This window comes from Verrucomicrobiota bacterium (assembly GCA_016200005.1).
Classification (GTDB): Bacteria; Verrucomicrobiota; Verrucomicrobiia; order Limisphaerales; family PALSA-1396; genus PALSA-1396.
The window spans coordinates 288,358-336,903 of the sequence record JACQFP010000022.1; the positions used below are offsets into that span (position 1 = coordinate 288,358).

Annotated in this window: 40 protein-coding genes and 1 tRNA gene (1 of these 41 only partly in view); 23 read left to right on the forward strand and 18 right to left on the reverse strand. The window is 57.2% G+C overall.

The window, feature by feature from the left end; all coding sequences use genetic code 11:
- Positions 1 to 608 carry the 5' end (the start) of a hypothetical protein gene (locus HY298_08345; protein ID MBI3850283.1) on the reverse strand. Its footprint begins 796 nt before the window's first position, so only the first 608 of its 1,404 coding nucleotides appear in the window; its start codon is at positions 606 to 608; the stop codon falls past the left edge of the window.
- 329 nt (positions 609 to 937) lie between these two features.
- Here HY298_08345 and HY298_08350 point away from each other — a divergent pair, with 329 nt between their 5' ends.
- The gene (locus tag HY298_08350) at positions 938 to 1,957 is read left to right on the forward strand and encodes a sugar phosphate isomerase/epimerase (GenBank protein ID MBI3850284.1); all 1,020 of its coding nucleotides are present in this window, start codon (positions 938 to 940) and stop codon (positions 1,955 to 1,957) included.
- Positions 1,958 to 2,017: 60 nt separating this feature from the next.
- Here the strand turns inward: HY298_08350 and HY298_08355 are convergent, their stop codons facing one another.
- Positions 2,018 to 3,058 (reverse strand): TIM barrel protein, encoded by a 1,041-nt coding sequence (locus tag HY298_08355; GenBank protein MBI3850285.1) that lies wholly within the window; start codon positions 3,056 to 3,058, stop codon positions 2,018 to 2,020.
- Positions 3,059 to 3,160: 102 nt separating this feature from the next.
- Here HY298_08355 and HY298_08360 point away from each other — a divergent pair, with 102 nt between their 5' ends.
- The 5 genes from HY298_08360 (at position 3,161) to HY298_08380 (ending at position 9,208) form a co-directional block, all read left to right on the forward strand.
- On the forward strand, positions 3,161 to 4,063 hold the full coding sequence (locus HY298_08360; GenBank protein ID MBI3850286.1) for a D-hexose-6-phosphate mutarotase: 903 nt from the start codon (positions 3,161 to 3,163) through the stop codon (positions 4,061 to 4,063).
- A 176-nt stretch (positions 4,064 to 4,239) separates the two neighbouring features.
- The gene (locus HY298_08365) at positions 4,240 to 6,204 is read left to right on the forward strand and encodes a TonB-dependent receptor (GenBank protein ID MBI3850287.1); all 1,965 of its coding nucleotides are present in this window, start codon (positions 4,240 to 4,242) and stop codon (positions 6,202 to 6,204) included.
- Entirely contained in the window at positions 6,192 to 6,872 is a 681-nt protein-coding gene (locus tag HY298_08370) for a YfiR family protein (GenBank protein ID MBI3850288.1), read from the forward strand. Before HY298_08365 ends, HY298_08370 begins: the two co-directional genes overlap by 13 nt.
- Entirely contained in the window at positions 6,873 to 8,738 is a 1,866-nt protein-coding gene (locus HY298_08375; GenBank protein ID MBI3850289.1) for a PAS domain-containing protein, read from the forward strand.
- Positions 8,738 to 9,208, forward strand: coding sequence for a response regulator (locus HY298_08380; GenBank protein ID MBI3850290.1), 471 nt, complete (start codon positions 8,738 to 8,740; stop codon positions 9,206 to 9,208). The genes HY298_08375 and HY298_08380 overlap by 1 nt, the downstream gene beginning before the upstream one ends.
- A 28-nt stretch (positions 9,209 to 9,236) precedes the next feature.
- Here the strand turns inward: HY298_08380 and iolG are convergent, their stop codons facing one another.
- From iolG to HY298_08395, 3 genes are all read right to left on the reverse strand, one after another.
- The gene (gene iolG / locus HY298_08385; GenBank protein MBI3850291.1) at positions 9,237 to 10,250 is read right to left on the reverse strand and encodes an inositol 2-dehydrogenase; all 1,014 of its coding nucleotides are present in this window, start codon (positions 10,248 to 10,250) and stop codon (positions 9,237 to 9,239) included.
- Between the two features lie 15 nt (positions 10,251 to 10,265).
- Positions 10,266 to 11,189, reverse strand: coding sequence for a TIM barrel protein (locus tag HY298_08390; GenBank protein ID MBI3850292.1), 924 nt, complete (start codon positions 11,187 to 11,189; stop codon positions 10,266 to 10,268).
- 427 nt (positions 11,190 to 11,616) lie between these two features.
- A tRNA-Ser gene (locus HY298_08395) sits at positions 11,617 to 11,707 on the reverse strand.
- Between the two features lie 212 nt (positions 11,708 to 11,919).
- Here HY298_08395 and HY298_08400 point away from each other — a divergent pair.
- Together HY298_08400 and HY298_08405 are read left to right on the forward strand one after the other, a co-directional pair.
- On the forward strand, positions 11,920 to 12,744 hold the full coding sequence (locus HY298_08400) for a hypothetical protein (protein ID MBI3850293.1): 825 nt from the start codon (positions 11,920 to 11,922) through the stop codon (positions 12,742 to 12,744).
- A 130-nt stretch (positions 12,745 to 12,874) separates the two neighbouring features.
- The gene (locus HY298_08405) at positions 12,875 to 13,669 is read left to right on the forward strand and encodes a hypothetical protein (protein ID MBI3850294.1); all 795 of its coding nucleotides are present in this window, start codon (positions 12,875 to 12,877) and stop codon (positions 13,667 to 13,669) included.
- Between the two features lie 15 nt (positions 13,670 to 13,684).
- Here the strand turns inward: HY298_08405 and HY298_08410 are convergent, their stop codons facing one another.
- Positions 13,685 to 14,293, reverse strand: coding sequence for a GNAT family N-acetyltransferase (locus HY298_08410; protein ID MBI3850295.1), 609 nt, complete (start codon positions 14,291 to 14,293; stop codon positions 13,685 to 13,687).
- Positions 14,294 to 14,429: 136 nt separating this feature from the next.
- Here HY298_08410 and HY298_08415 point away from each other — a divergent pair, with 136 nt between their 5' ends.
- Positions 14,430 to 14,951 carry an O-acetyl-ADP-ribose deacetylase gene (locus HY298_08415; GenBank protein MBI3850296.1) on the forward strand — a complete coding sequence of 174 codons (522 nt, stop codon included), beginning with the start codon at positions 14,430 to 14,432 and terminating at the stop codon, positions 14,949 to 14,951.
- A 4-nt stretch (positions 14,952 to 14,955) separates the two neighbouring features.
- Here the strand turns inward: HY298_08415 and HY298_08420 are convergent, their stop codons facing one another.
- The 4 genes from HY298_08420 to HY298_08435 form a co-directional block, all read right to left on the reverse strand.
- Positions 14,956 to 16,629, reverse strand: coding sequence for a DUF4962 domain-containing protein (locus HY298_08420; protein ID MBI3850297.1), 1,674 nt, complete (start codon positions 16,627 to 16,629; stop codon positions 14,956 to 14,958).
- A gap of 141 nt (positions 16,630 to 16,770) precedes the next feature.
- Positions 16,771 to 18,795 carry a hypothetical protein gene (locus HY298_08425; GenBank protein MBI3850298.1) on the reverse strand — a complete coding sequence of 675 codons (2,025 nt, stop codon included), beginning with the start codon at positions 18,793 to 18,795 and terminating at the stop codon, positions 16,771 to 16,773.
- Positions 18,796 to 19,015: 220 nt separating this feature from the next.
- Positions 19,016 to 19,768: a type II secretion system protein gene (locus HY298_08430; protein MBI3850299.1), complete on the reverse strand. Its 753-nt coding sequence runs from the start codon at positions 19,766 to 19,768 to the stop codon at positions 19,016 to 19,018.
- 121 nt (positions 19,769 to 19,889) lie between these two features.
- Positions 19,890 to 20,144, reverse strand: a complete 255-nt coding sequence (locus HY298_08435; GenBank protein MBI3850300.1) for a helix-turn-helix transcriptional regulator — start codon at positions 20,142 to 20,144, stop codon at positions 19,890 to 19,892.
- A gap of 105 nt (positions 20,145 to 20,249) precedes the next feature.
- Between HY298_08435 and HY298_08440 the strand changes: the two genes are divergently transcribed.
- On the forward strand, positions 20,250 to 21,221 hold the full coding sequence (locus HY298_08440; GenBank protein ID MBI3850301.1) for a hypothetical protein: 972 nt from the start codon (positions 20,250 to 20,252) through the stop codon (positions 21,219 to 21,221).
- Positions 21,222 to 21,241: 20 nt separating this feature from the next.
- On the opposite strand, the gene HY298_08445 is transcribed toward HY298_08440, so the two are convergent.
- The 4 genes from HY298_08445 to HY298_08460 all read right to left on the reverse strand — a co-directional run bounded on the left by HY298_08445 (position 21,242) and on the right by HY298_08460 (position 25,536).
- Complete coding sequence (locus tag HY298_08445) at positions 21,242 to 21,757, reverse strand: hypothetical protein (protein MBI3850302.1); 516 nt, start codon at positions 21,755 to 21,757, stop codon at positions 21,242 to 21,244.
- Between the two features lie 111 nt (positions 21,758 to 21,868).
- Entirely contained in the window at positions 21,869 to 23,275 is a 1,407-nt protein-coding gene (gene dgt / locus HY298_08450) for a dNTP triphosphohydrolase (protein MBI3850303.1), read from the reverse strand.
- 58 nt (positions 23,276 to 23,333) lie between these two features.
- A complete protein-coding gene (locus tag HY298_08455) occupies positions 23,334 to 24,494 on the reverse strand; it encodes a polysaccharide deacetylase family protein (GenBank protein ID MBI3850304.1) in 1,161 nt (386 codons plus the stop codon).
- Complete coding sequence (locus HY298_08460) at positions 24,475 to 25,536, reverse strand: isochorismatase family protein (GenBank protein ID MBI3850305.1); 1,062 nt, start codon at positions 25,534 to 25,536, stop codon at positions 24,475 to 24,477. Before HY298_08460 ends, HY298_08455 begins: the two co-directional genes overlap by 20 nt.
- 184 nt (positions 25,537 to 25,720) lie before the next feature.
- Here HY298_08460 and HY298_08465 point away from each other — a divergent pair, with 184 nt between their 5' ends.
- The 13 genes from HY298_08465 (at position 25,721) to HY298_08525 (ending at position 44,339) form a co-directional block, all read left to right on the forward strand.
- Positions 25,721 to 27,718 carry a hypothetical protein gene (locus tag HY298_08465; protein MBI3850306.1) on the forward strand — a complete coding sequence of 666 codons (1,998 nt, stop codon included), beginning with the start codon at positions 25,721 to 25,723 and terminating at the stop codon, positions 27,716 to 27,718.
- A 17-nt stretch (positions 27,719 to 27,735) separates the two neighbouring features.
- A complete protein-coding gene (locus HY298_08470; protein MBI3850307.1) occupies positions 27,736 to 28,221 on the forward strand; it encodes a hypothetical protein in 486 nt (161 codons plus the stop codon).
- Between the two features lie 217 nt (positions 28,222 to 28,438).
- The gene (locus HY298_08475; protein MBI3850308.1) at positions 28,439 to 30,649 is read left to right on the forward strand and encodes a tail fiber domain-containing protein; all 2,211 of its coding nucleotides are present in this window, start codon (positions 28,439 to 28,441) and stop codon (positions 30,647 to 30,649) included.
- 122 nt (positions 30,650 to 30,771) lie between these two features.
- Complete coding sequence (locus tag HY298_08480) at positions 30,772 to 31,197, forward strand: hypothetical protein (GenBank protein ID MBI3850309.1); 426 nt, start codon at positions 30,772 to 30,774, stop codon at positions 31,195 to 31,197.
- Between the two features lie 145 nt (positions 31,198 to 31,342).
- Positions 31,343 to 33,304: a hypothetical protein gene (locus HY298_08485; GenBank protein ID MBI3850310.1), complete on the forward strand. Its 1,962-nt coding sequence runs from the start codon at positions 31,343 to 31,345 to the stop codon at positions 33,302 to 33,304.
- Between the two features lie 20 nt (positions 33,305 to 33,324).
- Positions 33,325 to 34,911, forward strand: a complete 1,587-nt coding sequence (locus tag HY298_08490; protein ID MBI3850311.1) for a hypothetical protein — start codon at positions 33,325 to 33,327, stop codon at positions 34,909 to 34,911.
- A gap of 50 nt (positions 34,912 to 34,961) precedes the next feature.
- Positions 34,962 to 35,474 carry a hypothetical protein gene (locus tag HY298_08495; protein ID MBI3850312.1) on the forward strand — a complete coding sequence of 171 codons (513 nt, stop codon included), beginning with the start codon at positions 34,962 to 34,964 and terminating at the stop codon, positions 35,472 to 35,474.
- A gap of 2 nt (positions 35,475 to 35,476) precedes the next feature.
- Positions 35,477 to 35,932, forward strand: a complete 456-nt coding sequence (locus tag HY298_08500; GenBank protein ID MBI3850313.1) for a hypothetical protein — start codon at positions 35,477 to 35,479, stop codon at positions 35,930 to 35,932.
- A 252-nt stretch (positions 35,933 to 36,184) separates the two neighbouring features.
- Positions 36,185 to 38,242, forward strand: a complete 2,058-nt coding sequence (locus HY298_08505; protein MBI3850314.1) for a tail fiber domain-containing protein — start codon at positions 36,185 to 36,187, stop codon at positions 38,240 to 38,242.
- Between the two features lie 3 nt (positions 38,243 to 38,245).
- The gene (locus tag HY298_08510; GenBank protein MBI3850315.1) at positions 38,246 to 40,753 is read left to right on the forward strand and encodes a VCBS repeat-containing protein; all 2,508 of its coding nucleotides are present in this window, start codon (positions 38,246 to 38,248) and stop codon (positions 40,751 to 40,753) included.
- A complete protein-coding gene (locus HY298_08515) occupies positions 40,750 to 41,343 on the forward strand; it encodes a hypothetical protein (protein MBI3850316.1) in 594 nt (197 codons plus the stop codon). Before HY298_08510 ends, HY298_08515 begins: the two co-directional genes overlap by 4 nt.
- A 302-nt stretch (positions 41,344 to 41,645) precedes the next feature.
- Positions 41,646 to 43,331: a hypothetical protein gene (locus HY298_08520; GenBank protein MBI3850317.1), complete on the forward strand. Its 1,686-nt coding sequence runs from the start codon at positions 41,646 to 41,648 to the stop codon at positions 43,329 to 43,331.
- A gap of 189 nt (positions 43,332 to 43,520) precedes the next feature.
- Positions 43,521 to 44,339 (forward strand): NERD domain-containing protein, encoded by an 819-nt coding sequence (locus tag HY298_08525; protein ID MBI3850318.1) that lies wholly within the window; start codon positions 43,521 to 43,523, stop codon positions 44,337 to 44,339.
- 41 nt (positions 44,340 to 44,380) lie between these two features.
- On the opposite strand, the gene HY298_08530 is transcribed toward HY298_08525, so the two are convergent.
- From HY298_08530 to HY298_08545, 4 genes are all read right to left on the reverse strand, one after another.
- Positions 44,381 to 44,737: a hypothetical protein gene (locus tag HY298_08530; GenBank protein ID MBI3850319.1), complete on the reverse strand. Its 357-nt coding sequence runs from the start codon at positions 44,735 to 44,737 to the stop codon at positions 44,381 to 44,383.
- A gap of 74 nt (positions 44,738 to 44,811) precedes the next feature.
- Positions 44,812 to 45,738, reverse strand: coding sequence for a HEAT repeat domain-containing protein (locus tag HY298_08535; protein ID MBI3850320.1), 927 nt, complete (start codon positions 45,736 to 45,738; stop codon positions 44,812 to 44,814).
- Between the two features lie 80 nt (positions 45,739 to 45,818).
- Complete coding sequence (locus HY298_08540; GenBank protein ID MBI3850321.1) at positions 45,819 to 47,159, reverse strand: hypothetical protein; 1,341 nt, start codon at positions 47,157 to 47,159, stop codon at positions 45,819 to 45,821.
- Between the two features lie 3 nt (positions 47,160 to 47,162).
- The gene (locus HY298_08545) at positions 47,163 to 48,419 is read right to left on the reverse strand and encodes a hypothetical protein (protein ID MBI3850322.1); all 1,257 of its coding nucleotides are present in this window, start codon (positions 48,417 to 48,419) and stop codon (positions 47,163 to 47,165) included.
- Between the last annotated feature and the right edge of the window lie 127 nt (positions 48,420 to 48,546).

A 48,546-nucleotide genomic window follows, 5' to 3' on the forward strand; every position in this document is an offset into this window, starting at 1 on the left:
TGGTTCTGATCAATCGGCAAGATGTGGAGATCTTTCCAGTGAATCATGCTGTCCTTGATTCCGGCGTTGCCGAACGTCGAAACAAAACTAAAAGTGGACGGGAAACCGCTTTTGCGAACGGCATTGTCCAGCGCCACAAATGCCGGATGAGGCGGGAGTGTTGACGGGCCGATCTCGTGCGCTTGCGGATACCATTCGGTGAGCAACCCTTTGGGAAAGCGAACGGAAAGATCAACGGTTTGTTCCTTGTCCGCGTAAAAGTAAATCACAGGCGTTTCCATTCGTTGCAGCGTGACCAGCGAGCCTTTGCCAAGCCCCAGCGGCCTTGCTGCCCTTCGATTCAACCCCGGCTTCGTCCAGTCATAAACGAACCTCGGCAGGCGACTCGTTTGCAATGGCCGCCAATCCAGCAAGACGCCGTCGCCGCCCTGCACTGAGGTGAATGTTCCCCATTCGTGAGCGACAATGCCATTGTCGTTGCTGGCTGCGATGCCAAGCGTTGAAAAGGCCGCAATGACGAGACAGAAACTTACAGTTGTTTTGGCGAGACGTCGCTGTGAAGTGGTCATCAACCGATCGGACTTCGAGGAATAAAAGCGTGATTTCATGCGGCGAATGTCACCAATCCTCCGGAGAGAGTTGTCAGATTCACGCAAAAGAATTGTAAAAGAAATGTGATAGTGTCCCGTGGCGCCAGACTGAACCAGGGATCGGAATCCCGTATCAGTAAAAGTTCCATGTAAACTCTAGCGGTTAGTGCGTCCACATTGGCGTGCGCGCATTTGTTCAAACAACCAAAGTAATGAAGTAGCGAAAATACTTGCAGGCGTTGGCGGGCGGCAGACAATGAGGCTGCACCACCTATCGGGTTGGTCGCGTCGACCAACCGGGGCGATGAACCAAGTCTTGTTGAAACAACTCAAATGAGAGGACTCCTATGTCAGAACCAACGAATCCGAGCAATGATCGTTCGACAACTTCCCCGATGGACCGCCGCGATTTTCTCAAGGGCGCAATGCTGGCCGCCGGCGCGGCTGGCACCGTGCTGGCCACATCGGTGAGCGAGACGGCCCAGGCGGCTCCGGCAAGCAAGCCCGGCGCGCCGTGGGACCCCAACGGCCGCATCGGCATCGGCGTCAACCTCGAATACGTCCGGCACGCCGACAAGAATCTCGCCTACGGGATCAAGTGCGCGGGCCAGATCGGTTATCAGTACGTCGAACCTTGCATGCTCGATGGCCGCTGCCTGCTCTCCAACGCCGGCTATTGCCACGTGACCAGCATGGATACTGATCCGAAGATCATCAAAGACCTGTGCGCGGAAGCCGGCGTGAAGATCAGCGGGTTGTCATCGCACTCGGACCTCCTCAATCCCGAATACGGCGTGCTCTATGCCCGGCGCGGCATCCGCTACGCCCGGGCGCTCGGCGTGAACGTCGTCCAGATCACTGAAGACATGTATCCGCCCAAGTGGATTGACGAGACCGAGGCGTACAACATCATGCGCATCACGCTTCGCTCAATCGCCGAGACGTGCGAGGAGAACGGCGTTTATATCGCCGTCGAGCAGCACGGGCCGTACACCGCGAAGATCGAGCGCATGAAGCGCATTCTGTCGCTCGTGGACTCGCCGTGGATCAAATGCAATTTCGATTGCGGCAATACCTTTCTGGCCGGCTCCGATCCGTACGAAATGCTCGAAGCCGTCATTGACAAGGTCGTGCACGTGCATGCGAAGGACATCTCGGTCAAGCAGGCGGAGGCGGAGCGGGGCAAGGTCACCGGCACGGCGGTCGGCTGCGCGTGCGGCGACGGCGTCATTGACTGGAAAAAACTCGTGGTCCGATTGAAGAAGGCCGGTTACAAAGGCGTGCTCTCGGTCGAGTGCGGCACCGAGGAACAGGCGGTTCGATCACATGCGCATCTGACGAAAGTGCTGCAGGAACTGGGAGCCTGAACTTGCTGAACAAATAGAAAGGGCCGGCGTGGTGTGCCGGCCCGCGAGCGCAAACCGGGCTTACTTACCCATCAGATGTTCGAGGACCATCTGGTCGAGCGCTTGGTAGTTGCGGTCGGCGATAAGTTCCTTCGCCTTCGCTTCGTTGAAGGTGCGCGCTTTTTGGACCAGACGGAGAAACGTGCGGCGGCTGTTGTCGAGGTGCGCCAGCCAATGCTCGACCTTGGTGGTGCGGAAGGGATGCACGTCGAGGCCTACGTATTCGCCGTGGTGACCGTAACCGTTCCGTTCCAATGCGCGGACCTGGTCGAAGGCGCTGCGAAGGTTGGCGCTGCCGAAAGGTTTGTCCTGGTCGAATTTCAATCCGTTTTGATCGTTAAGATGCAGCGACCAAAGTTTGCCGAAAGTCATCGCGAAATCAATTTCATCGGCGGGATCAAGTCCGGCGAGAATGCAGTGGGCGGTTTCGATCAACGCCCCGACGCGTTTTGGATCACGGGTCAATTGTCCGACGGCCAGCGCGTGACCGATGGTTGGAAGGTAGGCGTGATCCATCGGCTCGTTGGGTTTTGGTTCGATGGCCAGACGCACTTTGCGGTCGTGCGCCAGCATGGCGTCGAAAGCCTCGACCAAAAGCTCAACGCTGCGTTTCCCGCTTTTAGCTTCGCGCAGATACGTGCCTTCACGAGCGAGCCAGAGAACGAGGAGATCCGTGCCCAGGATCTTACCGATGTCAATGGCGCGACGGGTGCGGTCAATGGCGTACTGGCGACATTTCTTGTCATTGCTCGTGTACGCACCGTCGATGGTCTGCGGGGCGAACCATAACCGCGGTGCGACAAACTCCGCGACGATGCCTTCACCATCCAGTCGCCTCTTGAGTTCGCGGGCTTCCTTGCGAACTTGCGCATCCGATTTGAGATCGAGGTCTGGCACCGCGTCGTCGTCGTGGAACATCATCGCCTCAAAGCCGAGCTGCTTGAGTTGGGCGAGTTTCCAGTCAAAGTTTTGGGGCGGGCGGGTCGTGGGGCCGTAAGGGTCCTGACCTTCACTGATGTTCCACGGGCCGAAACAGAATTTGTATTGAAATGATTTGGACATAATGTTTGCCGGCGACGTTACCAGGATTCCTTTCGAATGAAAGCGGAAAAAAATTGTGGGCGAGGCGCCGTGGGCTGATATACTCCCGACCGTCAAGACTCTATGACGGAAGCCAGGCAATCCGAATCGGCAGCAAGCTCCAACCTCTCCGGGCGGGTGACGTTCCTGGATGGCAATGGCGGGCTGCCCATGATCGAAGTCGAAACGCCATGGAGCACGGCGGAGATTTATCTGCACGGCGCGCAGGTCACTCACTTCCAAAGAAGGAACGAGCCGCCGGTATTATTTTTAAGTCATGTGAGCCGGTTTGCCGAAGGGCAGCCCATTCGCGGCGGCATTCCGATCGTGCTGCCTTGGTTTGGACCGCGAGAAGGTGAGCCCACGCACGGATTTGCCCGGCTGAAAGCCTGGGAGCTGAAGGACATTTTTCAATCGCCGGATGGCAGCACCAGTCTGCGGCTGCGGTTGGCGGAATGCGCGGAAGCCGCCAGCTTCCCGCCGTTCACGGCGGATTACGTTGTCACGGTCAGCGAAGTGTTGAAATTGCGTCTCACCATCACCAATGCGTCGCCGGAGGCCGAATTGACTTTCGAGAATTGTCTTCATACTTACTTCAGCGTGGGCGATGTGGAGGCGATCTCCCTCACCGGACTGGCGGGCGTGCGCTATCTCGACAAGTGCGACAACCTTGTGGAGAAAACGGAAATCGCCGCGCCGTTGAAAATCACTCAGGAAGTGGACCGCGTTTATCTCGACGCCCCAGGCGCGGTGGAAATCCTGGATGCGAAGTTGCGCCGAAGAATTCGCGTTGAAAAGACGGGTTCGGCTTCGACGGTGTTGTGGAATCCCTGGATCGCCAAGGCGCAACAAATGCCGGATTTCGGCAACGAGGAGTATCAGCAGATGGTTTGCGTCGAGTCCGGCAACGTCGGCCGGAACAAAATCACCCTGCCGCCGGGCAAGTCCTCCACCATGAAAGTCACTTTGACAAGCGCCCCCGCGTAACCCGACGGCGAGGCGGTTGTGGTTCTAAATGGTGAATTTTGTTTACGCCGGAGCATGAGTTTGGTTTAGTCGCCGGTGTCCATCGACGAGCGCTTTGCCTGGAAGGACGGCAGCCACTCTTCGCACGGACGCCATGATCCGCTAAATTCAACCGCGGGTTGACCGCCAACCGAACCATGAAATCCTGTGTCCCACATCCCTCGTCGGTCAGCCAGCAAGGCGGCCGGCACAAGCAATGGCGTTTGCGTTTGGCGATTCTGATATTGGGGTGCGCGGGGCTAACGACGCTTGTCGCTGACGAGACAAACCGTGTTGATTTGAAAAAATTATCACTTTCCGATCTCGCCAACCTCGAAGTGACGTCGGTCTCGCGCAAGGTGGAGAAATTATCAGAGGCGGCGTCGGCCATCACAGTCATCACCCAGGAGGACATCCACCGTTCCGGGGCCACCAGTTTGCCGGAGGCCTTGCGGCTGGCGCCCAATCTGGAAGTGGCACAGGTCGATTCGCGTCAATGGGCGATCAGCGCGCGCGGGTTCAACAGCACGACGGCCAACAAGTTTCTGGTGCTGATGGATGGCCGCACGGTTTATACGCCACTGTTTTCGGGAGTGTTTTGGGACGCGCAGGACACGCTGTTGGAGGACATTGACCGGATTGAAGTCATCAGCGGGCCGGGGGCCACGGTCTGGGGCGCCAACGCCGTCAATGGGGTGATCAACATTCTGACCAAAAGCGCCCGGGAGACGCAGGGCTTGTTGCTCTATGGCGGCGGCGGCACTGAGGAACGAGCCTTCGGGGGTTTGCGTTATGGCGGTCAACTGGGCACGAACGCGTACTACCGGGTTTACACCAAATATTTTAATCGGGATGAAACTCCGCTCCCGCACGGCGCGGACGGCCAAGACAACTGGCAGATGGGGCAGGGCGGTTTTCGAGTGGATTGGTATCCGACGGAGATAAATCAACTGACCTTGCAAGGTGATGGTTACGGTGCCGCCATCAATCAAATTGCCAAGGGAGACATTCGCATTGGCGGCGGCAATCTGCTCGGTCGCTGGTCGCACACGTTTTCGGAGGAGAGCGAACTGAAGGTTCAATTGTATTACGACCGGACGCACCGGCGGATTCCCGACACCTTCGCCGAGGACTTGGACACGTATGACTTGGATCTGCAACATCGCTTTCCCCTGGGTGAACGACAGGACATCGTCTGGGGACTGGGTTACCGGCTCGCCGAGGATCGCGTGGGGAACACGGCCAATCTGGCGTTTCTCCCGGCCCACCTCTCATTCCAACTGTTCAGCGGCTTTCTCCAGGACGAAATCACGCTCGTGCCTGATCGTTTGCGGCTGACGCTGGGATCGAAATTTGAGCACAACGATTTCAGCGGGTTTGAATTTCAGCCCAGCGCACGGCTTTCGTGGACGGTGACGCAGCGACAAACCCTCTGGGCCGCCGTTTCGCGGGCGGCGCGGACACCGTCGCGGATTGATCAGGATTTTTTCGTGCCCGGCAATCCGCCATTTGCCTTCGCCGGCGGACCGAAATTTGTTTCCGAAGAGTTGCTGGCTTATGAACTGGGCTATCGCGTTCAACCTTTCGAGCGGCTGTCGGCATCGATTGCCGCGTTTTACAATGACTATGACAAATTGCGGAGTTTGGAGCCTGGGCCGCCGTTTACAATCGCCAACGGCCTGACCGGAGAGGCGTATGGCGCCGAACTGGCGGCCAGGTATCAATTGACGAGTTGGTGGCGCTGGCAGGCCGGCTACACCTACTTGCAGAAACACATCCGGCTGAAACCGGGCAGCATGGACTTCAACCAGGCGCGCGGCGAGGGCAGCGATCCCGAGAACCAGTTTTCCGTGCGCTCGTCGATGGACTTGCCGGGGAACTTGATGCTGGACGGCGCGCTACGCTATGTCGATCTGCTGCACAACATCGCCAATGGGGTGAGAGGCACCGTGCCGGGTTACGTTGAACTGGATGTCCGGTTGAGCTGGATGCCGACCAAAAACCTGGAGTTGTCGGTCGTCGGCCAAAATCTTCTGGATCGTCAGCATCCGGAATTTGGGTTTCCCACCTCGCGCCACGAGATGGAACGCGGCGTTTTCGGAAAGGTCACATGGCGTTATTAGCATGGGAGGGTAGCGCCGATTCGTGTTTGAAGTCCGCGTCCGCGGCGCCGGTGTGCGCCCGGGTTGCGGCTGCGCTGGCAACGGACCTTGCGGGGCGACGCGCGAGGATTCTCCGCGCGGTGCTGCTCTGCCTCTGGAGCATGGTGGGGCTGTCAACGCAGAGTCAGATTGCCGAGTATGACGTGAAGGCGGAATATTTGTACCGATTTGCTCTGTTTGTCGATTGGCCGCCCGAGGCGTTTCCAGGTGCGAATACCCCGATTACGATCGGCGTGCTGGGCAACGATCCATTCGGAAAACGTCTCGATGAAGTCGTGAAAAACGAAAAGGTTCATGGCCGTGAACTGCACGTTGAACGCTTTGGTCGCGTGGAAGAGATAATCCGGCTGGCTGCGGAAAAGAATAAAGTGTGTCATATCCTTTTCATCAGCCAGTCTGAGTCGGGAAAGCTCGACAACATCCTGGCCGGCTTGAAGGGCCGGCACATTTTGACGGTGGGCGAGAGCAACCGCTTCGCTGAACGCGGCGGCATTGTCGGTTTTGTGATGAAAGAAAGGAAAGTTCGGTTCAAGCTCAACATGGTCATTGCGACCGGGGAAAAGCTGACCATCAGCGCGCAGTTGCAGGGCGTCGCGGCGGAGTTGATCCAAGAGAAAAAGGACGAGTAAATGACGTTTCGGGACGTGCCCATCAAGCGGAAGTTGACCGCGGTCATCATGTTGACCAGCACCATTGTCTTGCTGTTGACCTGCGCGGCGTTTGCCACTTATGAGCTGATCACGTTTCGCAAGGCAATGAAGCGAAATCTGGCGACGCTGGCGCAGGTGATTGCGGCGAACAGCACTGGCGCGATCACTTTTGATGACCCAAAGCTTGCGCGAGAAACGCTGGCCGCGCTGAAGGTCGAGCCGCACATCGTGGCGGCGGCGCTTTATCGTCCGAACGGAATGCTTTTCGCCAAGTTTCCGGCCGGGCAACCCGACGAGTCGTTCCCACCGCGCCCCGGGCCTGACGGCCCGCGCTTCCGGGAAGGCAGCCTGATTTTTTTTGAGCCCGTGCTGAAGGAGGGTGAGCGCTTGGGGACGCTTTATCTCAACTCGAATCTGGAGGAGTTGCATGGTTTAATGCGGCTTTACGGCGGCATTGTGGTGCTGGTGATGGCCAGTTCATTTCTGATTGCCTTCGCCCTTTCGACCGCGTTGCAGAAAGGCATTTCCGAACCGATTCTGGAACTGGCCAGCACCGCCAAAACCGTGTCGGACCGCAAGGACTATTCCGTACGGGCCAAAAAATATGGGCGCGATGAGTTGGGCCAATTGACCGATTCGTTCAACAACATGCTCAGTTTGATTCACGAGCGCGACGCTTCCCTGCGCGAAGGCGCCGAGCGACTGCGCCTGGCGCTCGAAGCGGCGCAAACCGGCACCTGGGACTGGAACATGATCACGAAGAAGCTGAGTTGGGACGAATACATGTATCCTCAGTTCGGTCTCCGCCGGAACGAATTCGACGGCACCTACGAAGGATTTCTGAAACACGTTCACCCAGACAACCGGGAACAGGTCAATCGCGCGATCGCGCTGGCGGTGGACCAGAAACGGGAGTTTAACCTGGAGTTCCGGGTCCTCTGGCCGGACGCCACCGTTCATGACATCGCCGCGCGCGGCAAAGCATTTTACGATGATCAGGGCCAGGCGGTGCGCATGGCTGGCGTGAGCCTGGACGTGACCCAACGGCGCCGGGCGGAGGAGGAGATTCGCCGGTTGAATGCCGAACTCGAACAGCGCGTCCAGGAGCGCACCGCGGAACTGGCGGCCACCAACAAGGAGTTGGAAGCATTCACCTACTCGGTCGCCCATGATCTGCGGGCGCCGCTGCGGCACGTCGATGCCTATTCGCAGGTGGTGCAGGATGTGTTTGCGCCTCAGTTGCCGGCCGAGGCCCAGAAATATTTGGGCCGCATCCGGCACGGCGTCCAGAACATGGGATTGCTGGTGGATGATCTGCTCAACCTGGCGCGCGTCGGCAGGCAGGAACTCAACCGGACTGTGACAGGATTGAACACCATTGTTGAAGAAGTCGTGGCGGAATTAAAACCGGAGACGCGCCATCGCCAGATCGAATGGCAGATCGGCCAGCTTCCCTACGTGGAATGCGACCCCGGACTCATCAAACAAGTCTTCGCCAACCTCCTTTCCAACGCCGTCAAATACACCCGGCCCCGTGAGAAGGCCGTCATCCAGATCGGGCAGACGACGGCCAATGGTCAAACCGCCATTTTCGTCCGCGACAACGGTGTCGGCTTCAGCATGAAGTATGTCGATAAAATATTTGGTGTCTTCCAGCGGCTGCATCGCCCGGAGGATTTTGAGGGGACGGGCGTGGGGCTGGCCACGGTGGACCGCATCATCCGCAAACACGGCGGGCGCGTCTGGCCGGAAGCAGAACTGGACAAAGGCGCCACTTTCTATTTCACTTTGCAGGCAGCGGCAGATGAAGCCACGGGGAACCGTCTGCCCCTGCAAGTTCAATGATGAAACACGACGAAGTTGAAATCCTGTTGGTCGAAGACAATCCCGACGACGTGGAACTGGCGATGATCGCGTTCCAGCGGAACAATCTCGCCAACAAACTCCACGTGGTGCGCGACGGCGAGGAGGCGCTGGACTTCTTTTTTTGCCGCGGAGCCTACAGCGACCGCAGCTTCGACACGCCGCCCAAACTGGTATTGCTCGATCTCAAACTGCCCAAGGTGGACGGGCTGGATGTGCTGCGCGAAGTCAAAGCCGATCGCCGCACCAAATCCGTTCCCATCGTGGTGATGACTTCCTCCACGCAGCAAAGGGACATGGTGGAAGGCTATCAACTGGGCGTGAACAGCTACATTCAAAAGCCGGTGAATTTCGACCAGTTTCAAAAACTGATCAAAGACCTGGGTTTCTATTGGCTGGTCGTCAACCAGTTCCCGCCGCCCGGCGCGTTCGCGGCGCTCAACAACGGCTGATCACCTCGCGCAAATCGCTTCCCGCCAGCTAGCCGACTTCACTCACCTTCACCGGTCGGTTTTCCTGCAAAGATTTGTTCGCAGCCAGACCCAACACGACGGCCATGCGTCCATCCTCGGCGCTGACCGAAGGGGCGGTATCGCTGCGAATACAATTCACAAATTGATGCAGCTCGGCGACAAAGGCTTCCTGGTATCGCTCCAGGAAAAAGTATTGCGGCTTGGCCGAGGTTACGCTCTCTGCGTCGAGAAGTAAGTGATTGTCAGGCGTGCGGTTCGAGACTGCCACCATTCCCGCCGAGCCGAAAACCTCTACACGTTGGTCGTACCCATAAACGGCTTTGCGACTGTTATCGATCGTCGCCAAAGCGCCCTTTTTCAAGCGCATCGTCACGATGCAAGTGTCGATGTCGCCCGCGCGACCGATTTCCGGATCCACCAAAGCGTCGCCCACTGCAAAAAGTTCCTCAATCTCGCTGCCGCTCAGAAAGCGCACCATGTCGAAGTCGTGAATCGTCATATCGAGAAAGATGCCTCCGGAGACTTTCACATACGAAATCGGCGGCGGCGCGGGATCACGACTGGTGATGCGCACCAGATGCGGTGTGCCAATCTTGCCGGCGGCAACCAGCTCGCGCGCCCTGGCAAAACTGGGGTCGAAGCGGCGGTTGAAACCAATTTGGAATTTGACTCTGGTTTTGCTGACCGCATTGAGCGCTTGTTGGATGCGCTTCAAATCAAGGTCGATGGGCTTTTCGCAAAAGATGTGCTTCCCGCGCGCGGCGGCCTCTTGAATGATTTGGGCATGAGTGTCGGTCGCCGAACAAATCGCGATGGCTTCGATGTCGGGCGACTCGAGCAATTGGCGGTAATCGACGGTGACAAGCTGAACGTGGAACTGGCTGGCCACCGTCTGGGCCGCCGCGAGATTGACATCCGCCACTCCGGCCAGGCGCGCACCGGGGATACGCGTGGCGAGGTTCTCCGCGTGGAGTTTGCCGATTCTTCCCGCGCCGATGAGTCCGACGTTGATGGTCTTGATGGACACAGAATTGTTTTAGAGATTGCAGCTTCGCAGAAACTCGCGGTTGCGCCGCGCGAATTCCTTGGGCGCACCCATGCCGGGCAACACGTCTTGTTCGACGACGATCCAGCCCGGATACTTCTCCCTCTGCAATTCAGCAGCAAAGGTCTTGAAGTCGACGTCGCCTTTGCCGAGTTCGCAAAAGATGCCGTGCTTGAGCGATTCAAAATAATTCCACTCATTTTTGCGCGCCTGTTCATGCGTCTGGGGACTGCAATCCTTGAAGTGCACGTGCCAGATGCGGTCCTTGAACTGCCGGTAAGCCAGAAGCGGGTCGCCACCGCCGCCGAATCGATAGTGTCCCGTGTCGAAACAAAGCCCGACGAGTTTCGGGTCGGTCGATTTCATCAGTTGCTCGATCTCCCACGGCGTCTCGACAAAACCGGCGCAGTGATGATGGAACACGCTGCGCAATCCGGTCTGGCGCCGCACCGCTTCAGCGACGCGGTTCACGCCCCGGCTGAATGTGTCCCATTTCGCCGGCGACAGGCTGTGTTGCGGCTTGATGCGGCCGGCAAGTTTGGTGCGCGTCGCGTCCTTGCCGTTGTCGTCAGCGAGGACAATAAACGGAAGTGTGCCCACGGCATCGGCCATCAAGCGCGCGGTTTTGACGGCGCGCGCTGCTCCGTCCGCGTGGGCGGATTCCTCCGCGAACGCCACGGGCACAAACGCGCCGAGCAACGCCAGTCCCCTCACATTCAACTCGCGCTTCAGTGCCACCGGCTCGGTCGGCATGAAACCCCAATCCCCCAACTCGGTGCCGGCGTAACCGGTTTCGTGGATTTCATCCAGAACCTGGGCGAAGCCGAGCGCGGCGCCCGGCAAATCGAATTCGAGCACGCCCCAGGAACAGGGTGCGTTGGCGACTGGGATGACGGTTGATTTTTTTGTCGTCATGCTTGGCAGATGGAACGTGCAGCGCGATACAGTCACCCAGAACCACTTTCTCTCCGCCGGCAGGGCATCGTCATTTCTTTGGAGCGTGGCAGAGAGGAGCGCCGGCTGTCAATTTCACCTTGGCGGATTCCAAGTATTCAACGAAGGTGTTGCCCCGTGGCTTCGCTGTCCTGCATCGTCTTACGCGCCCTCGCTCGGCCGCGTTCCGAGCGCGGTCTTTCGTTTACGGTTTCCAGGTTTGGAGACGGACAGCAGACGAGACTTCGCGAAATATTCTTGCGAAACGTTCTAGTCAATCATGGTTTTCTTTTCGTTGGGTCGTGATGGGGTGGAGTCCCTTTCTATGTTGAATAGGATTCTGAAACGAGGCTGATCGAGGAACGCAGAAGCTAATAAAACCCTTGGAAAAATTGAATGGAATTGAGGTTGGCGGAGAGAGGGGGATTCGAACCCCCGGTGGGGTTTTAGCCCACTCACGCTTTCCAGGCGTGCGCTTTAAACCACTCAGCCATCTCTCCACCTGAACCGATCGTAATGTGAAGGAGCAGGGACAGAATCGCAATGCTTTTCGGATTCAACCGCGACCGGGAAAATCCGGGAACAAAGTTCGCCCTGCCGACTCTCAAAGATGTCGAAATGCTCCTCTCAAATCTGGAACGAACAAGAAAAAATACGGTTGATTCTCCGATTAATGAACTACCACTGTTAACCTAAACCAACATCAAGACCTATGGACACCTTACCTCAATTTTTTCGCCACGCTGTGGCGCTTGGCGGACGCTGGGTGAAAACTTTCGGAACTCTGAGTCGCGACGCCGCATTGACCTGCCTGGCTTTTTTGTTGCTGTTGGGTCAGGCCCAGGCCAGTTTTCACTTGTGGAATGTGAATGAGATTTATTCAAGCGGCGACGGCAGTGTTCAATTTATTGAATTGCGGGAAACGTCGGGCGGCTTTGGCGGTGAAAATGGACTTAATACGTACGGAGCCAGCATTCGGGTAACCAGTCCGCTGGCGACCAATGAATACTTCTTTGACCACGATCTGGTCGGGAATACCGCTAACAAGACACTTATCATCGGTACGGCCAACCTGAGTTCAATTCCCGGCGGTCTGACGCCCGACTACACCATTCCGCCCAACTTCATTTTGCCCAGCAGTGGCAATGTGAGCTTTGTGGGGTTTGGTATTAATTACGACTTCATCTCTTACAGTAACCTTCCCACGGATGGCGACGCTTCGCTCGTTCGTTCGGGTGGCAGCATGGTTCTATCGACCACCAATACGCCCAAGAATTTCAATGACGAATCCAATTCCATTGTGCCAGTGAAAATGAAATCCATCAGCCGCAGTGGAAATGATTTCAACCTTACTTTCGCCACAGCCACGGGTCCAAACGGAACCGCCGGGCCGAATTATGATGTGGAGTTCAACAACACCATCACTGGCACGAATTGGCTGACGCTGACAAGTGTCGGTGGCGATGGAACGGCGAAAACAGTGACCGATTCGAATCCGCCGGACCCGCAACGAATTTATCGACTACGGGTGCCGTAGCCCATGAGTCGAGACTGGTTGCCGCACACCGCGAGCTTCGTTCCGTCAGTTGCATTCAGTTTACCAGGACAGAATTCCAAGTTGTGAAGGAATTAAGGATTCAATCTAGTCGGCGAGAAATATGAACGCCATGCGCCCTCAATCCAGCATCGCGACGCTTCATGCTCAAGCCCGACACGCGAGATTAATATCCAAGCTGGTCTTGTTGGCCGGCATGTCTCTGGTGATCTTATTCGAGACCGATGCGGCGTATGCAACGTTTCACCTCTGGGACATCAGCGAGGTGTATTCAAGTGCGGATGGGACGGTTCAGTTCATCGAGTTGACGAATAATTCGTCGGCCACCATCGAGGGTTCACTCTCGGGCATTACCATCACCTGCTACAACGCGCAACGCACAAATAGTTATACCTTCCCGAACGATTTATTGGGCAGCACGCTCAACAAGACGTTTTTGATTGGCACCACCAATTCGGCGTCTGTGCCCGCTGGTGTCACGCCTGATTATTTCGTTCCTGATAACTTTCTTTTACTGGAGGGCGGAACAATCAACTATGGCGATGTTGACATTGTTGTTTACACGAACTTGCCGACGAATGGAGTGGCTTCCTTGGTGCGTTCTGGCGCGAGCATGATTTTTTCCATCACGAACTCACCCAAGAATTTCGAAAACGTTTCGAACTCAATCGTGCCTGTTAGGCTGCAATCCCTCACCCAGACTGGAAACGCTTTCGTCCTCTCTTTCGCCACGGCCAGAGGCACCAACGGAGCGGCCGGGCCAAATTATGCCGTTGAATTCAACACCGCCATCGCGAGCACTGGTTGGCAGAAGCTGGCCAACGTCGGCGGCGATGGCACAATCAAGGCCGTCACCAACACAAATCCGCCCGATCCTCAACGATTTTATCGACTGCGCGTGCCCTGACCAAAAGTCGCAATGTCACTGTGGGCGCTGCGTGCCAACCGTACTCAAAACGCAGCGCATGATGGGACGCGAGGGCGAACGCCGCACAACTTCTTTGAACCCCGCCTTGCGAAAGGCCGAGGCCAGTCCGGTATAAACAAACACGTCGGGCTGAACTTTTTTCGGCTCGACGGGATAGCCCTCGACAAGTTTGGCGCCGTTCCGCCTGGCAAAATCAACCGCCGCTTTCAGCAACTGCACCGTTACGCCACGTCGCCGGTAAGGTCGCGCGACGAAAAAGCAGGTGATCGACCAGACCGGTTCGTCATCGATTGGCTTCAACGTTCGCGAGGTTGCCAGCCGCGGATAAACTACGCGCGGCGCGAGGGCGCACCAGCCAACCGGCTGGTCGCCGACAAACGCAAGTAACCCGGGAAACTCACCAGCCTTGACGATTGCTCGAATCGCCGTCTTATTTCCTGCGCCCTTCTGCTTTGTCCATTGTGCTCGCGGCAACCGCCACCACATACACCAACAACCAGCGCACGCGCCGCTCTTTCCGAAGAGAGCTTCAAAGTCGCGCCACCGCTCGGGAGTCAACGGATGGATTTTGACGTGCAATTGGCTCGGAGTGTTCGCTGTCATAGCTTGTGCCACATGACTTGCCGATTCGGTGTAAACACGCGGTCTCTTTTTGACAACTCTAATGTCTTTCACCAAACAGGTTTCAGTCTCAACGATGGGAGTGACAGTGCGCAAGACTTGAGCTATGAGAAGGATCATGCTGGAGAGAATCTCAATCGTCGAAGGCGACATCACGAAACAAGACGTGGACGCGATTGTGAATGCGGCGAACACGTCGTTGTTGGGTGGCGGCGGTGTGGACGGCGCCATTCATCGGGCCGCGGGGTCGGAGTTGTTGGAGGAATGTCGCTTGTTGAATGGTTGCGCCACCGGCTCGGCGAAGATCACCAAGGGATACAAGCTGGCCGCGCGCTGGGTCATTCACACCATCGGTCCGGTGTGGCGCGATGGGGGGCGCGGCGAAGACGAATTGCTCGCCAGTTGTTATCGGAGTTGCCTGGCCTTGGCCATTCAGCACAGCATTCGCACCATCGCTTTTCCGTCCATCAGCACCGGCGCGTATCGTTTCCCGTTGGAACGTGCGACCGCCATCGCCGTGCGGGAGGTCAAAAACTTTCTGGAGCAGAATTCGACCGTTGAGAAAGTTGTCTTCGTTTGCTTCGGCGACGTCGCCTGCCAATGTTACTCGAACGCCTTGGCGGCTTCTGCGCCGCGCTGAGGAGTCATTGCAATTTCACTTCAATGACTGTGCCGCCGGTCGCAGGCGGGTGAACGGTGACGAGCGGATATTTTTGGCCGGCTGGATCCGACAGCGGCAGCAATCCGTTGCCCACCGAGAGCTTCAGCACATAACCGATTTGATCAAACGCTGCAATCTCGCCAGACTTCGCCGTGAGCGTGACCTGCTTTCCCCAGTGTAACGCATTGCCGTCGCGCTTGGGATTTCCCTGACACCACCAGGACCAATCACCAGCACTACGTCGCCGGATCATGAGGCGACGCTCGCGGCGATTCAGTTCGACGGTGAGCGTCATCTCATTTGAGCTGCCACAGTGGACGACGGCGACGTTACCGTTGTCTTCCAGACTTTGGATGGTGATGTTGGTTTGGCTCGTAGAAGTAACACCGGGTTCGATCAGAACTGGCTGCCCGCCGGCGTGCACAACGAGTTCGCCTTTGCGGACACCGACCAGCAAATCGCCCGGCTTCCATGACGCGCGCAGATACGCCTCGTCCACCGATGGAAAGCGATAGGAAAGTTTTTTCTCGTTCGCTTTGGCCGTCACCTTCGGGTCGTACCAGAGATACGCGTAACCGCCCAACTCGAATAAAAGTTTCTCGCCATGCGGCGTGACGTAACGCGTGTGTTGAATGTGGCCAAGCGAATGATCCCAAAGCGCGAGACGTTGGTAAATTGGCCGGCGATATTCCCGCGCGAGCGCCAGCAGCACCGGCGCGTAATAATCAAGCTGGCCGTAGGACGGTTCCAGGACCACGTTGCTATTGTATTCATCGTAACCGGGATTCTTTTCCGTGGCAACGGACGCCAAAGCCAGATCCGCGTTCATGCTCTTGGCAAATCCTTGGAATAGGTCGCGCCCAGTGACACGGCGCAAGGCGTCTATGAAAAACAAGCGGTAATGCATCGTGGATGCCCAGAATGTTCCGCCTTCGGACTGTGCGCCGTCGTCGGCAAGACCGGTGGGCAACAGGTGTTCCTCGAACTTTTTGGTCGTCACATCGAGCCAGATTTTGGCTTCTGGCGTTTCATCCAGCAGCGCCAGCGCCGTGACCCCGAATGATCCCCATTCCACGATGGCGTGATGCGTGTGAAAGCCCGGCCCGGCAATCGTGGGTGTGCTGAAATAATCAGTGAAATATTTTTGCGCGATGCGGGTGAGAGTTTCCCGGATTTCCTTACGCTCGGCATCCGTGAAACGGTCATAGACGATGTCGTAGCCAACGGCGACGCCTTTCAATAGACGCGCGACGGCGTAAGCTTTGCCGCCGTCCGGTTTGTCGTCGGCCTCGTGTGACCACGCGCGACAACTGGCCAGCACCCACTGGCGCGCCGCGTTGCCGTATTTCTCGTTGCCGCTGAACGCATACGCGAACGCCAGATGTTCGGTGATCGCCAGGTCACCCATGATGGCGTAAAAGCGATCGTAAAGATTTTCGTAGCGCGGATCGGGCGTGACCGGTGCGATCCAGTCGGCACGCGGCGTTTGGGTCAGACACCAATCGGCAGACTGGGCGAGGTTGCGCCAGATGAACTTTCGTTCGCCGTGGAATCTGTCCGCGCGCAATGCCGGCAAATCGTTCGCGGTAAAATAAAGCCGCGGGTGACTCAAATTCGTAGCCGCGTCAACGTGGAAAGCCGCGGCCAGCAAAGACAAGATTGCCGGCAATCCGCAACCAACGGAACGTAGCAGCCGACGTAAGGAGGCTCTAACTTGCTTCTTCATGCATCATCCTACCTTCGTCCTTTTGAATGAGGCTTCTCACGTCAGTTGCTACAAAGTTCATACAGTTAACGGCTATCTGTGTTTGCCGGATTTCAAAATCGGCTTCACGCGCCAGTCGGCGTTGTCCCCGAAGCGCACATTGTTTCCGCCCCAGCCAATCCACTTGTTGCCGTAAAGCGCGCGGATGCCCGCCGTGTAAATCGTCATGGTTGCCAGCAGCGAAATGCAAACCAGCGCCGCCGACTTACGGGTGAGCAGCCCGAAATTGGCCGGGCGGATTTCCGGCGTTTCATCCTGCTGGCGCGCGAAGCCGAGAATCAGCACGGTACAGATGAGGGCGTTGACCATGACCATGCCTTCGGTCGCGATGCGGCTCTCGTGAAAAGCCACCACAGCCTTGGTGAAGTTGGCGATGACGATCAGCCAAAGAAACATCAGGTAGAGGAGTTGCCCTTTGCCGAGCCAGGTCGTCGGCAGCAACGCGACCGGCTGCTTGCGATGTCGCACCAACACCCACACGGTGCAGGCTGTGAACGCCAGCCACATCAACGTGAACCAGCTCCAGGCCGAGAAAGTGATGTTGCCGATGAGCGGTGCACGGAGAAATTCCGCCACCGAATGGAACACGCCTTGCCCGACCGTGCGCACTTCCGTCCAGTCCCGGACGTTTTTGACGATGTTGATGTAGGCAAGAATGTTGAAGATGAACACCACCGCGAAGATTTCTGTCCACGGACGCACGCGCGGTTCGTCGCGCCGGACGGGCAGCCGCGAGGCGAGAATGCCGAGCGGAATGACGATGGCGAGGCCGTAGAGGAAACCCGCAAATTGTTCGAGCGCGATGCTGTGCCAGTTGGCGCCGCGCCAGTGCTTCCAGAATTCAATGACCGCGGCGTTGTTGGTCAGCACGGGATTGCCGGGTGAGATGCAGAGAAGCTTGACGATTTGGGCAGTCGCCAACGCCAGTCCACCGAGTGCTCCCGAAAGCAGTGCGGCGAATACCACCGGCTTCTGGCCGGTCTTGCGGAAGTGGAGAACCAGCCCGATGTAACATCCGAGAATGTTCGCCCAACTGTCGCCGCGTGGCGGCGCGAGCCGGAATCCGCCGACGTCTTGGAACAGCGGCAAATTGGACAACAACACCGGTCCGACAAGGAACACGATGAAGCTCCACAACGCCATGCGAACGAGCAGCGCGGAGCCGGATCGCCATGCGCCGTAGCGCCAGAAATAAATCGCGCCGCCGCCAATCGCGCCGAACAGCCAGCCCAGATGCGCGCTGAGTTTGTAAAACACCACCGGCCAGTTGGTGATCATGTCCTCGGCCAAAAATTTCGGAGCACCGGTCGCGGAATCAAGCATCGTCACATCGCCTTGCGGGTGAACGAGCGCGCCTACGACGGTGGCTTGCCAACCCGTTGCCGCGAGCAACTGTTGAATTCCCCAGCCCACAGCCGCGCCGCCGAGCAGGCACAACAACAATTGCGGGAGTTTGCTGAAACGTCGATCCCACAAATCGAACGCGCACAGGGCAATCAAGGCAAGGACCGCTTCCAGCCATTCGCTGTCCAGCCAGTAAAGTGGATCACGCTGGCGAAAATCGGAGCGATCAGCGCCGAACGCCGCGAACAACCGGTCTTGAAAGTCAAAGGGCGTATCTTGAATGACATATTGCACCGCCCAGATTCCAAAGACCCAAAGCATCGGACGGAAAATGGCCGTGAGCTTTTCGCCCTCCTCGACCGCTGCGTAAGCCGTGGCCGCCCCGCCGATTCCCGCCCAAAGAAACGCCTCCAGGAACGTCGCGAAGAAACCGTACACCTGCGTCGGCAAATGGCCGGAGAAGGTGTAGGAAACGGGAACCATGTAGGCGATTGAACCGCCGAAGCCCCAACCCAGCGCGCCGAAGAACGCGAAATAAGGAACACGCCGCCGCCAATCCTCGCGTCCCGACATCAGCGCCGCAGCGATGGCAGCCAAGGCCCCGGGGATCATGGCGCCGGCTTCGTGACCGTAATTGCCCCGGATGCCCCAGCCGATGGACAGCGACAACAAAACCAGAAGAACAGACGAGGCGCGAAATGATGGTGGTTTCATGATGGCTGGCCTCCGGACAGGAGCGCGGACAGCCTTGTCCGCGAGTTTCGAGGATGGGGTTCGCGCGGACATGGCTGGCCGCGCTCCTGGCGTTGATTCATGGCAAGGACGAGCGGCTGATTGCGAAAATACGCCGCTGCGATCTGAGTCATGAGCGAATTCTTACCAACGCGTCGCGGTGATGGCGAGACTGGATTCGTCAAATAAAGAAATTCAGCAATCAGAAATCGAACGGCGTGGTGTCCTGAACGCGGCTGAGATCAGGATCGTTTCGCGGGGCGGATTGACCATACGAGAGAAACTTGAGAACGCTCGTCCCTCGCCAGCGCCAGTTCTCAGCGTGTCCGTCCATGAACGAGAGCACACAGGATTTGTTGTGGCGGCTGGCCGGCAGATTCCACCAACTGGGGTCGCGACGCGGCGCGATTCCAAAACCGCCGTTGTCGATGCTGTCCTCCTGCTCATCCCAAAAGACGGACTTGACGGTCGGCGGCGGGGCGATGATCTGGGTCGACTTGACCAACCGCGCACCGTCGCCACTCAGCGCGTAATCAATCGCGTAACTGCGGGTGCGAGGAACGCTTTTCGGCGGGAGCGTCAGGGAGCGATCACCGGGGCAACGGTAGATGGCGACCGAACGGTTGTATTTAAAAAGCACTCCTTGTTCGATGTTCGTGGTCGTGGTGTCGCGCTTCGCATCGCCCACGACCCACGAGTCCGCCAGGCTGGCCGTGGGCACGGCGTGGTTCATCGGCAGCACGTCACGGTTGTCGTCCGCATACATGATGTAGCAGACCTGGAGTTGCTTCAAATTATTGAGGCAGCTTGTCTGTTGACCTTTGATCTTTGCCTTCGAGAGCGCGGGCAACAACAGCCCGGCCAGAATCGCGATGATGGCAATGACCACCAACAGTTCAATCAGCGTGAAACCGCGCCTACCGGTTCCGTTCGTGATGCAAAGTTGGTCGTTCATGAAACCGGCTGAACTTCAGCATCAAGTTGCTGGTCGGTCAATGACTCAAATCGGGCTGTTGGAAAAAGAAGAAAACCTCGGACAAAAACGGGTGGCGAATGAAGTCCGATTAGCAATTTGATTATCCCTCTCGTTTAGCGTTCTGAATCCCTTCGGCTTCCTTTATCAATTGAGCAAGGGAAACTTCCAAACCTTTGGCAATAGCTTTTGCCGTATCTAAATTCGGGCTTCGCTCTCCGCGTTCCAAAAGACCGATATACGTTTGGTGGAGTCCCGATTTTTCTGCCAAGGCCGCACGGCTGAGACCTCGTGTCTCTCGGTGTCCTTTAACGACCTGAGAAAAGGCATCAGACAATTCCAAAGGGACGCGCCGCATCCCGTGAAAAATGCCCCGCAGAAATGAAAACAAGCATAAGACATTTGTATTGACTAGGATTCAAAAAACGGTTTTGATTAAAACAAACCAAGAGCCAAAGAAACCATGAACCCTAAATACCTCGCTATTCTAGCGGCGTGCTCTCTAGCCGCCGTTTCACTCCAAGCCCAAGATCAGTTCACCAACGGGCTGGTGGCATATTATCCGTTCAACGGGAACGTGAATGATGAGAGTGGATTTGGGAGAAACGAAATCATTTACGGGGATGCGACACTAACTTCTGACCGTTTTGGTGTATCAGGGAGGGCTTATGCCTTCGATGGCACGAATGACTGGCTTCGTTCCTCCTCTCCTATCAACGATGTCACAAATAATTTCACGATGACTATATGGTTCAGAGCCAGCGAGGTACATCGGACAAATGAGTTCGGGCCTTGCATCATTTTCCCTGCTCACGGTGCCGCAACTTGGGGCGACTCTAGCGTTGGCGCGGGAATATCGGCAGGCACTAATCAAATAGGCGTGTGGGAACATACTCATAATTACAACCCCAAGGTAATGCAGTTGGACGGCTATTTTCCAAATTGGACAATGGTGACGTTGGTTTACTCGAATCGAATACCATTCTTATACACAAACGGTATTTTGGCCGCAGTGGGCAACCAGAGTTCACAGAGTCCAGTCAGACCTTCAAACGGTCAGGCGTTGACCTCGTCGCTTTATGGGAACGAAGAGGGCGGGTTCGGAGGATATCATCAGGTAGGTGGAGGGGGGTCTTTTTTCAAAGGAAGTTTGGACGACATCCGAATCTACAATCGGACGCTCTCCGATCAAGAAGTGCAGCAGCTCTATAATTACGAGGTAAATCCCATTCCGTTTCTGACTGTTGCGGTAAAGACGATCCGGTTAAGTATGTTTGTTGCACTGGGCAAAACGAATCAGCTTGAATCCTCCAGTAATTTGATTACTTGGACAAACTACGGCTCACCGTTCACGGCTACTAATTCCGTTATGTATCAGGATGTGGACGTTTCGAACGGCCAGCGATTCTTCCGAATTAAGGAAGTTGGACCGTGAAAGCCATGTTTGGTTTGTCCCTATAAAACAGCCACCGCCTCGATTTCGATTTGGTTGCCCGGTGGCGCAAGTTCCGTCACGCCCACGGCGGTCGAGGCGGGATAAGGCTTCACGAGATATTCCTTGCGCACTTTGCGATAGACCGGCAGGTCACGGCTGAAGTGCGTGAAGTAAGCGCGCAGGATCACAATGTTCGCCATCGAGCCACCGGCCTGTTCGACGATCACCTTGATGCGCTCGAACGTCTGGCGGAACTGCGTCTCCATGTCGGCGTTGTAATCGCGCGGGCCTTGCCCGGAGATGAACACCAGACGCTGGCCTTCGGCAAGGATGCCCGGCGTGTAACCCACATCAGCTGCGGGAGCATCGGGCGGATTCAGACCTTTGATCTTCATTGCGGGAGAGGAAGCAGTCCTCGGCTTGGCGTCGCCGGCTGCGTTGGCGATTGACGGAAGTCCACCTGCAAGCCCGAGCAGCCCGGCGGCGAGAAACGTTCGACGGTCGTGTGAACGGTTGCGTGAACGTTTGGATTTCATTTTAGCACTAGTATGGCCTTGCGCCATGCCCCGATTCATTCGCACCTTGGTATGTGGCGAGCCGCGAATTCAAAGGGAAGCGTCTTCGACCGTCGAATTTCTTCGTAATAATCATAACGGCAGTTTGATGCCCGACAAGCGCTGATACATTTCTATCGCGTACCTATCCGTCATTCCTGACACAAAGTCTGTAAGGGCGAGGATTCTTTCATATCTGGTCAATTTATCGATTACTTTCTCGTTGGACTCTTTCGAGAATTTGTTGTCTTTGAAGAGCATCCCCCTCGGGAAGATTTGCCTCAGCTTTTCATTTTCTTTCCCGGTTCCATTTAACACAACAGCGCCCCAAAATATATCCAATAAGCCGCCTAGGGTTTTGAAACCGGCCAGTTCAATCTGCAAAACTCTTTGGTCAGTGTAAACGTGCCGTTCGATAAGCGCTCGAATCGTTTTGAATGAGCCTCTATAGTTCTTGTCAATCCGTGCGATCAGTTCGTCCTTCATCGTGCCACTTTCAATCACCGCCAAATTACGCATGAACACACGGACGCATTCTTTAACCAGCGTGTTTACGGCGGCTGCGCGCAGTTTTCGGATCAAAACATCCTCTGGTGCGCCATTCCTTCGCGCGTAATCATAATCCCTTCTGCTTTCAGCGTCCATTAGAGCCCTCATCGGCGGCGCAATCGTCTTGAACCCCAGCAGGTTCAGCTTGTGAGCATCCTCCAAGTCAACCAGCCCATAGCAGATGTCGTCTGCAGCTTCGAGTAAAAACGCCAGAGGGTGTCGCGCATATACTCCGTCACTACGGCGGATCATCCGAAGATGGTTAAACGCCTTTATTGCCCACGGTCGTTCAGCATTGAAATACCCGAATTTCTTTTTTGAAACGTCCTTATCATTTTTGTCGCTCCCATGTGGAAGGGTTGAAGGACAGGGATATTTCATCATGGCTCCGATGAGCGCGAATGTAGGAGAAACGCCGCCCATCCTGCGGAAATGTCTCGTAAGGATTCGAAAGCCTTGCGCATTTCCCTCGAACGATTGCAGATCGTTTACCTCATGGTTCGATTCTAGTGAGCTGGTATGGTTCTCAGCCCACTTCCGAATCGCATCTTCTCCTGAGTGGCCGAAAGGGGGATTGCCGAGATCATGGGCCAAGCAGGCCGATGCCACAAGAGTTCCAAATTCTTGAGGGGAGGGTAAATGCTTGTCTGTGATCTGGCGGCCATGCAGTGAAAGACGCAGGTGTAAATGCTTACCAGCCAAGATTCCTAGCGTCCTTCCAACGGATGCGACTTCTAAGGTATGTGTAAGCCGTGTGCGCGTATAGTCTGTGACTGAAAATGGGAAGACCTGTGTTTTGTCCTGCAACCGTCGGAACGCGCTGGAGTAGATGATTCGGCCATAGTCACGCTCAAATTCCGAACGAATCATGTCAGTTTGTCTTCTGGGCTCTCCACACAAACGCTCATCAGAAAGCAAGGACTGCCATAGTTTGAGTTTTTCGGAACTCATCGCTGATTTGATATAACAACTGATCCAGTCTTGCGTGCTTCCGGTAAGGCGGCACCATCTAACGCGGCGCGGCGGCAACTCGTTTTGCGATGGTGTCGAGGTCAACAATCGCGGCGCGGTTGCCGGCTTTCTTCACGAGTTCACAAACCAGTTCGATGGCTTTGAACTCCGGGTCGCTCGGATACAGCACGGAAGGATGCGAGAGCAGGTCGAACACGGCGCGATGTTCGATGGCCCATTCGACGCCGAGGCGGATCGCCTTGAGAAAATGTTCCAGCTTCCAACGTCCGTTGCGGAACGCGCCGATGTCGCTGATGGGACTCATCGGAACATCAATCAGTCCGGTCGGATAGACGAACGGTTGCGCGGCCTGTTGCGCTTTCACGATGTTGTCAAACACGTCGGGCGTCGGGTCCTTGCCCACTTCGCCGTACAGATGCACGGGATATTTGCAGCTCACCCATTTGAATCCGAGATCGAGCATCATCTGCTGCACGTCGGTTCGACCGTTCAATCCATCGGCAAAACCGCCGGGTGTGCGGAAGCCCGCCGGGCCGAAACCGAGCCGTGTGCGCATGGCGTCGGTGCAAAGCTGGATGTTTTCGCGAATCACCTGCGCCGGAGTTTTGCCTGCGATCAACCACGGCGCGCGGGCAAAGCGATATTGAATGTCCTGCGGCTTGGTCGCCAGAACAAAGACGTGATCGTAAGTGTGGTTGCCGATAGGATGGCCAGCCTCATGGAGTGCCTTCATCCAGTCCACGTTTTCCTGCTCAAAAACCTGGCCGACGGCAAAGAAGTGAATGACGCCGCCGTGCGCTTTGACGCGGCGGGCGGCTTCGACGGCGTAACGTTTGGCTTCGTCGTTGAGGTTTCCTTTTTCGTAATCCCAATGCATGTCCTCCCAGCGCGGAAAGTTGCGCGCCATTTCGAGATCGAGCGTGATGGCGATGAGTGCCTTGTCGCGTGAAGGCGGAGCAGCTTGGGCCAGCGCGCTCGCACCTCCAAAACCTGCCGCGACGCCGGCCATCGAAACGGTTCGGAGAAATTCGCGACGCGATGTTGCATTGTCGCCGTAGCCGCCGACGTCAGTCGGCGCTGACTTTATCCTGCTGACAGAATGCGCCGACTGACGTCGGCGGCTACGCGCCGGGGGCAATTCCAGTGCCGGGTGGGAAGTTCGGATCGGCAGGGACAGGCTATTTCTTTCTTGGTTCATACTTGATCCATGAGATTTGGGTGACGAGTTGATTGAGCGAGGCAAACGCAATGTGCGCACTGGTCGCAATTTTCGGCGTGTCATGCGCCGGGAACGTAGCCAGCGTGGCGTCGCCGACGAGAAACACGTTGAAATCCTTCGAGAGATTCTCGTAGCCCGCGCACGTCTTCGCGTAGCACATGTCCGTGGCGTAGCCGGTCAACAGGACATGGCGGACGCCGTTGGCGCGGAGAAACTCGCGCAACTTGTCGTAGCCCTCGGCGTCATAAACCACCACATCGTCGGGAAACACCGTGATGTCGCGCGTGACGGGAATGGGTAGGTCCCAGAACCCGGCATTGTTGAAACGCGCAGTCGCGTCGAGACCGGGGAACTGTTTGAAGTAATCGACCACTGGTTTGTCCTCGGAAAGCTTGATCGTCGAGGGCAACGGCTCGCCGCGATAGTTGAACCCGCGTAGTTTCGCGTCGAGTTCTTGCGCACCTTGCTTGCGCTCCTCCGGGCCGGGATTGTGCGTGAACGAGCGATACATCTTGCGACGGATCGGATCACAACTGCCCGGCAAACTGTAAAGCACGGCGGCCACCTTGCCGCGAAGCGATTTATGGAAGGGATCGATCACGGTGCGCGTGTGCTTCGCCGCGAGATGGTTTTTTGCCGGCGTGCAAAAGTCTGCCACACCCGCCGGCTCCGGCGTGTCCCAACCCTGGCCGTCATCGATGCCCCAAGGATGCACCATGATGATGGCCGTCTGGCTGGCGCGAAGATGATTCGGCGCTTCGATGATGCCACGCGCGTTGTAGCTCCAGCGCCAGGCGCGCACGTGGAGGTCGGCGTCCGGATCATTCACGATGGCCGGCGCTTCCCATCGATTCGTCTCGCGGACCGGCTCGACCCATTCCGGATGGTCCGCGAGCAACGGCTTCGGATGTTTGATAGGAATGAGTTTGTTGTCGTAAGTGCGCGACGGTTCGCTGGCGCGGGTCAAATGCGCGCCGAAAACGAGAATCAGCAAGCTTTGGAGAATGGATGCAGGGCGCATAATTTTTCGGTAGTTCAGACTCCAATGTAGGCAGTCGATCACCTGGCCGTCAATTTCAACTTTAGTCAGAGCTGTCAGCAATTTGTCGGCGGTGTCGGCTTGATTTTTTGGGAGAAATGGCTTCTTTTGGACCTGTTCCCGGGATCAAATGCGAGACATGACCAAGCGCAACTAAATTTTGCTTATGAAAAACTTCTCACGAACCATCGCTGCAATCATCGCAATCACCTGGCTGCTTAGCGGCGCCACGCAAATCCGCGCCCAAGGCACGGCTTTCACGTATCAAGGCCGCCTTGCCGACACCGGCAGCCCCGCCAACGGTAATTATGACCTGAGGTTCACGGTTTACGATTCAACCAATAGTCCCGGCACGATCATCGCCGGGCCGCTCACCAATGCGCCGACCGTGGTGAGCAACGGTTTGTTCACCGTGAAGCTGGATTTCGGCGCGAGCGTGTTCACCGGCGCGGCGCGCTGGCTGGAGATTGCGGTGCGTACCAACGGCAGCGGCGCTTTCGCCACTCTCACGCCGCGTCAGCATTTAACGCCGACCCCGTATGCGATTTATGCCGGAGGCGCGAACGCCGCCGGCATCAGCGGAACACTTCCGGCCACCACTCTCAACGGCACCTACACCAACGCCGTCAACTTCAACAATGGCGCGAACAGTTTTGACGGAAGTTTCTACGGACAATTCTTCGGATCGAGTTTCATTGGCGGCAATTTCGTCGGCAATTTCATTGGCACGGGAAGTGGTTTGGCCGACGTTTGGCACACCGGCGGCAATCTCGGGACCACGGCGGGCGTGAACTTCCTCGGCACTACGGACAATGAGCCGCTCCAACTGCACGTCAATGGTCAACGTGTCCTGCGATTGGAACCAGTTTCGGACTTGACTGGATTTCTTCCCAATGTGATTGGAGGCAAGGACAATTACGTTGTCCCGGGCACGACCGGCGCATTCATCGGTGGTGGTGGCGGCGTCGGTCTCTCCAACACGATCGCGTCCACGGAAGGTGTCATTGCCGGAGGGTTTTTGAACCACATCGAAGCGGGCAATGCTCATGCCAGCGCGATCGGTGGTGGTTTTGACAACACCATCGAATTTGGCGCGGCGCGGTCGGTGATCGCTGGAGGCCATGCCAACCGCATCGGCACGAATGCGACAGGGGCGGTGGTCAGCGGCGGCGAAGTGAATGATGTGTTGGATGGGGCGTTCTGGGGAACCATCGGCGGTGGTTTCTTAAACACCATTCAGCCGAACGCTTCTTATTCCACCATTGGTGGCGGCGTGCAAAATACTATTCAGACCAACGCCTCTTATTCCTTCATCGGCGGTGGTTCTGGTAATCTGATTCTGCCAACGGCCGCTGTCTCGGTTATCGGCGGCGGCTTCGGCAACACCAATGGTGGTCTCTGGGCCACAATTCCCGGCGGTTACGCCAATGTCGCCAGCGGGACTTTCAGCTTCGCTGCCGGACACCAGGCCAAGGCGCGCCATGACGGGGCGTTTGTTTGGGCGGACTCCACCTCGGCTGATTTTGTGTCCACCGCCAGCGACCAATTCCTGGTCCGCGCATCCGGCGGATTATTTTTTTATAACGGCGCTCCCGGCGTCAATGTGGATCAGTTCAACGCGAACAATGGCGATATCGGTTACGCCTTAAGGTTTGGCATCGGCAGCGGGGAAGGGATCGGTTCCAAACGCACGCCTGGCGGTAACCAGTATGGCTTGGATTTTTACACACAATTTACCAATCGGATGGCAATTACTCAGAGTGGCCTTGTCGGCATCGGTACAAATAATCCAGCGGCGGCCCTGCACGTAGTGGGCGGCGGTACCACCAACCTTGCCCTCAAAATCTCGAATGGCGGCATCTCTGTTTCTGGTGCCGGCATCGGCACGAGTACGCCTGCGTTTGTTCATCGGGCATCGGCCGCAAATATCGAGGGCGGCGCCACGCATCGGACGACCATTACTCATCCGCTGACGGATGGCGATCATGACGCCATCCTCATCGTCACGCCCAACTACAATCCCGGCGAAACTGGAAACATACTCGACACTCACCCTATCGGAGTTTTCTACAACTCGTCACTGTCAAAATGGCAAATCTTCCACCAGGACTTCGCGGCGGTGACAACGGATGCTGCCTACAACGTACTGGTAATCAAACCTTGATTCTGGAATTACCAATTATGAAATCGCATCCAAGATTCTGCAGATATTCAACATTGCTCTCGCCTTTCCTCGCATTGGCTTTGGCGGCGCTCACTATTCGGACTGAAGCACAGCCATTCTCAATCGACTGGTTCACGATCGACAGCGGCGGCGGCACGAGCACGGGCGGCGTGTATGTCGTCAGCGGCACCGTTGGCCAACCGGACGCGGGCGCGACGATGAGCGGCGGGAATTATTCGGTGGACGGTGGATTCTGGAGTTTCATCGCCGCCGTGCAAACGCCGGGTGCACCGTTACTCTCCATCCGACTCACAACCACGAACACTGTGGCTGTTTCCTGGCCGTCGCCTTCCACCGGTTTCACGCTTCAGCAAAACACCAACGGTCTGGGGACTGTCAACTGGAGCAACATTGTCATCACGCCAAGCGACGATGGCACGACCAAGACTATCATTGTGAACCCGCCGACGGGGAACAGGTTTTATCGGTTGAAGAATCCGTAGCTGGTGCTGTCAAGCGGCGGCTGATCCGCTTTTTCCCAACGAGGGCAAGGCTGATCTCTTTCACCCGCAGACGCTCTTCCGCGGCTGTTGATGCGGCATAAACTTCGGGCGCCGATTGACAATCCACTTGCTTTCCCAGCGGATTCAGGCCTCAACTAAATCGTTCCGGTGAATTGCACGATGACTGCCAAAAAACCTTTTTAACCAAGCCACACTTATGAAGACATCTTTCCTCACTATCCGTAACCTCGGCGCAGCAGCGCTGCTGTTCACTTTCATCATTCTTCATTCAGCCTTCTGCGTTCCGGCTTTCGCCCAAGGCACCGCCTTCACGTATCAAGGACGGCTGACCGACGGCACGAATGTCGCCAGCGGCCCCGTCGAGTTGCAGTTGACCTTGTGGAACGCCCTGACCGGCGGCGCGCAAGTGGCCGCCGCGGTGCCGACGAGCACCGTCGTCACTGTCACCAACGGCCTGTTCACCATGCCCGTGGATTTCGGGGCGGCGGCATTCAACGGTGCCGACCGCTACGTGCAGATCGAATTGCGTACCACGATTGGACCCTTCACCCTGTTGTCTCCCCGGCAGAAAATCAGCGCGGCGCCCTACGCCGTCCTGGCGGGCAATGTGGCGGCGGGCGGGATTGCCTCGGGCACTTATTCAAGCGCCGTGACGTTCAGTAACTTCGCCAACGTGTTCAACGGCACGTTCACGGGTAACGGCGGCGGGCTGTCCAATTTGAACGCGACCAGCCTCGGTGGATTGAGCGCTTCGAACTTCTGGAAACTCGGCGGGAACGCCGGCACGACTGCGGGCGTGAATTTCCTCGGCACCACGGATAATCAGGCTTTGGAATTAAAGGCCAACGGCCAGCGAACCTTGCGGCTGGAGCCGATCACCGTTACCAACGTTATTCCGGGTGCTTCCATAATTTATTCCAATGCGCCGAATGTGATTGGCGGTACTTCGCTCAACGGAGTGGGCGCCGGAGTAGCGGGCGCATTTATTGGAGGCGGTGGAATCGGTGGACTTTACGCGGACCAAGGCGCTGGCTATGTTTTTTATGGTGCCTTTACCAACCGGGTCTCGGCGAACTTTTCGGCTATCGTTGGAGGTTATCTCAATATTATCCAGACGAACGCCGACGGCTCGGCCATCGGAGGCGGCACCGGCAACAACATCCAAAACGGCTCTGGTCCCGGTGTAATTGGCGGAGGCTCCGGCAATACCATGACCAATGCGTATGCTGCGACCATCGGCGGTGGCTCCGGCAACAGGATCGAAAGCGTCGGGAATTTCACCACGATTGCCGGCGGCGTGGACAATGCCATCACGGCTGATGCGCCTTCCGCCACGATCGGCGGCGGAACCGACAACACGAACCGCGCCTCTACCGGCACCATTGGCGGCGGGTCCCGTAACCTCATCGGAACCACCGCGTCTGGCGCAACCATCAGCGGGGGCAACGAAAACACGGCCGGCGGCGGATACGCGACCGTCGCGGGAGGCAATCAGAACATCGCTAGCGGCCCAAGCGCGACCGTGGGCGGTGGCTACAATAACAACAGCAGCTTGGACTACGCGACGGTGGGCGGCGGCTACCAAAACAACAGCAGCTTCTTCGCGACGACGGTGGGCGGCGGCCAGTATAACATCAGCAGCGCCTCCTATGCGACCGTGCCCGGCGGCTTGTCAAATAACGCAGCCGGCCTCTTCAGTTTTGCGGCCGGTCGCCGCGCCAAAGCCAATCACCGGGGCGCTTTTGTCTGGGCCGATGCCACCGATGCCGATTTTGCTTCGTCGGCCGACAATCAGTTTCTCATCCGCGCCGCCGGTGGCGTTGTGCTCAGTGACAGCACGCCCGCGATTTCCTTCGGCACCACCACGCGCCAGATGCTTGACTTTTACGGCCTCGGCTTCGGCATGGGCGTGCAGACCGCCACGTTGTATGCGCGCTCCAACACGCGCTTCTCCTGGTTCGTAGGCGGCGTGCACAGCGATCTGGAGAACAACGCGGGCGGGGGCACCGTGGCGATGACGCTCACCACTGCCGGCCTCACGGTCAATGGCACGTTCGTGAGCGCAAGCGACCGCAATGCGAAAGAACAATTCGAGCCGCTGAACCCGCGCGAGGTGTTGGACAAAGTCGCCATGCTGCCGCTTTCCAAATGGAGCTACAAGCAGGACTCCGCCACGCGCCATCTCGGCCCGATGGCGCAGGATTTTTACGCTGCCTTCGGCGTCGGTCCCGACGACAAACACATTGCCACCGTGGACGCCGACGGCGTGGCGCTGGCGGCGATTCAAGGATTGAACCAGAAACTGGCAGACGAATTAAAACAGAAGGAAACGGAGATAACGGAGTTGAAGCAAAGGCTGGCGAAACTGGAACAACTGATGAACCACAAGCACGGAGGGGCGAAATGAAAAACTCCAAATTTCAGGCTCCAACATCCAGAGAAGTTCCAAGCACCAAACAGGCAACCGGCGTTGCAGCCCGAGATGGGAGCTTGAAGCTTGGAGCTTCTCTGGTGCTTGGATGTTGCTGCTTGGCGCTTCTGCCTTGCGAGAGCGCCCGCGCTCAGTCTTACCGCATAGATTGGTTCACGATTGACGGCGGCGGCGGCTCGAGCACCGGCGGCGTTTATTCCGTCAACTGCACCATCGGCCAGCCTGATGCCGGACCGACATTAAGCGGCGGCAACTTCACCGTGGACGGCGGTTTTTGGAGTCTCATTGCCGCCGTGCAAACGCCCGGCGCACCGTTTTTGTCTATCCGACTCACGACGACGAACACCGTGGCCGTCTCCTGGCCGTCGCCATCCACCGGTTTCACGCTCCAGCAAAACACGAACGCACTCGCGACGGTGAACTGGAGCAACGTGGTCGCCACGCCGGACGACGACGGCACGACCAAGACTATCATTGTGAACCCGCCGACGGGGAACAGGTATTATCGGCTGAAGAGTCCGTAGATTCGATCACGCGTTCGTCAATTCGAACCTGGTCATTCTCTTTCAAGAAGAAGGACTTGCTTGTTGGGCTGAAAAAGGATTCCATGTTCGAGTTCCCTGAAGCCATGCAATACCGGTAGAATCTTCGTTTAACCAAACATCACCAATGAAAACATCCCCGATCACCTTCTTTAGCTTTGCCGTCGCTATGTTTCTGGTCTGCGGCGCAACTGACCTGCATGCCCAAGGCACGGCGTTCACGTATCAGGGTCGGCTGACGGACAACGGAAGCCCGGCCAATGGCAGCTACGACCTGCGGTTTTATTTGCGCGACGCCGCGACGTTCGGGAATCCCGTCGGCACGACGAACACCGTTGCGCCCGTCGCCGTCAGCAACGGTCTGTTCACGGTGGCGCTGGATTTTGGCGCAGGAATATTCACCGGCCCGGCGCGCTGGCTGGAAATCGGCATTCGCACCAACGGCAGCGTGGCGTCCTACGCCACTCTCAGCACGCGGCAGGCATTAACACCCGCGCCCTACGCGATCTTTGCCAACAGTTCGTCGAATGTGGTGAACGGCTCCGTGGTGAAAAGTCTCAACACTCTGAAAGACGATGTTGCGCTGGCGGCGGGCGCGAATGTGACCATTACACCCAGTGGCAACACGCTGACGATTGCATCGACCGGCGGCGGTGGCAGCGGCCCTTGGTTGCTCAACGGATCAAGTGCTTACTACAACGGCGGCAGAGTTGGCATAGGCACGACCACTCCCGCGGCGGCGCTGGAAGTCAACGACCCGAATGGCAACGCGCTGCTTTATGTTACTGCGCCCAGGCCCAATCTCATTTTTCGCGATACCATTGCTGGAAATGCCCGCGGCGTCATCGGCGGTTTCGACGGCGGCCTGCGCTTCTACACCGAAAGCTGGGAGACCGGCGCCAATCCGTCCGCATACATGGCGTTCACTACCAACGGCAATCTCGGCATTGGTACAATCACGCCGTTGAGCGCGCTGCATATTTCCGGCGTCGCGGATGCCGTGCGCCTGACAGGATCCAAGCCTTTCCTCACGTTGGAAGATACTTCCGCCGGCCTCTATTCTCGCATTCAGTCGGACGGTGGAGGGATGAATTTCAAGACCCAAGGGGCGGTCACCGGCAGCAACCCTGGCGGCCTGATTCATCTGGACGGTGTCGGCAACGTCGGCATTGGGACAACAACTCCAAATCATCACTTGAGCATTTTGAATTATGCGGGTGGTCCGACGTGGACCGCGAATGGCTGGATTGGCGCCGTCGAACTGGACAACGCTGCGGCCATTGGCTGGCGCTCCAACGGAGGAGGGCAGAGATTTGGCATGGGCCATTCCGGCGGAGGATTTTATCTGTTTCGCACGGCAAGCGATCCGGGCACGACTGGCGGCGCAGCGGTGTACGATGTTGTCGTGAATGATTCGGGCAACGTCGGCATCGGCACGACCACACCCACCAGCAAACTGGAAATCGCGGCGCAGGATGGAATGAAAATAACCGGCTTTCAACCGTTCCTGACTTTGCGCGACAGCAACGCCGGCAATGCGCGTGGTGTCATCCAAACGGTTTCAGGTGGTTTGCTCTTTTTCACTGAAAGCTATCTGAGCGGCGCCAACCTCAACAACTCCATGGCCCTGGCAAATTCCGGCAATTTCAGCGTCAAGAACATCACGATACGCGGAGGAGCAGACGTCGCAGAACCCTTTGAGTTTACTTCAGAACACATCCCGGCAGGTGCAGTCGTGATCATTGATGATGAACATCCCGGAAAACTGAAACTCACTTCACACGCTTACGACACGCGTGTCGCGGGTATTGTCAGTGGCGCCAATGGCGTAAGCCCCGGAATCAGTTTGCATCAGGAAGGCATTTTGGAAGGCGGGCAAAACGTCGCGCTGAGTGGTCGCGTGTATGTCCTCGCCGACGCCTCGCGTGGGAGAATCAAGGCGGGTGACCTGCTCACAACTTCAGACACACCCGGCTATGCGATGAAGGCAGTTGATCATGCCAAGGCTCAAGGTGCCATTCTAGGAAAAGCAATGAGCGGGCTGAAAGATGGCAAAGGCATGGTGCTCACTCTGGTGACGCTTCAATAACTCTCAACGAAGCTGATGTCATGAAAATGAATCCTTCAAGACCTGCGTGCCTTTGGCTGTGGTTGACAATTGTTTCTTTGCTATGGCCGCAGGAAAAAGACTCCGCCCGCGCCCAGAGTATTGTGCAAAGCTGGCAGGGAATTACCGCACCTGGAAGCATTGCTCCACCGGACCCACACGGTGCGCCGGGCCCCGACGGCGTGCTCGCGACAGTCAACTTGCAGGTCAGTTACTTCACCAAATCGGGCGGTCTCATTTGGGGTCCGACCAATCTGCTCAATTTCTTCGTCGGCAATACTGGAGTGACCAATCAGAATTCCGATCCTCGTGTGGTCTTCGATGCGGACAGCCGGCGTTTCTTCGTCATCATGCAGGAAAATCATAACAGCCAATTCTGGTTGAACGTGGCGGTATCGAAAAACGCCGACCCTCGAAGTTCGGGCGCGGCGGATTGGATTTTCTATCGTTTCAATGCGACGGAGAGTTCAGCAACCAACACTGCCGGGGGCGTGAATTACGGCGGCGATTATCCCGGGCTGGCGGTGGATGCTCAGGCGCTCTACGTCGTGTATCGGATGTTTGCTTTTATTCCCGCAGGAACCATCAGTGGCTGCGGTTGTGACGTCCTCAATTCAGCGGTGCTCATTATGAATAAGGCGCAACTTATCAACGGCACCGGCACGCTCGCGTCATTCTACACAGATACCGTGACCATCCAGCCGGTCACGCCTGCGGGTGCGAGTCCCGGCAACGTGATGTACATGGTCGCCAATTGGAACAACACCAACCTCAAGCTCTACGCCCTCAGCGACCCGCTGGGCGCGCGCACTCTTTCCACGCAATTTATTGTCGTGACGGACATCGGCGGCGGACCGACCAACCAGGCGCCCCAACTAGGTTCCGCCAGTACCGTGGACCCGATCGTGAGCAAGCTGCAAGGCAATGCAACCCTGGCTCAAGGGGACATTTGGTGCTGCATGACTCGCGGCCAGCCCGCCGGACCCGCCGTGGCGGCCTATTGGCGTATCCGCCTCAATAATTGGCCCGCCAGCGGCAGTGCGACTCTCGCCGAACAGGGAACGGTCGGGGCCGGCACGGATTGGAATTATTGTCCCTCCATCGGAGCAAATCTCAGAGGCGATGTTGCCATCACCTGGACGAAATCTTCAGCCAGCCTGTACACCACAATGATGGGCGCCTGGCGCACGGCGGGCGCTGGCGCGTTCGCCGGTCCGGTTGTGATCAAAGCGAGTTCGAGCGCCAACACCGACGGACGTTGGGGAGATTATTTCACCAGTTGGCCCGATCCCAATGACGGCTCGATGTGGCTCGGCGGCGAATGGACGACCAACGGCACTTGGAGCACATGGTGGGCGCAAATTGCCATGCCGCCCCGGGATTATTATGTGAAATGGGATGCTCCTCAGCCAGCAACACAAGACGGCTCGATCACGTTTCCTTACACGACCGTCGGGGCCGCGCACGCAAACATCACGAGCGGCACGCTGCATATTTATGGCGGCAATTACAACGAGTCGTTGACCATCAACAAGAGCGTCTATCTGGAAGCCTTCTCCGGCGGCGCTGTGACCATAGGTGCGCCATGAGGAACAACCCCGTTGCCAGTATGTTGCAAACCGCACAAATATTGAATCGTATGACAAACCCGAAGCTCGCAGTTCTCATCGCGGCGCTCGCCGTCGCCGCTTTCCTGGGAGAAGCCATCGCCCAGAACGAACCGGCTCCCGCACCGCAACCGCCCTCGAGTCCGTGGCAAAAGCCGTTTGCCGAACAGGCCACGGAAGAAGCCTGGACTGCGTTTAAGGACGGGCAATATGAAGCCGCTTCAGTAAAAGCCGGCGAGTGCATCGCAAAATGCGAAACCGTTGCCGACCAGATCGAAGCCACTCTGGAATCTGCCAGGATTGTGCTGCCAAAAGGAGCGGTCTCGCAAGAGGATCGAAAGCGCATCGCCAGGTACCAGGTGCTGCATGATGTCGCCACCTGTTTGTGGATCAAAGGTCAGGCCGAGGAAAAGCTCGGACATCAAGCCGAAGCAAAGAAGGCCTACACTCAGGCTATCAAATATTCCCATGCCAGGAGTTCACGACCGACCGGCGATTCGTTCTGGTCTCCAGCCGAAAAAGCAGCGGAAGCCTTGGCCAAATGAATATGAATGCGAAGAAAATATTTCTCACGGCTGGTCTTGCTATTTTTACGACGCTCGCGCTGGCTCAAACCTACTCGATTGACTGGTTCACGATTGACGGCGGCGGCGGCACGAGCATGGGCGGCGTGTATCAAATCAGCGGCACCGCCGGCCAGCCCGACGCCGGGCCGACAATGACCGGCGGCAACTTCACTGTGGACGGCGGGTTCTGGGGCATCATCGCCGCCCTGCAAACGCCCGGCGCGCCCACGCTCACGATTACGAGGACGGCGACCAACACTGTGGCAGTGTCCTGGCCGTCGCCGTCCACCGGCTTCACGCTTCAGCAAAACACCAACAGCGTCGCATCGGTGAACTGGAGCAACATCGTCGCCGCGCCATCGGATGACGGCACGACCAAGACCGTCATCGTCAATCCACCGGCGGGCAATCGCTTCTATCGGCTGTTCAAGCCGTGAACTGGTCGGGACGACTTCCACGTCGTCCCCAGCTTCTTGGCAGAGGAATACGATTTGGGACGCGGTCGCACGCGTACCTTTTTTCCTGCCGTCGCCGCCGCCGCCCAATATCGGCCCGCCCAATACCTTCTTGTCGTTTGCCCCTTTATCTGCTAGTAGTATTCCGTCTCCACCATTTCTGGTTCGTTGGCCGTGAACCATCAAACCTGGTGACACCGTTTCATAACTCAGTAACCGACGGCCGGCTGAACTATGAAAAAGAAACCGTTCATACTCCTGGCGCTGGCATTCCTCTCCACCCTCAACTCTCAACTCTCAACCCTCTTCGCTCAAGGCAGCGCCTTCACTTATCAGGGACGGCTGAACACCAACAACGCGCCATACTCCGGCTCGGCGGAATTCCAGTTCACGCTCTGGGACGCGGCGAGCGCCGGCAGTGCCGTGGCGACGAACAATCCGGTCAGCCTCATTGCCCCGGTCGCCGACGGCTTGTTCACCGTGACGCTGGACTTTGGTCTCAACCCGTTTAACGGCCAGCCGCGCTTCCTGCAGACCGAGGTGCGCACGGCCATCGGGCCGTTCACCGCGTTGACTCCGCGCCAGCCCGTGACCGCCACGCCGTATGCGTTGAGGGCGTTGAACCTCACCACGAACGGTCTGGCGGCGGGCACCTACGCCAGCGCCGTCACGTTTGACAATGCGGCCAACAGTTTTGCCGGTGCGTTCACCGGTGCGTTCACCGGCGCGGCCAGCGGAAACGGTTCCGGCCTGACCAATGTGAACGCCGCCACGCTCGGCGGCTTGAGCGGCGCGAGCTTTTGGAAAACCAACGGCAACGCGGGCGCGAACCCAACGAACGGTGCGTTCCTGGGTACCGCGGATAACCTGCCACTGGAGTTCAAGGTCAACGGCCAGCGGGCGCTACGGATTGAGCCAACTGCCACTTCACCGAATGTGATCGGTGGCGCGGCCGGAAATTCTGTTGCGGCCGGGCTTTCCGGTGCCACCATCAGCGGCGGCTCTGGAAACAGGATACTCCTGAGTAGCGATTCTCCCTATGGAGGATCCGTCATTGGCGGAGGTGATGGCAATCTCATCGGCGGGACACCAGGAGTCGGCGGCCTCGCACTTGGTGGATTCAATTTCATCGGTGGAGGGTATGCGAATAACATCAGGGCTGGTGGTGATTTCGATACCATCTCCGGTGGCGAGGGGAACACGATTGGCACCAATGCCGACCATGTCACGATTGCGGGGGGAGCAAGGAACGACGTTGGCACCAGTTCCGTCCTCAGCGTGATCAGTGGCGGCAACGACAACAACATCGGCACCAACTCGCCCAACAGCGTGATCGGCGGCGGTGGCAACAACAACATCACGAACAACTCGACCTACGCCACCATTCCCGGAGGCGAATTGAACACCGCCACCAACTACGCCTTTGCCGCCGGGCGTCGCGCCAAGGCAAACCATCAGGGCGCCTTCGTCTGGGCCGACTCGCAAAACGCCGATTTCGACTCCACTTCCGGCGACCAGTTTCTCATTCGCGCGGCGGGCGGCGTGGGCATCGGCACGACCAGCCCGCAGGCGAAACTGCACGTGGCCGGCAGCGTGGTGGTGCAAGGGTTGACGACCCCGCCTGCCGCCAGCGCCACCAATCTGCTCAATCTCGGATCGGGCAACACGACAAACGGTTTCCTTAACGGCATTAGTTTCTTCGAAAGTGCCACGACGACCGCCATGAGCCTGGGCTACGATGGGAGTGGTGGTGCGGCCCAGAACGCCCTTCGCATTTACAGCAGTGCCGGCAGCCCCCTCTTCACGTTTGAAGCCAGCGGTGATCTGGGAATTGGAACCACCGCTCCCACCAACAAGCTGCACGTCATTGGCGGGGCGACCTTCAGCAGCGGTGCGGGCGGCGCAAATCAAAATGTCGTGTGGACGCCGGGCAGCGCCAGTTGGAGTTTCACCAGCGACCGCAACGCCAAAGACCGCATCGCGCCGGTGGATGGCCGTGAGGTGTTGGAGAAATTGTCGCGCATCCCGGTGGCCGAGTGGAGCTACAAAGGCTACGACCAACGCCACCTCGGCCCGATGGCGCAGGATTTCCACGCGCAATTCCCGCTCAACACTGACGACACATCGCTCAACGACGCCGATCTCCACGGCGTGGCGTTGGCGGCCATTCAGGGGTTGAATCAGAAACTCACGGACGAATTGAAACGTCGGGACGCCGAGAATGCTGAGTTGAAAACCCGGCTGATCGCTTTGGAAGAGCTCATTGCCAACCTCAGCGCGAAAGGAAACTGAACCATGAAAACCAAACTGATTGTCAGGACACTTGCCCTTGCGGCAATGTTGCTCTCAACCCTCAACCCTCAACTCTCAACCCTCTTCGCCCAAGGTACGGCGTTCACCTATCAAGGCCGACTGACCGACGGCACCAACGTGGCCAATGGCGCGTACGACTTCCGCTTTCGTCTGTTCGACGCCCTCACCAACGGCACCTTTTCGGGCGGCGTCATCATGCTGCCCGCCGTGGGTGTGAGCAACGGCCTGTTCACGGTCACGCTGGCCTTCAACAACCAGTTCTTGGACGGCAGCGCGCGCTGGCTGGACATCGGCGTGCGCACCAACGGCAGCCCCGACGCCTACCTCAACCTCGTGCCCCGGCAGCCGATCACGGCCACGCCCTATGCCATCACGGCCGGCAATGTGACGGGCGCAATTGCCGACAGCCAGCTTTCGGGCAACATGGCGCGGCTCAACAGTAACGCCGTGTTCACCGGCGCGGTGGTGTTCAGTAACGCCGCCAGCCAGTTCGCAGGCAGCTTTGCGGGCAATGGCGCGGGCGTGACGAACATGAACCTGACGCTCAATTCCTCGGGCGTGATCACGTCGAACTCCAGCTTCTTCACCTTGTTCGCCATACCGAACGCGGACTACGCCGCCTCCGTCGTGGCGGCGGATGTCAACGGCGACGGCCGGATTGATTTAATTTGTCCCACGGCCATCAGCACTTATTCGCAAGTGCTGACCAACGATGGCCACGGCGGGTTCGCCCTTGCCTCCGCACCCGGAGGCGCGGGCCACCCGGGCTATGTGGCGGTGGCTGACATTAACGGCGATGGCTCTCCGGATCTGATCAGCGCTGATTCCGCTCCCAACAAGCTCACGATTTCCACCAACAACGGTCACGGGATATTCACCCAGATCACGAATATCGTGGCGGGGAGCGGCCCGGTGGTGGCAGCGGACGTCAACAACGATGGACGGATTGATTTGATCAGCGCCGATTACGGCAGCAGCACGCTGACAGTGGTATTCAACAACAGCCCCAATGGATTTCTCGTCGCTTCATCACCCGCCGTGGGTCTCAACCCGACATCGCTCGTGGCGGCGGATGTCAACGGCGACGGCAAAGTGGATCTGATCACCGCCAACTCAGGCACCAACACATTGTCGGTGATGACCAACACCGGCTTCGGCTTTTTTGTGCTCGCCTCTTCACCGAACGTCGGCAGTTCGCCTTTTTACGTCACGGCGGCGGACGTGAACGGGGACAGCAAAATGGATTTGATCACCGCCAACTACTTTTCCAACACACTTTCGGTGCTGACGAACAATGGCATCGGCGGGTTTGTCCTCGCTTCCTCATTGGCCGTGGGTTCCAACCCGGTTTCCGTCGTGTCGGCGGATGTCAACGGGGATGGCAAGGCGGATTTGATCTGCGCGAATTCTGGAAATGGTTCCGGCAATACGCTCTCGGTGCTGACCAATAACGGCAGCGGCGGGTTCACCCTCGCCACTTCACCCGTCCTGGCCGCCAGCCCGACTGGTCCGAGCTTCGTCGCGGCGGCGGATGTCAACGGCGATGGTCGGGTGGATTTGATCGCATCCCGAGGTTTTGGCGCGCTCTCGATTTTTCTAAACACACCGTTCAGTTTTCTCGGAAATTTCAACGGCCACCTGAGCGGCAGCATGGATGGATCGACCATCAACACTGGAACGATCGACGACGCGCGGCTCTCGGACCAGGTGGCGCTCCTCAACAAAAGCCAGAACTTCGATTTCCCGAAAACCTTCAGCTACGACGTGGGCATCGGGACGACGACACCTGTTACCCGTCTGGACGCGCGAAGCGGTAGCACATCGTCGCAGGCGCAAATCCTGGCCGCCAACAATAACGCCAACACCTGGGTTCAACTCTGGTCCGGCTACAACAACGGAGCCAATCCTCCCGCGATCATCTGGCCCATCGGCCAGATGCTGCGCTTCATCAGTAGCACCGTCAGCGGCAGCGGCGGCGCTGAATTCATGCGCATCGACAGCGCCGGCAACGTGGGCATTGGCCGGGCGGCTGCCGTCAATAAACTTGAAGTGGAGGGCAACGCCTCGAAGACGGTCGCGGGCAGTTGGCTCGCCAATTCCGACGCGCGCATCAAGCAGGACATCCAGCCCGTTCACAGCGCGCTGGACACGCTCGCCAAAGTCCGCCCGGTGAGCTTCCGTTACACGGACGATTACCGCGCGCAGCATCGGAGCGTGGAAGACCGCCGCTACCTGAACGTCGTCGCCCAGGAATTCCGCAAGGTCTTCCCCGACGACGTGAAAAGCAGCGGCGAGAAATTGCCCGACGGCAGCGAGATTTTGCAGGTGGACAGTTACCCGCTCACCATTTATTCCGTCGCCGCCATTCAGGAATTAAACCAGAAGCTGGAAACCGAGTTGAAGGAACAACACGCCGAGAACGCGGCATTGAAAGCGCGTCTGGAAGAACTTGAAAGACGGATGAGTCAGAAGAACGGAGGCGCGAAATGAAAACGCGAGGATCGAAGATGGAAAATGGCGGATGGCTGCCGCGAAGCGTCTTGGACTGCGGCAGCCCTCTGCCGCTTTTGAAGGGCGACGCGCATCGGGTCGCGGCTCAAAGCGCCAGAGGACTGGCGCACTCCAAGACCTGGCGGAGGTTCGTTGTCTCGCTGGTGTTCCTCGCCCCCGCAATCATCGCTCACGCGCAAAACTACTCAATAGATTGGTTCACCATTGACGGCGGCGGCGGCACAAGCACGGGCGGCGTCTATTCCGTCACCGGCACCATCGGCCAGCCGGACGCCGGGCCGACAATGAGCGGCGGAAATGTTTCCGTGGACGGAGGATTCTGGAGCATCATCGCCGCCGTGCAAACGCCCGGCGCCCCGTTGCTCACGATCACCCGCACGACCACGAATACCGTGGCTGTTTCTTGGCCGTCGCCTTCTACTGGTTTCACGCTTCAGCAAAACACGAATGGACTCGCGACGGTGAACTGGAGCAACGTCGTCACCACGCCAAGCGACGATGGAACAACGAAGACGGTGATCGTGAACCCGCCGACGGGGGACAGATTCTATCGGCTCAAGAGTCCCTAAAACAGCGCGCTTCGCCTGCCCACGATTATCAAACTCCGCACATCGGCTGAAATCCTTTACTTGCGCTGACAAAGTAATTCATCGTTCGGCTTTGCGTTGTGGCCCCGTTTGGGTAAGTAATTCACGCCATGACTCGCTATGGGCCGCAATTTGGATTAACACGATCAATGATTTGCTGGCGGGTTTGGGTTTGTGGCACGCTGGTCTTATCGGGATGTGCCGGCCCAACTTCGCCGCACTCAACTCCGGCCACAGCCACGCCCAGCCCGGCACGGACGTCCCGTCGCACCTCTCTCACTGCAATGCAGCTTGCGCGACTGAAGCGCGCACTCGAACCGCTCGATGCTCAGTACGATGCGGCTGCACAGATGTTGCGTCAGCCGTTGAGTTCACCGGGATATCACACGACGCTCACAAATGGTTTCGTGCATCCGACCAGCGCTTCCCTCAATTATGCCGTTGCGCTGCTCGACACCGGCGACGATGAATTGCGCAAACGAGCGGAAGCGATTTTGCGTCGGGTCATCGCTCTGCAAGACCAGAATCCGGACAGCAAGACTTACGGCATCTGGCCTTGGTTTCTCGAAGAGCCACTCGCCAAGATGTCGCCGCCGGATTGGAACTGGGCGGATTTTTGTGGCACGGCTCTGGTGCAAATCGTCTTCGATCATCGGGAGCGTCTATCGCCCGACGTGCGGGCGAAGGTTGATGCCGCGATTCTCCACGCGGCGCGTTCGATCCAGCGACGGAACGTCGGCCCCAGCTACACCAACATCGCCATCATGGGGACGTACGTGACACTCGTGGCGGCTGAACTTTACGGTGTCGAGGACTTGCGCGACTATGCGCTGGCCCGATGGCGACGCTTTTGCGAATACACGAAACACCACGGCGCTTTCACCGAATACAACAGTCCGCCCTACACCATCGTGGCTTTGAAAGAACTCGGGCGTCTCAGGCTCCACGCGAAAGATCCTGAGGCGCGTCGATTGACCGAGGAGATGTATCGACTCGCGTGGGAGGAGATCGCCCATCATTTTCATCCGCCGACGCGCCAATGGGCCGGCCCGCACAGCCGTTGTTACAGCACGTTGCTGCGGCCAGAGGTTTTGGGTTTGATTGAGCGCGCGACGGAAGGCCGCGTTTCGTTCGGCGTGAACGAACCGACTCTGGATGAATACCGTTTGCCGCTGCCATGCCCGCGCGATCTCGAACACTTTTTCAGCGCGCTCGACACGCCGCGTGATTTCCGGGAGACGTTCGTCAAGAGCGAGCCGCCCGTGGTCGGGACCACGCACCTCGAAGCGGCGTTTGCGCTGGGCAGCATCAATCGAGGCGATTTGTGGAACCAACGGCGGCCTCTGCTGGCGTACTGGGGAAGCGCCAGCCGGCCCAGTTATCTCCAGGTTCGCTTTTTGCATGACGGTTACGATTTCGCCACCGCGCAGTTCTTCAGTGTGCAACAAGGCGGCAACGTGCTCGCCGGAATTAATTTTTCCGTCGATGGCGGCGATCGCCACCCTTCGCTCGACAAGATCAAAAACGCGACGATCAGAGCGAAGGATTTACGACTCCGCTTTGAATTCGGCGGCGCGGCGGGCGAAGGAGAATTTATTGCGCCAGCGACGCTGGCCGAAACGGCACAACTGCGTTTTGGTGAACTGCGAGTGCAACTCAACGTGCCGTACGCGGTATTTTCAGAAGCCCGCGGCCGCTGGCAAGTCGGCAAGGAAAACGACAAAGCTTTTTTTGACGTGGTGCTCTACTCGGGCGAAGAACGCACTTTTCATCTGGCGGAACTCAATTCGGCCGCCGTGGGGTTTGCAGCGCGCTTGTCAACGTCAGATGAGCCACCTCGCTCCGTTGGCGCGGTGGCGCGCGACGGCCGCTTGCAATTGAAATGGGAGTCAATGGACCTTGAGTTTCCCGTGCACCCGGGCAGAGCAGGGGAGTTGCAACAAGCGTTCAAGGCATCGATCAGTCAATGACGCCTGCCTGAAGTTGAAACCCGCCTGGCTCGCCAGCGAAACTTGCGCTCGTACATCGCGCGGTTTGCGCAATGCCACTCCACGGGCCGGGCCCAAGCGGGCCAACCCGACCGCGAATAAGGAAACAGATCAGTCTGGTCTGTTTTTCATCTTGTGGGGGCTCTTGGACGCGGGAAAGATGGCCACGTTATGGCGAAGGTCCTTGGAGAATCCGGCAGATACGTTAGCCAGGAAGCGGTCAGGCAACGCCGTCGCATCGTTGTTTTCGTGTGCGGCCTCATCGCCTTGTTTGGCGTTATCGCGGGTCTCGTAATTTCCAGCTTCATCCCGCTTGGGTCGTGGCCTCCTTGGATCAGGCCAATAATGGTCATTGGCGCGGCGGTTGGAGGTTGGGTTCTGTACAAAAGGGGCGATGGGAAATTTGATGCGCTGGAAAAGCAGCGCGTTGCCATGATGCGCGGCGCAAGCGGAGAAACGACCGTGGCCATGGCGCTGGAAAATTTCCCGGACGATTATCGCGTCCTCCACGACCTCACCACGGAGTCCGGCAACCTCGATCATGTCGTGGTCGGGCCTGCTGGTGTGTTCTTGCTCGACGCCAAGAACTGGCGCGGTGTCGTGTCCGCGGACGGCAAAGGGGAGTTGCTCTGCAATGGCCAGCCGACCGATAAACCATTGGTGCGGCAGTTCATGGGCCGGATCATGGGCATCAAGGATAAGGTTAAAACGCTCGCACCCGGTCTTGATCCATATTTCCAACCCGTGTTTGTCTTCACGTCAGCGCGCGTGGAGGCCAATTGGGGCACGACGGGCACCGTGCATTGCATCCGCGACGATCAACTTTACAGCTACATCGTGGAGAAAGATTTCGGCAGGAAATTGACAGCCCGCGAAGTTGACCGCATCGCGCAAGCATTTCTTGGCTTGGCGCACATGGACACGGGTTTCCGCACAAGCCAGCAGTCAACGCCGAAGTCTGGCGGGAAACAGCCCGCCTTGCCCAATTGAACTTTGTGGATGCGGGCGGGCCGGGTGCATTACACTCAGATTTATTTGCACCGTGCGGCGAGTCGCACCCGGACATTGAGCATGCGTTGCTCTGACATGCAGTGGGATACATAGGGCACGTGGCCATAGGTCCAATCCGTTAACTTCAACTTGAACCGGGAATCCTTTGCGCGGACCATGTCCAAGAGAAAAGGAATGGCGTTTGTGCCCATCTTACGGACGGCTTCTATCGCCGGTTTGTCTTCAAGACCTTCTCCATGCCCTCCAACTTTTAGCCATGCAGTCAAAGTCTTCCCTTGATATTTCGGCTCGCGTTGCCGCAAGAAACCATGAAGGGAAATCGCAGCAGCAACGATCCCGAATAGGAATAACAGAGCAATGCATTTGCGCTTCGTCATGCATTCCAGCGTAGCCCTAGACTCAGAGTTCTGCGAACGGAAATGTCCCGTTCCGCACCGGAGCAGAGCCAAATTTAATTCGTCTGCGGAGGCTTGTTCAAAGGAACGCGCGGCGGAGCGTTCGTGAGGACAAATTCATTCTGGTGGCGAAAAGTTCTTGCTGTTTCAGGATCAATTCTGCTCAGTGCAGGGAACACAATAACTCGTAGGCTCCGGTTCGATTCCATCATTTTAACCAATAACGGAGCCGCTGGTTTGGCGTTGGTCCCCAAATGCGCAAGAGCGGCAAGAGTTGAAAATCTAGCATCATTTGTTTCTACCTCCAGATACTTAATCAAGGCAGGCACCGCCGTCGCCGGGTTGCCAACAAGCGCAAGAGAAGATGCGGCACGACTGCGCACTACTGCGTCTTCGTCCTTGAGACTTCGGATGAGGGCTGGCACAACATGTCGAGCGTCAAAACCGAAATCTGCTAAACTTGTTGCAGCCTGAGCCCGCACTACGTTGTTTTCGTTTGCAAGGGCCGCTACTAAAGGCGGAACTGCTGTGGGTCCAATCTCTCTCAAAACAGACATGGCATCGTAAGCTAGTTCATCATCTTTGAACAATTCGATGAGCGAAGGAATGGCTGGTTCAGCCACTGGCCCCAAGACCGCAAATCCTGCGACTGCCCGCTGGCGGTAGTCACTCGCGAAGTTAAAGTGAAACTCAAATACAGACTGTTTTTGGGCCCATTCATTCAGCTTTAGCTTGAGCTTGGAATCCTTGGCGCGGAGCATTTTCAAAAGCGGCATGAGAGCATTGGTTCCTATTTGGCGAACCGCTTCTGCGGCCCGGACGTTCGGCTCTTCCTTACCGCCCTCCAACTCTTCCAGCCAAGTGCTCAGAGCAATCCCCTGATAGGCAGGTTCACGTAAACGCAGGACATTTAACCCTAGGCCAAAGAGGACAACCCCGACCAAAAGACCGATCAGCAGCTTGGGGGATAGTCGATAACACACATTTTTTCGTATGGCTGGTGGAATTTTCAGGACGTTTGCTGCGCTTCATTCGGCGCAAGTGGTTGCTATAGCCGTGGGCGTCACCTGCCCGGTGGTTTGGTGGGGGCGTTGGTCAGAAAGCGGAACTGAGGAAGCTGATTCGTCTGCAAACCATTGGGGGTTGCTGCAGAATGTAGAGCAGGCGGCGGACGGTTGAGATTCGGGTCGTAGATGAAAATGGACTTGACCGTTTTTTTGTCGGCGTCCACCTCGACGCCGGTGGCTGAAATAAGGCCGCTTGGCTTCTCCTCCTCGTCGTGCGTTTTGGGAGTGGAAAACTCCCAGTTCAGCCAATAGCGGGGAATATTGTGGTCCGCAATTTTGATCGGCTTCCTGATCTTGGGCTTTCTATCCAGATGCAGCATTTCCAGCGAGTAACCGAGCTTCTTAATCGTGTCGCGTGCAAGCTTCACGGCCTCTCTCTCGCTCATCCGCCAAGTGCCCCAGTAATCCTCGATTCGCCCGTCCAGTTTATAGTTGCCAAAGAACGAATACGGGGCGCGGAACTGTTGGATATAACCTCGGGTGTAAATAAACTGATAACCGTTGGTGAGGTTGAGATACGTCTCGTTCGGAAAGAATTGCGTGTCGAAGCTGGTGACGTGATTGGTGGTTATGGGAAGGTGGATGGGCAACTCCAACTTCCGCGCGTAATCGGAAATCAGCGGCAGAATGGCGACCAGCACGGTATGCTCCTGTTGGGGCGTGAGTCGTGGAGGAGCGGGCAGTTGATGAAAGAGTTTCTCACCCCCCGGAACACCCTTCATGAAGTCAGGCAACTGCCCCGGAGCCAGCGTCTGAGGCACGACCGAGACCGGGGGCGGGTCGCGCGAGAGATTTTTGCGCATGCTCATCTTCATGCTTTTGAGGTTCTTGTGCTCGGCATCAATCACCATATCCAGAGAAATCCCGCCATCCTCAGGTTCGATCCATCCAATGCGGTAGCAAGGAACGACTTTCCCACGGATAACCGGCGGCTTGGTTATTTTGGGCGTTCCGTTCGCGTAAAGAGCTGTCTCGGAGTAGCCCAGCTTCCGAAGTGAACCACGCGCCAGTTGCACCGCTTCCTTTGCGCTCATTTTCACAGAGCCGTAGAACTTCTCCAGATCTTCTCCCCATTGATGCGACCCGTACCAAGAACCCGGCGACTCAAATCCTTTGACGTAGCCGTCATAGTACCAGAAATCAAAGCCGTTCGTCAGCCGCAACCATCCGCCGACCTGTCCTTTATGCGGGTCGCAATTGAAATGTTCGACCTGCTCCAGTGTGATCGGCACTGGAATGGGCAGATCCAGTTTTTGGCTGAATTCGGTTATCTGCGGGAGGATTGCCACCAGAACCGCGTTGGAATATTGGGCCGTGACCTGTATGAACTCGAACATGATTTATTGTGTGTTGAAATCGTTGAAGCGCATTTCCTCAAAGCCGTAAATCTTGAGGTTTTGTCCAATTTTGAAACTCGTCGCGCCAGAAATAGAATCCCTTGCGTCCCGGTGCGACTCGAAAAGATCGCGAGTGGTCTGAGACCAGTACGCCCAAAAGTTAATGCGATAGGCTGGGAACTGCCAGGGAATTTCTCCCAAGACGGAAAATTGCACATAATCCGTCCAGCCGGAAAAGGCGCGCGGCCGCATAGTCGGCACATAGTAATCGCCGAGGGGGACGTGTTCTTTTTTCGGGATGCCAAATTTCGTCGGAAAGCTGCCGTTCGCAGTCTCACACCCGTCCAGAAAGACATAACGGAAAAAGTGGCGATTGGTAGGGTTCGAGTCCTTGTAGCGTAAGAGCGTCCCAACTTCTTTGCTCGTCAAAGTCCGGTTGGCGGGGTTGGCTCCGCCAAGTCTCTCAGGCTCACCGTGACCGAAGTAATAGAGATTGCGCGCATTGAGATTGGTCAACGCGACTTTGAACTGTGTCCAGTCCTGTGTCTTTTGCGTGGTTGTGTCGTCGGTGCCCCAGTGTAACGGTTGGAACGTACCTGGAAGACTTCCGAGAGGCTCGATCCTGCCTCCGCCAATATCGGCTGCATGGTAAGCGTTGAACATCGAGTTGAGCATGTTTGGCTGAGGCTCAGACTGATTCTTGTACTGCTCCGGGTTATGTTCGAAGATGTTTTGCCATGCGATGATCCACTGACCGACAGGCGGGTAATTGTCTGCTACAATGATTTTACGTGGGTTTATCTTTCTCACCGAGGCGGTGCCGCCGCCGCTCGCGTGAGTAACGGTCGTGGCGGAATAAAACACTGTGTCGGGCAATGGAGTGCCTTGAGAATTTGTGACTCCCCACAATACATGGATAAGCCCATCCGTGGTGTGGTTGGTGAAACTGCCTACATAGTTCGTTTGACTGTCGTAGATGTCGAGTTGCCAATCCGCATCGGGGTAAATTGAAGTCACGTCAAAGGCCATCAAGTTGCTGCCGAATTCATCGATCCAGTTTGGGAACGAAATCTCGTTGGAGACTACAACTTGCACGGCATAACTCTGCAGCTTGAGGAAGTTTGGCCATTCATCCACGTCAATGTCCGTGTTGGTGTTCAGGTTCCATATAGCCTCTGCGACCAAATAGTTGTCTCCATTGTTCAAGCGAGTGGTATCTACTTCAAAGGACAAGAGCGAAAAGGGAGGAGAAATTTCCAAAAGTTGTGGATGGCGGGGGGTGGAGGGCATCCCAAGGGTAAATGTGTTTACGCTGCTATTGCCTTGGGGTTGAGTTCGACACCATCGACGAACTTCACTCCCGCGATCACGCGATCCAGTAACTCAT

What these genes read in the sequence shown, in the direction of transcription:
- HY298_08430 (MBI3850299.1), bottom strand. Translation starts at nt 19,768, where the DNA reads ATGAACGACCAACTTTGCATCACGAACGGAACCGGTAGGCGCGGTTTC.
- HY298_08380 (MBI3850290.1), top strand. Translation starts at nt 8,738, where the DNA reads ATGAAACACGACGAAGTTGAAATCCTGTTGGTCGAAGACAATCCCGAC.
- HY298_08510 (MBI3850315.1), top strand. Translation starts at nt 38,246, where the DNA reads ATGAAAACCAAACTGATTGTCAGGACACTTGCCCTTGCGGCAATGTTG.
- HY298_08435 (MBI3850300.1), bottom strand. Translation starts at nt 20,144, where the DNA reads ATGCGGCGCGTCCCTTTGGAATTGTCTGATGCCTTTTCTCAGGTCGTT.
- HY298_08415 (MBI3850296.1), top strand. Translation starts at nt 14,430, where the DNA reads ATGCTGGAGAGAATCTCAATCGTCGAAGGCGACATCACGAAACAAGAC.
- HY298_08540 (MBI3850321.1), bottom strand. Translation starts at nt 47,159, where the DNA reads ATGTTCGAGTTCATACAGGTCACGGCCCAATATTCCAACGCGGTTCTG.
- HY298_08475 (MBI3850308.1), top strand. Translation starts at nt 28,439, where the DNA reads ATGAAGACATCTTTCCTCACTATCCGTAACCTCGGCGCAGCAGCGCTG.
- HY298_08515 (MBI3850316.1), top strand. Translation starts at nt 40,750, where the DNA reads ATGAAAACGCGAGGATCGAAGATGGAAAATGGCGGATGGCTGCCGCGA.
- HY298_08355 (MBI3850285.1), bottom strand. Translation starts at nt 3,058, where the DNA reads ATGTCCAAATCATTTCAATACAAATTCTGTTTCGGCCCGTGGAACATC.
- HY298_08470 (MBI3850307.1), top strand. Translation starts at nt 27,736, where the DNA reads ATGAAATCGCATCCAAGATTCTGCAGATATTCAACATTGCTCTCGCCT.
- HY298_08360 (MBI3850286.1), top strand. Translation starts at nt 3,161, where the DNA reads ATGACGGAAGCCAGGCAATCCGAATCGGCAGCAAGCTCCAACCTCTCC.
- HY298_08440 (MBI3850301.1), top strand. Translation starts at nt 20,250, where the DNA reads ATGAACCCTAAATACCTCGCTATTCTAGCGGCGTGCTCTCTAGCCGCC.
- HY298_08350 (MBI3850284.1), top strand. Translation starts at nt 938, where the DNA reads ATGTCAGAACCAACGAATCCGAGCAATGATCGTTCGACAACTTCCCCG.
- dgt (MBI3850303.1), bottom strand. Translation starts at nt 23,275, where the DNA reads ATGAGTTCCGAAAAACTCAAACTATGGCAGTCCTTGCTTTCTGATGAG.
- HY298_08400 (MBI3850293.1), top strand. Translation starts at nt 11,920, where the DNA reads ATGGACACCTTACCTCAATTTTTTCGCCACGCTGTGGCGCTTGGCGGA.
- HY298_08465 (MBI3850306.1), top strand. Translation starts at nt 25,721, where the DNA reads ATGAAAAACTTCTCACGAACCATCGCTGCAATCATCGCAATCACCTGG.
- HY298_08405 (MBI3850294.1), top strand. Translation starts at nt 12,875, where the DNA reads ATGCGCCCTCAATCCAGCATCGCGACGCTTCATGCTCAAGCCCGACAC.
- HY298_08365 (MBI3850287.1), top strand. Translation starts at nt 4,240, where the DNA reads ATGAAATCCTGTGTCCCACATCCCTCGTCGGTCAGCCAGCAAGGCGGC.
- HY298_08500 (MBI3850313.1), top strand. Translation starts at nt 35,477, where the DNA reads ATGAATGCGAAGAAAATATTTCTCACGGCTGGTCTTGCTATTTTTACG.
- HY298_08455 (MBI3850304.1), bottom strand. Translation starts at nt 24,494, where the DNA reads ATGAACCAAGAAAGAAATAGCCTGTCCCTGCCGATCCGAACTTCCCAC.
- HY298_08485 (MBI3850310.1), top strand. Translation starts at nt 31,343, where the DNA reads ATGAAAACATCCCCGATCACCTTCTTTAGCTTTGCCGTCGCTATGTTT.
- HY298_08525 (MBI3850318.1), top strand. Translation starts at nt 43,521, where the DNA reads ATGGCGAAGGTCCTTGGAGAATCCGGCAGATACGTTAGCCAGGAAGCG.
- HY298_08425 (MBI3850298.1), bottom strand. Translation starts at nt 18,795, where the DNA reads ATGAAACCACCATCATTTCGCGCCTCGTCTGTTCTTCTGGTTTTGTTG.
- HY298_08495 (MBI3850312.1), top strand. Translation starts at nt 34,962, where the DNA reads ATGACAAACCCGAAGCTCGCAGTTCTCATCGCGGCGCTCGCCGTCGCC.
- HY298_08375 (MBI3850289.1), top strand. Translation starts at nt 6,873, where the DNA reads ATGACGTTTCGGGACGTGCCCATCAAGCGGAAGTTGACCGCGGTCATC.
- HY298_08520 (MBI3850317.1), top strand. Translation starts at nt 41,646, where the DNA reads ATGCAGCTTGCGCGACTGAAGCGCGCACTCGAACCGCTCGATGCTCAG.
- HY298_08370 (MBI3850288.1), top strand. Translation starts at nt 6,192, where the DNA reads ATGGCGTTATTAGCATGGGAGGGTAGCGCCGATTCGTGTTTGAAGTCC.
- HY298_08410 (MBI3850295.1), bottom strand. Translation starts at nt 14,293, where the DNA reads ATGACAGCGAACACTCCGAGCCAATTGCACGTCAAAATCCATCCGTTG.
- HY298_08390 (MBI3850292.1), bottom strand. Translation starts at nt 11,189, where the DNA reads ATGACGACAAAAAAATCAACCGTCATCCCAGTCGCCAACGCACCCTGT.
- HY298_08505 (MBI3850314.1), top strand. Translation starts at nt 36,185, where the DNA reads ATGAAAAAGAAACCGTTCATACTCCTGGCGCTGGCATTCCTCTCCACC.
- HY298_08460 (MBI3850305.1), bottom strand. Translation starts at nt 25,536, where the DNA reads ATGCGCCCTGCATCCATTCTCCAAAGCTTGCTGATTCTCGTTTTCGGC.
- HY298_08445 (MBI3850302.1), bottom strand. Translation starts at nt 21,757, where the DNA reads ATGAAATCCAAACGTTCACGCAACCGTTCACACGACCGTCGAACGTTT.
- HY298_08490 (MBI3850311.1), top strand. Translation starts at nt 33,325, where the DNA reads ATGAAAATGAATCCTTCAAGACCTGCGTGCCTTTGGCTGTGGTTGACA.
- HY298_08530 (MBI3850319.1), bottom strand. Translation starts at nt 44,737, where the DNA reads ATGACGAAGCGCAAATGCATTGCTCTGTTATTCCTATTCGGGATCGTT.